A 56172-nucleotide genomic window follows, 5' to 3' on the forward strand; every position below is an offset into this window, starting at 1 on the left:
AGGTCGCCGCGGCGGCGAAGGCTGCAGGCGCCACCCGCGTCGTCGGGTCGGGGTGGGCCACCGTGGTGGTCACGCGGATGCCGACCGGTGCGACGTCGGGCAGCAGCAGCACGGGGTCGGACGCCACGACGCGCCAGCTCGCCACGATCCTCAAGGCGCTGCCGACCGCGTCGGGCTCGTGGGGCTCCGGGCACGTCCTCGAAGGCACCCTGTTCTCGGCGGTCGTGACGGATGACGGCCGCGTGGCCTTCGGGGCCGTCGCGCCGCAGACCCTCTACGCCGCGCTGGCGGCGAAGTGACCGTGGCGTCCCCCGTGGCGGTCCCGGCTCGCGGCGGCGGTGACCTCGCGATCGAGAGCCGGGGCCTGACCAAGCGGTTCCGCGGCACTGCGGCGGTCGACGCCATCGACCTGGCGGTGCCACGCGGCTCGGTCTACGGGTTCCTCGGCCCGAACGGCTCGGGGAAGACGACGACGATCCGGATGCTGCTCGGCCTGGTGCGTCCCTCGGAGGGCACCAGCAGCCTTCTCGGACGGGCGGTTCCGCGCGAGGCGCAGCAGGTCCTGCCTCGCGTCGGGGCGCTCGTCGAGGGACCCGCCTTCCACCCCTACCTCTCGGGCCGGGACAACCTGCGCCGCCTCGACGCCGCGGACCTGACCGCCGAGCCCCGCACGGCGTCGGCTCGCGTGGACGCCGCCCTCGATCGCGTGGGCCTGCTCGCGGCAGCCGGCAAGCGCTACCGCGCCTACTCGCTCGGCATGCGCCAGCGGCTCGCCATCGCAGCAGCCCTGCTCGTCCCCCGCGAGCTGCTCGTGCTCGACGAGCCGACGAACGGCCTGGATCCGCAGGGTACGCGCGAGGTGCGGCACCTCGTGGCGTCGCTCGCCTCGGACGGCGCCACCGTCTTCGTCTCGAGCCACCTGCTGTCCGAGGTCGAGCAGATGTGCACCCACCTCGGCGTCATGAGCGAGGGACGGCTCGTGGCCCAGGGGTCGACCGCGCAGGTCCGCGGCGGCGCGGCACCCGTGGCACGCGTCCTCACGGAACAGCCCGCCGAGGCGTCGCGGATCATGGCCGAGCTCGGCGTCGACGCCGTGGCGCCGGTCCCCGGCGGCGTGTGCGGGGTGCCCGGCGGCGTCGAACCGGAGAAGATCGTCGCCGCGCTCGTCCAGGGCGGGGTCGGCGTCCGGGAGTTCACCGTGAGCAGCCCGAGCCTCGAAGACCTCTTCGTCGCGCTGACCGGGGAGGGTTTCGATGTCAGTGGCTGAGTCCGCGACCACGTCCCCGCCCGCGGGCGCGGCGACAGCGCCCCCGCCCCGGGCACGCTGGTCGAGGCGGCTCTCCGGCCGCCTGCTCTGGTCCGAGCTCGGCCTCATCGGCGGCCGGCGCCGCAACCAGATGGGCCTGCTCGTCCTTGCGGCGGTGCCGGTGCTCATGGCGGTCGCCGTGCGCATCTCGACACCGCGGGCCGGCCGCGGCCCGGACTTCCTCTCCTCGATCACCTCGAACGGGCTCTTCGTCCCCCTCGCGGCGCTCGGCGTCGAGATGGGCCTGTTCCTGCCGCTCGCGATCGCCATGCTCTCCGGCGACGCGGTGGCCGGCGAGGCGAACCTCGGCACGCTGCGCTACCTGCTGACCGTGCCGGTCGGGCGCACCCGGCTGCTCGCCGTCAAGTACGCCTCGCTCGTCGTCGGAGCCGTCTGGGGCGTCGCCGTCGTCACCCTCGCCGGGGCGCTGGTCGGCATCGCCCTCTTCGGCACCGGTCCCATGACCACGCTGTCGGGCACCGAGCTGCCGTTCTGGAGCGCGGTGTTTCGGGTCGTCCTCGTCGGCCTCTACGTGGCCGCGGGGCTGGCTGCGCTCGCCGCGGTGGGTCTCTTCATCTCGACGCTCACCGAGCAGCCCTTGGCCGCAACGGTGGCGCTGACGATCTTCACGATCCTGTCGTGGATCGCCGACGCCGTGCCACAGATCGCCTGGCTGCACCCGTGGCTGCTCGTCGACCAGTGGCAGGCGTTCGCGGACCTGCTGCGTGACCCGCCGTTCTGGGACAACGTCGCCCGCGGCCTGTGGGTCGACCTCGGGTATGCCGTCGTCTTCTGGCTGCTGGCGTGGGCGCGGTTCGCGGGCAAGGACGTCACCAGCTGACGACACCCTCCCCTGCGACGACGCCCACCGGCATACGGCGAGAACGCGAGCGCCCGCCGACGCGCGTGCGTCGGCGGGCGTCGGACACCGGGAGCGCGCCTCAGACGAGGGTGAGCGACTCACCCTCGCCGTCGACACCCACCTTGACGGTGGAGCCGTCGCGGACCTCGCCAGAGAGCAGGCCGCGGGCCAGCCGGTCGCCGATCTCGCGCTGCACGAGGCGGCGGAGCGGCCGCGCGCCGTAGGCCGGGTCGTAGCCCTTGTCGGCGAGCCACCGGCGGGCGTCGTCGGTGACCTCGAGGTTGATGCGCCGGTCGGCGAGGCGCGAGGCGAACGCCTTGACCTGCAGGTCGACGATCCGGGTCAGGTCGTCCAGGCCCAGGGCGTCGAAGACGACGATCTCGTCGAGCCGGTTGAGGAACTCGGGCTTGAACGAGGACCGCACGACCGCCATCACCTCGTTGCGCTTCTCCTCCGGCGACAGCAGCGGGTCGGTGAGGAACTGCGAACCGAGGTTGGAGGTGAGGACGAGGATGACGTTGCGGAAGTCGACCGTGCGGCCCTGCCCGTCGGTGAGGCGCCCGTCGTCGAGCACCTGCAGCAGGATGTCGAACGTCTCGGGGTGGGCCTTCTCGATCTCGTCGAGCAGGATCACGGAGTACGGCCGGCGCCGCACGGCCTCGGTGAGCTGGCCGCCCTCCTCGTAGCCGACGTAGCCCGGAGGCGCTCCGATGAGGCGCGCGACCGAGTGGCGCTCGGAGTACTCCGACATGTCGATGCGCACCATGGCGCGCTCGTCGTCGAAGAGGAAGTCGGCGAGGCTCTTGGCCAGTTCCGTCTTGCCGACACCGGTCGGGCCGAGGAAGAGGAAGCTGCCGGTGGGCCGGTCGGGGTCGGAGACGCCGGCACGCGTGCGGCGCACGGCGTCTGACACGGCACGGACCGCGTCGGTCTGGCCGATCAGGCGCGCTCCGAGGTGCTCCTCCATGTGGAGCAGCTTCTCGGACTCGCCCTCCAGCAGCCGGCCGGCGGGGATGCCGGTCCACGCGGAGATGACGTCGGCGATGTCGTCGGCGCCGACCTCCTCCTTGACCATCGGCTCCTCCTGGCCGGGGGCCGCCGCGGCCTCGCGCTCCTGGGCGGTGGCGAGCTCCTTCTCGAGCGTCGGGATGTCGCCGTAGAGGATCTTCGAGGCTGCCGCGAGCTCGCCCTCGCGCTGCATCCGGTCGGCCTGCGTGCGCAGGTCGTCGATGCGCGCCTTGAGGTCACCGACCGCGTTGAGCCCGGACTTCTCCGCCTCCCACCGGGCGTTGAGGGCGGCGAGCTCCTCGGTGCGGTCGGCGAGGTCCTTGCGCAGCCGCTCGAGGCGGTCGCGGGAGGCCGGGTCGGTCTCCTGCTCGAGCGCGAACTCCTCCATCTTGAGGCGGTCGACGGAGCGGCGCAGCTCGTCGATCTCGACGGGGCTGGAGTCGATCTCCATGCGCAGCCGGGACGCGGCCTCGTCGATGAGGTCGATGGCCTTGTCGGGCAGCTGGCGCCCGCTGATGTAGCGGTCGGAGAGCGACGCGGCGGCCACGAGCGCCGAGTCGGCGATCGTCACCTTGTGGTGCGCCTCGTAGCGCTCCTTGAGACCGCGCAGGATCGCGATGGTGTCCGCGACCGACGGCTCCCCGACGAAGACCTGCTGGAAGCGCCGCTCGAGGGCGGCGTCCTTCTCGATGTGCTTGCGGTACTCGTCGAGCGTCGTCGCGCCGACGAGGCGCAGCTCGCCGCGGGCGAGCATGGGCTTGAGCATGTTGCCGGCGTCCATGGCGCCCTCGCTGGCGCCCGCCCCGACGACGGTGTGGATCTCGTCGATGAACGTGACGATCTGCCCGTCGCTGCCCTTGATCTCCTCGAGGACGGCCTTGAGCCGCTCCTCGAACTCGCCGCGGTACTTCGCGCCGGCGACCATGGCCCCCAGGTCGAGGCTGTAGAGCGTCTTGTCGCGCAGGCTCTCGGGCACGTCGCCCTCGACGATGCGCTGCGCGAGGCCCTCGACGACGGCGGTCTTGCCGACGCCGGGCTCGCCGATGAGGACGGGGTTGTTCTTGGTGCGGCGGCTCAGGACCTGCACGACGCGGCGGATCTCGGCGTCACGGCCGATGACGGGGTCGAGCTTGCCCTCGCGGGCGCGGGCCGTGAGGTCGGTGCCGTACTTGGCGAGCGCCTCGAAGGTGCCCTCCGGGTTGTCGGAGGTGACGGGGCGACCGCCGCGCAGCTCGGGGATCGCCTTCTCGATGGCGTCGGCGTCGAGGCCGAACTGGCCGGTGCGGGCAATGGCCAGGAGCAGGTGGTCGGTGGAGACGAACGAGTCGCCCATCGCGGTCATGTACTGCTGGGCCTGCTGCACCACGCGCAGGCCGATCGGCGAGAGCTGCGGCTGCTGGACACCGCCGGTGACCTGCGGCATCGAGGCCATGGCGCGCTCGGCGGCCGCGGTCGCCGCGGCGACGCTGGAGCCGCCGGCCGTCAGCAGGGCCGGGGTCGTGGTGCCGCTCTGGGCTGCCAACGCGAGCAGCAGGTGAGCCGGCTCGATGTTCGGGTGGTGCTTGCCCGTCGCGGTGGTCGCGGCCTGGGCGAAGGCCTCCTGAGCCTTGTTGGTCAGCTGTAGGTCCATGCGTTCTCCTGGGAAAGGGATCGGAACACTCGGATCAACCGGTTCTGAGTTGAGTCTATTCCACTCAACTTCGCGCGCGGACGTCGTCGCCGTGGTGCGGGGCGCCCGACTCCCGGTCACGAAGGTCCGGCTCGGCCACGGCCACCGGGCAGCTCAGCCCTGCGGGTCGGGGTCGTACCAGCCGCCGTGGGCGGCGGCCAGCGCCTCGAAGCGGACGGCATACGCGATCGTCGGGGGTGTGCGCACGTAGACCGCCCACTCGTGGTCCTCGGAGTCGTCCTCTCCGGCGAGCGCCTCGCGCACGACCCGCACCTCGCCCAAGCCCTCGGACTCCAGCTCGTCGGCCAGCTCCTCGGCGACCTCGCGATCGGGCAGCACGATGAGGTGCTCGGTGCGGGTGCTCATGGGGCCCAGCGTAGGACGGTCACACGACCTCGCCGGGCTCGGCGCCCGTCTCGATGACGCGCTCGGCGACCTCCCGGAGCTTGACGTTGTTGTCCTGGGAGGCACGGCGCAGCAGGTCGAACGCCTCCTGCGGGACGATGCGGTGGCGCTCGATGAGGATCCCCATGGCCTGGCCGATGAGCCGGTGGCTCTCCAGCGCCCGCTCGAGGTTCGCCTCGTTCCGCCGGCTGCGCCCCACGATGAGGGTCCGCTGGACGGACTGCACCAGCGAGTGCAGCAGCAGCTCGCCCACCAGGCGTGCTCCGTCAAGGGGCCCGACCCCACCGTCGGGCATGACCCAGCCACGGCAGCGGGTGAGCTCCGCCACCGACTCGAGGATGACGCCCTCACCGGCACCCTCGACGAGCGCCGTGCGGGCCTCGGGCGGGAGCGCGACAGGGGGCACGATCCCGGAGGCCGTGGCATACAGGTCGTGCTGGTCCGTCGTGACCCGCAGCGCGGCGTCGGCACCCATGGCATCGCCGATGGCCGCGGCCGCGATCGTCATGACGTCCTCGAGCTCCTCGAGAAGGACCATCCGCCGCGCCGCCTCGGCGATCCGCTCGGCCGCGGCCGGACGTGCGAGGAAACCGTCGTCGCTCGTCGAGGGGAACGATGGCGGGGTCGTCACGCGGGCCTCCAAGGTATGCCGGGAGAGGCCCGCGATCTTGGAGGCAGCACAGTCTTGCATCCCGGCACCGGGACCGCCAAAACGCCACGGCGACATGCGGCTTCGATGCAGCAGCGGATCTGCGCGAGCCGACAGCTCCCCGACCGTGGCGGTCGGGGAGCTGTGGTCGTGGTGTGGGCGAGGCGGAGCGGAGGCGGGCCGGGGGTCAGGCCGTGTCGGGGTCCTGGCCCGTCTCGACCACACGCGTGGCGATCTCGCGCAGCTTGATGTTGCGGCTCAAGGACGCCTGTCGGAGCATCTCGAAGCCCTGCTTCGCGGTGATCCGGTGGCGCTCGATGAGCACGCCCACGGCATGGCCGATGAGCCGGTGGCTCTCGATGGCCTGCTCGAGCTGCTGCTCCTTCTCGGCGCGCGCCTGGAGGACGACGACGCGGTCGACGGCCTGGCCCAGGGACTGCGCGAGCAGGTCGCCGACGACGAGCTCGTCGCTCGAGACCAGCCGCGGCTCGTCGAACTGGACCCAGGCCCGGCAGTCGGACTCCTGCGCCGTCGGGAGCAGCAGCAGGCCGTCGCGCTTCTCGCCGACCAGCGCGTCGTGCCGGAACGGCGTCGACTCGAGCCCCCGGCGCACGCCGGGTTCGAGCTCGGCTGCCGACACGCGGCCGCGCGGCGAGAGCACGACCGGCCGCCCCTTGGTCGGCGAGACGCTGAGGGTGACCGTGCCGTCGAAGAGCACGGTGAAGCCGGTGACGGCGGTGGCGAGCGCCTGGTCGAGGTCGTCGGCCCTGGCGAGGTCGACGGAGATCCGCGCCGCCAGCTCACGGCGCATCCGCGACTCGTGCTCGCGGGTCTCGTCTCGCACGACGACGATGATGAACCCCTCGTGCTCCGCGGACGCCGGCACGCTCGCCGCGCGCATGTGCACCCACGCCTCGCCGCCGCCCTTGCGCAGGATGCAGTAGCGGTCGTCGAGCACGGGGTGGCCCGCCTGGAGCTGGGTGATGCGCTCCTCGTGCTGACGCAGCTCGCCGCCGGCGCCGCCGGCCGGGAGCGACCAGGGGTAGGGAGGCACGAGCGGCCCGTCCGCGAGGGACCAGCCGAACGTACGCGTGAAGGCAGGGTTCATGTCGACGACGCGACCGTCGGGGTCGGTGATGACGAACGGCTCGGAGAGGGCCCCGACGATGGCACGCAGCCAGGCGGCATCTCGCGACCGGGATCGCGACCGGACGAGGTTGGCCTCGAGGCGGGCGCGCAGCTCCTGCGGGTCGAACGGCTTGACGACGTAGTCGTCGGCACCCTCGAGCAGGCCGGTGGTGCTGGCCTCGACACCGGCTCGCGCGGACAGCAGGACGACCGGCAGGTCACGCAGCGCGGGATCCGAACGGATCTCGCGCACCAGGGTGAGGCCGTCCATCCGCGGCATCATGACGTCGGCCAGCACGAGAGACGGCTTGTGCAGGCGAAGCTGGTCGAGTGCCTCGATGCCGTCTCGCGCGGACACGACGTCGTAGTCGCCCACCACGTGCCGCGCGATGTACTCGCGCATGTCGTGGTTGTCCTCGACGACCAGCAGCGTGGGCCGTTCCTCATCCGGCTCGGACGGCTGCGACGGCCCTGGCGACTGAGACGCGGGCGCCGTCGTCTCGGGAACGCTGGATGCTCCCCCGAGGGACGCCTCCGCCGTGGACTCCACCCTGGCGACCACGTCGTCGCGCACCACCCAGGTACTCGCCTCGAGGATGAACGACTCCGCCGAGCGAGGGCGGATCGAGGGCCGAAGGGCCTCGCGCACCGCCGGCCGACCCCAGGGCAGGGAGACGGTGAAGGTGCTCCCCTCCCCCAGGGTCGAGCGGACCCTCACGGTGCCGCCGAGCAGCTCGACGAGCTGGCGGACCAGCGACAGCCCGATGCCGGCGCCCTCGCGGGAGCGGCGGTCGTCGCCACGGTCGAGCTGACGGAACCGGTCGAAGACCAGGTCGAGGTCCTTCTCGGCGATGCCGATGCCGGTGTCGGTGACGGACACCTCGTAGCCGTCGAGGTCGGACTGCAGGCGCAAGGAGATGCGGCCGCGGGGAGTGAACTTCAGGGCGTTGGAGAGCAGGTTGAGCACGACGCGCTCGAACATGTCGACGTCGACGTAGGTGTGGTCGAGCTCGTCGCAGACGACCTCGAACTCCAGCCCGGCACGCTCGATGGCGGGTCGGAAGTTCGCAGCGACCCCGCTGGTGAGCTCTTCGATGTCGGCCTCGACCCAGTGCGGCTCGACTGCACCTGCCTCGATGCGGGTGAGGTCGAGGATTCGGTCTACGAGTCCTGTGAGTCGCTCGGTGTTGCGCAGGATCAGCTCGAAGCGCTGGCGCTGCTCGAGGTCGAGTCCTTCGGCGGCCAGGGCGTCGTTGACCGGGCCTGCGATGAGCGTGAGGGGCGTGCGCAGCTCGTGGCTGACGTTGGCGAAGAAGTCGCTCTTGGCGGCGTCGAGCTCGGCGAGCACCTCGTTGCGGCGCCGCTCCTCCTGCAGGTGCCGGATGCCGCTGAGGGCCATGGCGACGTGCGAGGCGCACAGCTCTGCATAGACCTGCAGCTGGGTGTCCCAGGGGCGGCGGGCGTTGTCGGTGAGCAACAGCTGCGCGGTCGGCTCCACGAGCCCGGGCTCGACGATCGGGATGACGTGGACGACCTCGTCGGTCCCGAGCCGCGTCTCCCGCTGCGCGGCAGCCTCGCCCGGCCCCGTCCAGCGGATCTCCGCCGTGACGTGGTCGTGGGTGTAGGCGCCGAGCACGGCCAGCGCCCGACGGCGCACGTCCTCGGCGCTGCGCGCGTCGGCGAGGGTCTCGACCAGCTCGGCGGAGACGTTGGCCCGGCGCTCGGCGACCACCTTGGCGGTCGTCTCGGTGGCGACGTTGAGGACGCCGACGACCCGGCCGTCGTCGTCGTGGATGGCGCCGTAGGACCACGTGAAGTAGGCCTCCTCGAGGAAGCCGGCGCGGTTGACGACGAGGAGGGCGTCCTCGACCCACGTCGCAGGTCCACCCTTGGTGACGCCGTCGAACATCGGGCCGATGATGTCCCACACCTCCGGCCACACGGCTCGCACCGGGAGCGTCCACGCGCCGGGGTGCTTGTTGGGCCCGAGGATGTCGCGGTAGCCGTCGTTGTAGAGCATGAGCAGGTCGGGGCCCCAGCAGATGAGCATGGGGAAGCGCGACGAGAGGCACACGTCGACGAGCACGCGCAGGTTGTTGGGCCACGTCTCGACGGGACCGAGCGGTGTCGCGGACCAGTCGGTCTCGACGAAGAGCTGCCGCATCTCGCCCTGACGCGAGGTCACTCCGGGGCTGCGACGACCGGCCTCCGCCACGCCGTGGATGCCGCCCTCCGGCTGGTGCGGAGTCATGCGACGTCCGGGAGTCTGATCAAGAAACTGCCTCCGGGGCAATCGGCAACGAAATGCCCCGGCTGCATGAGGCCTGCACAGTGTTACACATGTAAGGCGGGGGCTGACCCGACCAAGCTACCGACCCGGACGCCACACGACGAGGGCCTGCGACGAGGGCGCGCGCGGGGGCCGCTGACCGGGCCGCACGGCCACCACCTCGCCTCGCGGACCGACGGCGAAGACCCGTGCCCCGGTCGCCAGGGTGGCCTGTGCGCTGGCCAGCTCGGTGGACAGCTCGTCCACCCGCGACTGCAGCGCCGCGACGTGGTTCTCGAGGTCGAGGATGCGCTGGATGCCGGCCAGCGACACCCCTTCCTGGGACAGGCGCTGCACCTCGCGGAGCAGCTGTACGTCGCGCGTGCTGTAGCGCCGGCCGCCGCCGCGCGTGCGTGACGGGGAGACGAGGCCGAGCCGGTCGTACTGGCGCAGCGTCTGCGCGTGCATGCCGGCCAGCTCGGCCGCGACGGAGATGACGAAGACGGGAGCGTCGTCGTCGTGCCCCGTGGGGCGGGCGCTCCTGCGAGCCATCGCCATCACCTCCTCCTCCATGGATCGTCAGTCGGTCGTCAGTCGGTCGTCAGGCGCGGGCGCGCCGGAACAGCTCGGCCCTCGGGTCGTGCCCGTCCTCGGCCGCGGCCATCTTCTCGATGGCCTCGCGCGCCTCGTCGGTCAGTCGCTGGGGCACCAGAACCTGCACCTTGGCCAGCAGGTCACCGGTGTGCCCACCGCGCTTGACGCCGCGCCCCTTGAGGCGCAGCACGCGACCGCTCGGGGTGCCGGGGGCCACCTTGACCTTGACCGAACCGCCGTCGAGGGTCGGCACGGCGACGGTGGCCCCGAGCGCCGCCTCGGCGAAGGTCACCGGCAGGTCGACGGTCAGGTTGTCGCCGTCGCGCCCGAAGACCGGGTGCTTCTCGACGGTCACCGTGAGGATGAGGTCGCCGGCCGGGGCGCCGGGGTCAGCCTGACGGCCCTTGCCGCGCAAGCGAATCCGCTGACCGTCCTTGACACCGGCCGGGATGCGGGCGTTGATGCGGCCGAGGTCGGGCGAGCTGAGCGCGACCGTCGAGCCCTCCACCGCGTCGCGGAAGCCGATGGTCGTGCTGGCCTGGACGTCGGCGCCCGGGCGTGGGCCCGCCGTCGCGCCGTAGCCGCCGTAGCCGGCTCCGGGACCTGCGCCCGGCCCGGCACCGCCGAACATCTGCCCGAGGATGTCCTCGAGGTCGGGTTGCCCGCCGGCGCCGCCGGTGCTGAACCGGACGCGCTGGCCTCCGGGGCCAGCCGCACCGCCGAACGCGGAGAAGATGTCCTCGAACCCCGCGCCCTGGCCTCCGGGGCCACCCGCCGTGAAGCGGGCGCCGCCGTGGGACATCGCCCGGATGGCGTCGTACTCGCGCCGCTTCTCGGGGTCGGAGAGGACGGCATACGCCTCCCCGACCTCCTTGAAGCGCTCCTCCGCCCCGGGATTGCCGACGTTGTGGTCGGGGTGCAGGTCGCGCGCGACCTTGCGGTAGGTCTTCTTGATCGTCGCGGCGTCGGCGTCCTGGGGCACGCCGAGGATCGCGTAGAAGTCCTTCTCGAACCAGTCCTGGCTAGCCAAGGCGCAAATCCTTCGTTCCGGGGTCCTTCACGCTGCTCCCATCATCGGGTATGCCGCCGGGCTGCGCGGGCAGCCCGGCGGCGGACGTGTCACGCGGGGTCGGCAACCGACACCCGGGCGGCGCGGACGAGCCGGTCACCGATGCGGTAGCCCGGCTGCAGCACCTGCACGACGGTGGTCTCCGTCGCGCCCTCGGGGAGCTCGGCCTCTACGTGCATGAGGGCCTCGTGCACATTGGGGTCGAACTCCTGGCCGGCCTCGCCGAGGCGCTCGACGCCGTAGCGACCGAGCGTGGCCTCGAGCTTGTCGGCGATGGACGCGAACGGGCCGGAGGCGAGGTCGCCGGCCTGGCGGGCCATGTGGATGTCGTCGAGGACCGGCAGCAGCGACTCGACGACGCTGCCCACCGCCGTGTGGCGGATGACCTCGCGGTCGCGGTCGACGCGCTTCTTGTAGTTGACGTACTCGGCCTGCAGCCGCTGCAGGTCCGCGAGCAGCGTCGCGGCCATGCTCTCCTCCTCGGCGAGGGCGGTGCCCTCCGACTCCCCGTCGCCCGTCGCGTCCGTCGTCTCGGCCTCGCCCGGCTTCGGCGACTCGCCCGGCCGGTCCGGGGCGTGGTCGAACTCGTCCTCGCCACCGGGCTCGGACGAGGCGCCGGGGCCGCCCTCGTAGTAGGTGTGGTGGCGCTCCGCCTGGGAGTCCCCGTGGGCCTCGGCCCGCGGCGGGGCGCCGGCGGCGTCGCCGCCGGCACCCGTCGCCCCCGTGGCGGTCACGTCGGGCTGGTCGCCCGGCGTGCCGTGGTTGGCGCTCGACTCGGTCACTTGGCTTCCTTGGCCTCGTCCTCGTCGACGACCTCGGCGTCGACGACATCGTCGTCGGCAGCCTGGCCGGCGCCGGCACCCGCGTCGGCCGTCTGGCCGTCCTGGGCACCCGCGGAGGAGGCGTTCGCGGACGCCTGCTCGGACGCGTACACCGCCTGGCCCATGGCCTGCGACTTCGTGTTGAGGTCCTCGACCTTCGCCTTGATGTCGTCGGCGCTGGCCTCGGAGCCCTCGGCGATCGCGGCCTTGAGGTCGGCGAGCGACTCCTCGACCGGCGTCTTCACGTCGGCCGGGACCTTGTCGCCGGACTCCTTGAGGAAGGACTCGGTCGAGAAGACGAGCTGCTCGGCCTGGTTCTTGACCTCGGCCTCCTCGCGACGCTTGCGGTCCTCGTCGGCGTGCGCCTCGGCGTCCTTGACCATGCGGTCGATCTCGTCCTTGGACAGGGCCGAGCCGCCGGTGATGGTCATCTTCTGCTCCTTGCCGGTGCCCTGGTCCTTGGCGGAGACGTTGACGATCCCGTTGGCGTCGATGTCGAAGGTGACCTCGATCTTCGGCACACCGCGCGGGGCGGGGGCGATGCCGGTCAGCTCGAAGGTGCCGAGCGACTTGTTGTGCTGCGCGATCTCGCGCTCACCCTGGAAGACCTGGATGAGGACCGAGGGCTGGTTGTCGTCGGCGGTGCTGAAGATCTCCGAACGCTTCGTCGGGATGGCTGTGTTGCGCTCGATGAGCTTGGTGAACAGGCCACCCTTGGTCTCGATGCCGAGCGAGAGCGGCGTGACGTCGATGAGCAGGACGTCCTTGCGCTCACCCTTGAGGACACCGGCCTGCAGGCTCGCGCCCATGGCGACGACCTCGTCGGGGTTGACGCCCTTGTTGGGCTCCTTGCCGCCGGTCAGCTCCTTGACGAGGTTGCTGACGGCCGGCATACGCGTGGAGCCACCGACGAGCACGACGTGGTCGATGTCGGAGACCTTGATACCGGCGTCCTCGATGACCTTGTGGAACGGGGCCTTGGTGCGGTCGAGGAGCGACTTGGTCATCTGCTCGAACTGCGCGCGGCTGAGGTTCTCGTCGAGGTGGATCGGGCCCTCGGGCGTCATCGAGATGTACTGCGCCGAGATGTTGGTGCTCGTCGCCGTGGAGAGCTCCTTCTTGGCGCGCTCGGCCTCGTCACGCAGGCGCTGCATGGCGATCTTGTCCTTGGACAGGTCCTGGCCGGTCTTGTTCTTCACCTGGGTGATGAGGTGCTGGACGATGACGTCGTCCCAGTCGTCGCCACCGAGGTGGTTGTCGCCGTTGGTGGCGCGCACCTGGATCGTGGCGAAGCCGTCCTCGGCATCCTTGCCGACCTCCAGGAGAGACACGTCGAACGTGCCGCCACCGAGGTCGAAGACGAGGATGAGCTCGTCCTCCTTGCCCTTGTCGAGGCCGTAGGCCAGCGCAGCCGCGGTGGGCTCGTTGACGATCCGCAGGACGTTGAGGCCCGCGATCTCGCCGGCCTCCTTGGTGGCCTGGCGCTCGGCGTCGTCGAAGTAGGCGGGGACGGTGATGACGGCGTCGGTGACCGACTCGCCGAGGTAGGACTCGGCGTCGCGCTTGAGCTTCTGGAGGATGCGGGCGCTGATCTCCTGCGCCGTGTAGCGCTTGCCGTCGATCTCGGGCGACTTCCAGTCCGTGCCCATGTGGCGCTTGACCGAGCGGATCGTCCGGTCGACGTTGGTGACGGCCTGGCGCTTGGCCACCTCACCGACGAGCACTTCGCCGTTCTTGGAGAACGCCACGACGGACGGCGTCGTACGCCCGCCCTCTGCGTTCGCGATGATGCTCGGCTCGCCGCCCTCGAGGACGGAGACGGCCGAGTTGGTGGTGCCGAGGTCAATTCCGACCGCACGTGCCATTGGGGAGCTCCTTGGAGTCGTGTCTTGCTGGGTCTGTGGAACAGGTCCTTCGCTCAATTTGCTCCGGCCGCGACGTGATTGTCAAAACCGGACTCGCAAATCTTGCGCTCACCAGACTCAACTTCGGGCGGTCCCGCTTTGTTCCGCCACTGGTCACCTTCTCCGCTGACTGATCAGCACGAGGTGGGGAGGGCGTCCTCGAGGGCTCCCGAGCTGCGGTAGTCGAGCCGGATCTGTGCGCTCTTCGGCACGGCCACCGCGCTTCCCGTCCGCCGGTCCCACCCGATCGGCAGGAACACGTACTGGCCGTTCGAGTTGAGCAGGAGCACCAGTCCTGAGTAGCGGTAGCGGTAGGCGGCGGACTCACCGCTGCAGCGCAGCGTCCGGACGCCCGGTGCCGTGATGCCGAGCGTCCTGTCGCTGTAGAGGACCACCTGGGGTCGTGCGTGCAGGGAGTCGGCGAGCTCGGCGGCGCGCCCTCGGCCCACGGCCGCCGCGTAGTCACCGGCCGCCCAGAAGAGGGCCATGGCGACGACGAGCGTGAGGGCCGTGAGCTCCGCGATCCCCAACCCGCGCGAGTGGCCGCGGGTCCTCCCCCGCGCCGTCTGCCCGGCCACGGTGAGCAGGATGACTCCGAGGAGCAGGCACACCGGAGCGACGACGAGGTGGTCTGTCCACAGTCCCTCACCGAAGAGGCCGAGCACGCCGTTCGTCGCCAGCACGGTTCCCACGACCCCCGCGGTCGGGGGCACCCACGCGGCGTGGAGGACCGAGTCGCGACCGGAGCGGCGCAGGAAGCCGATCCCCCAGGTCAGCAGCAGGACCACCAGGGCTATGACCGCACCCGGCAGGAAGAGCCCGTCCTGGCTGGTCAGGAGGTAGTCGGTGCTGGAGAAGCCGAGCGACGTCGGGTCGATGCCGAACCAGCCGAAGAGGGCCGTCGTGCGTGCCCAGCCGAAGAAGATGAGCAGCGCGGTGATCAGCGTCGCCGGTGCGACGACCTGACCGAGCACCTTCAGGACCGGGGGCAGCTCCTGCAGCAGGTTGGGCGTCGGCTCGGCCGGCGCCCCGAGCTCCTCTGGCTCGCTCCACTCATCCGGACGAGCCATCGGGCTGTCCGCTGTCCGGCGAGGCGCCGCCCGTCGACGACTCCGTCGCCCCGGAGCCCGGGAGGTCGGTCGGGGTGTCGGGCGGCCCCGTGCCCGGGGTGTTGGTCGAGGGTTCGGGGCCCTGCGTCCCGTCGGTCGCCATCCCTGACCCACTCAGCCCGGTGGCTCGGTCGCAGTCCTCCTGCGACTCGGTGACCACCCGGACGGTCGACCCTCGCTCCGCTCGGGTCGTGGGCTCGTAGCCCACGAAGCAGGCGCCGTCACCGAACTCGAGGTGCACGCACAGGTCGGTCCCGCCGCACGCCGAGACGAAGAGGCCCGTGATGACGTCACGGAGCCCGTCCATCGGTTGGTGCTTCTCGGGGATCGTCGGGACGTCGATGGGCGACCCGGGCGCCTGGTTGCCTCCGCCCTGGCTGCTCCCGGCGCCGTCGCCCCCCACCGCTCCGGGGCCGCCCGACTCACCACTCGAACCACCCCCGCCGGAGGCGCCTCCGTCGGTGGCACCGTCCGTGGTGCCACCGGTCGCGCCGCTGGGTCGGGCGGCGGGCTCCGTGGTCCGGACGGGCTCCGATCCCCCTCCGCCGGGGGCGCGAGCGGGGTCCGCCGTGCGAGTGCACCCGGCGACGAGGACCAGCGAGCAGGCGCCGACCGCGGCGAACCGCAGAACCCGTGCGCCTCCGACGAGTCGACCCGACATGGCCACCTCCCTGCGGACGTCCTGCTGCGGCCGGCGTCCACACCAGCATGCACCTGCGGCGGGTGGCACGAGAAGCGTTCCAAGAGCGCTGCAGGCCGGACTCGACGTGCTTTGGTGACGACCGGAGGAACGTCGAGCGAACCCGTGCACAGGTCGGGTGGGTAGGTTCGAGACCCCGGTCCCATGGAGGTGACCGAATTGCGATCCCATCCCACCCGGCTGGTGCTCGGCGCCGCGGCCATCGCCGGCGCCCTTGCCACGGGCGCCTGCTCGTCGGGTTCGCCGACGTCGGCGTCCGCGACCGGCCGCATCGTGGCATCGTCCGGAGCGTCGACCTCGTCCGTGCCGGCCTCGGTCGCGCGACGTACGTCGCCGACCACGTCGGCAACGACGTCGCCGGCGAGGACGGCACCACCGGCGCCGGCTGCCTCCCGAGCCGGCCGACCGACCGGGTCGGTCACGGTGCTGCGCACCCTCGCGACCGGCCTCGACGTGCCGTGGGGCCTCGCGCTGCTGCCCGATCGCTCCGGTGTGCTCGTCACGACCCGGGACGACGGACTCGTGCGACGCGTCGACCTGTCCTCCGGACGCGTGACCCTGCTCGGGCAGGTCCCCGGCGTCGTGTCGAACGTTGCCCGGCAGGGGGAGGGCGGGCTGCTGGGCATCGCCGTGAGCCCCCGGTTCGTCACCGACCGAACGGTGTTCGTCTACTTCTCGACCGCGGCCGACAACCGCATCGCGCGCCTCGCCTACGACCCGACGGCACCCGCCGGCCGACGGCTCGGCATTCCGCAGGTCATCGTGCGAGGCATCCCGCACGGCGTGCACCACAACGGCGGTCACCTCGCGTTCGGGCCGGACGGCTACCTGTGGGCCACGACCGGCGAGGCGGGGAATCGTCCGCTCGCACAGGACCGTTCGTCCCTCGGCGGCAAGATCCTGCGGATGACGACGGCGGGCCGACCGGCTCCCGGCAACCCGTTCGGCTCCCTCGTGTGGAGCTTCGGGCACCGCAACGTCGAGGGCCTCGCCTGGGACGCCGCGGGCCGGCTCTGGTCCGCGGAGTTCGGCGACCACCTGCACGACGAGCTCAACCTCATCCGCCGGGGCGGCAACTACGGCTGGCCACAGACGGAGGGCAAGACGTCCGCGCCGGGCATCGTGTCGCCGGTCGTGCAATGGAGCCCGGACCAGAACTCGCCGAGCCACGTCGCGATCGCCGCCGGGTCCGCCTGGCTCGGCGGGCTTCGGGGCGAGCGGCTGTGGCGGGTGCCCCTCGACGGCGCGACGCCCGCCGGCGAGCCGCAGGCGTTCCTCGACGGTCGCTACGGGCGCCTGCGCAGCGTGCTCGCCGTCGACGCCCGGACGCTGCTGGTGACGACGAGCAACCGCGACGGCCGCACCTCGCCGCGGGCCGCCGACGACCGCATCCTCGTCGTGCGCGTCAGCTGACCGGCGTGCTCTCCCCGAGCCGCATCGCCGCCTGCTCGCCCACGACCTCGAGCCAGCGGATCGCGTCGGTCCGGGCCGGATCGAGGCCACCGGCGGCGTCGACGAGGGACCACCCGCGCACGCCAGAAGGAAGCGCCGCCGCGAGGTCGCCGGCGACGACGACTCCCTGGGCCCCTGCGTCGGCCACCAGCCCCAGCACGTGGCCGGCGACCTTCCCGGTCACGGACTGCGAGTCCCATCGCCCTTCCCCGGTCACGACGACGTCGGCGGCAGCCACGGCGCCCGGCAGCCCGACGAGGGATGCGACGGTCGCCGCTCCCGGGCGCAGCCTGGCGCTCCACAGCGTGGCGAAGCCGTATGCCGTGCCGCCGGCCGCTCCGGCCCCCGGCGCCTCTGCGTCGCCGCCCAGTAGTCCGTGCCAGCGCGCGAGGGCGTGGTCCAGGGCCAGGACCTGGTCGGGAGATGCACCCTTCTGTGGCGCGAACACGTGGGCGGCCCCGTTCGCTCCGAGTAGCGGCGCCGTGACGTCGCAGAGGATCGTGACACCAGACACGGGCGGTGGCCGCAGGCCGGCGAGGTCCACGGTGGCGGCCGAGACCAGACCCAGGCCGCCGCGAGGCACGTCGCAAGCTCCTGCGTCGAGCACTCGGGCACCCAGCGCGCGTAGGGCGCCGCTGCCGCCGTCGGTCGACGCGGAGCCCCCGACGGCGAGCGTCACCTCGGCCGCGCCCGCGTCGAGCGCCGCGGCGAGCACCAGGCCGAGGGCCTCGGTGTCTGCGCCGCCGGGGTCCCGCGTGCCGACGAGCGGGAGCCCGCAGCACTCGGCCAGCTCCACCACGGCACGGGGACCGACCATGCCCCAGCGGGCCTCGTGCCTGCCGACACCCGGGAGGGTGACGGGGAGGGTGTGGACCGTGGCTCCCTCGGCGGCGAGGACGGCGTCGAGCGTGCCCTCGCCGCCGTCGGCCATCGGGATCTCCACGACGACGTCCGCGGGCCGGGCACGTCTCCAGCCGCGGCTCACCGCAGCAGCCACCTCCGGCGCAGTCGCGCTGCCCTTGAAGGAGTCCGGGGCGACGACGACGCGCAGGGCGCGGTCCGGCGTCACCGCCACGGCCTCAGAGCCACGGGGCGACGAGCTCGTCATAGCGGGCCCGCATCTGCGTGACGACCTCGACGGGATCGCGCGACCAGATGTCCGCGTTGAAGATCTCCACCTCGACGTCCCCGGTGTAGCCGGCCGCCGTGACGGCGCGGGTCCACCGCTCGAAGTCGATGTGGCCGTCGCCCATCATGCCGCGGGCCAGCAGCGCCCCTTCGGGGATCGGCAGATTGAAGTCGCACACCTGGTAGGAGCTGATCCGGCCCTCGCGTCCGGCGCGCGCCACCATCGCCTCGGCCGCCGGGTCCCAGAAGACGTGGAACGTGTCGACGACGACACCCACCACCGCGGGATCGTGGTCGGCGGCGAGGTCGAGGGCCTGCTCCAGCGTCGAGATCACCGCGCGATCAGCGACGAACATGGGGTGCAGCGGTTCGAGAGCGAGGCGCACGCCCCGCTCGGCGGCATACGGTGCCAGGTCGCCGATCCGGTCGGCGACGCGCTGTCGGGCCGCAAGGAGGTCGCGGTCGCCGTCGGGCAGGCCGCCGGCCACGATGACGAGCTCGGGGGCGCCCAGTGCGGCCGCCTCGTCGACCGCGCGGCGGTTGTCGGCGACCGCAGCCGCGACGCCGTCAGGGTCGGCTGCGGTGAAGAAGCCGCCCCGGCACAGGGACGAGGCGCGCACCCCGGCCTCGCGCAGGCGGCGGGCGGCTTCCTCGAGCCCGACCTCCTCGACCTTGTCGCGCCACAGCCCGAGCGCGGGAACCTCCAGGCGCAGTGCGAGGTCGACGGCTTCCTCGAACGAGAGCCGCTGGGTCGTCATGGTGTTGAGCGAGAGCCGCTCTGCCGCGCTGCTTCTCGAGTCGATGACCGGGGTGACGGACGTCTGGCCCATCACGCCTCCCACCCGTTGGCTGCGAGCCAGGCCGTGACCCGGCGCGCGGCGAGCTCGGGCTCGGCGACGAGTCCGGCCTCCTCCGCCAGCTCCAGGGCACGCACGAGGTGCAGGACCGAGCGCCCGGTCGAGAGGCCCCCGACCATGGAGAAGCCGGGCTGCCGGCCGTTGAGCCAGGCCAGGAAGGCGATCCCCGTCTTGTAGAAGCGGGTCGGGGCCGCGAAGACGTGCCGGCCCAGGGCCCTGGTCGACTCGAGGATCTCGCGGGCCGTGGCGACGTCCCCGCGGTCGAGTGCCTGCAGGGCCGTCGACGCGGCGGGGGCGATGGCGGCGAAGATGCCGAGGAGCGCGTCGGAGTGCACTCCCTCCTCGTCGTCGCAGATCAGCTCGGGGTAGTTGAAGTCGTCGCCCGTGTAGAGGCGCACCCCCTCGGGCAGGGCCCGGCGCAGGCGCCGCTCGTGGTCGGCGTCGAGCAGGGAGACCTTGACCCCGTCGACGCGCCTGGCGTTTCGGGTCACGAGGTCCAGAAACGAGTCCGTCGCGGCGTCCAGGTCGCGGCTGCCCCAGTAGCCGGCCAGCTCGGGGTCGAACATCTCGCCGAGCCAGTGCAGGATGACCGGCCCGGAGGCGGCATCGAGGACGTCCTCGTAGACGCGGAGGTAGTCGGCCGGCGAAGTGGCCGCGCGGGCCAGGGCACGGGAGGCCATGACGATGACGCCGCTGCCCGCTGCCTCGACGACCTTGACCTGCTCGGTGTAGGCGGCGGTGACGGCTCGGAGCCCGTCGGCGTCCGGGGTGGCGCGGGCGGGTTCGAGCTGGTCGGTGCCGGCGCCTGAGGCGATGCGGCCCCCGGCGCGCTGCGCCTCGGCGGCCGAGCGCTCGATCAGCTCACGAGTCGCAGCCCAGTCCAGGCCCATCCCGCGCTGGGCCGTGTCCATCGCCTCCGCGACGCCGAGGCCCCACGACCAGAGGTCGCGGCGCAGCTCGAGCGTGGCGGCCCAGTCGACGTCGGCCGGCGCCCCCGGGGTGCTGTCCGCCAGCACGCGCGGCACGACGTGGGCTGCGGCATACGCCACACGGGAGGTGATCGGCCCGTCCGGCCGCACCCAGTCGCGGGGCCCGGTCAGCTCGAGGACCCGGCTGCCGCCCGACTCCGTGGGCAGGGCGACGCGGGTCATGCCGACAGCTCCGGCACCTCGAGGCGTCGGCCCGTCGCGGAGGACTCGAGGCCGAGCGCGGCGAGCTGAACGCCGCGAGCCCCGGAGAGGAAGTCGTAGCGGTGCGGTCGCCCGGCGATGACGTCGCGCAGGAACTCCTCCCACTGCGCCCGGAAGCCGTTGACCGGCGCGGCGTTGTCCGGAACCTCGATCCACTGCTCGCGGAAGCTCTGCGTCTCGGGGAGGTCCGGGTTCCAGACCGGCTTGGGCGTGGCGCTTCGAGGCTGCGCGACGCACCTGTGCAGGCCGGCGACGGCCGAGCCGTGCGTGCCGTCGACCTGGAACTCCACGAGCTCGTCGCGGTAGACGCGCACCGTCCACGACGAGTTGATCTGGGCGATGATCCCGTCGCCCACCTCGAAGATGCCGTATGCCGCGTCGTCGGCCGTCGCGGCATACGCCCGGCCCTGCTCGTCCCACCGCTGCGGGATGTGCGTGGCGGTGCGCGCCGTGACGGCGCGGACGGGGCCGAGGATGCCCTCCAGGACGTAGTTCCAGTGGCAGAACATGTCGACGGCGATGCCGCCGCCGTCCTCCGCGCGGTAGTTCCAGCTCGGGCGCTGCGCCTGCTGGGTCTCGCCCTCGAACACCCAGTAGCCGAACTCGCCGCGCAGCGACAGGATGCGTCCGAAGAAGCCCTCATCGACGAGGCGGCGGAGCTTGACGAGCCCCGGCAGGTAGAGCTTGTCGTGCACGACCCCCGCGATGACGCCGGTCTCGCGAGCCACCGTCGCCAGGGACAGCGCCTCCTCGACGGTCTCGGCCGTCGGCTTCTCGGTGTAGATGTGCTTGCCCGCACGCATGGCGCGGGTCAGCGCGTCGACGCGGCGCGAGGTGACCTGGGCGTCGAAGTAGATGTCGACGCTGTCGTCGGCGAGGACCGCGTCGACGTCGGTCGACCACTCGTCGACGCCGTGTCGTGCGGCCAGGTCGGCGAGCTTCTCGGCGTTGCGGCCGAGCAGGATCGGCTCGAGCGCGACACGGGAGCCGTCGGGCAGCTCCAGGCCGCCCTCGTCACGGATGGCGAGGATCGAACGGACGAGGTGCTGGCGGTAGCCCATGCGGCCGGTCACGCCGTTGAGCGCGATCCGCAGGGACTTCGGGTTTTCGGGCATGGTGGGTCCTTCGGTCGGGGCCGGCCGGTGTGGACCGGGCCGGCGCACGCGGCACGCCGCGAGAAGAGGGAGGAGACGGAGGGGGCGGGACGGCGGTGGGTCAGTCGACCTCGCCCGACGTGCCGAGCAGGTCGCGCACGGTCGTCGTCAGGCGCTGGAAGACCGGGTCGGCCATCGTCTCGGCGTAGACGCGGTGGCGGGGCAGGGCGACGTCGAGCTGGCGCAGCACGCGCCCGGGTCGCGGGCTCATGACCACGACGCGGTTGGCGAGGTAGACGGCCTCGGGCACCGAGTGGGTGACGAGCAGCACGGTCACGCCGGTCTCCTCCCAGATCCGGTGCAGCTCGACGTTCATCCGCTCTCGGGTGAGGGCGTCGAGGGCCCCGAACGGCTCGTCCATGAGCAGCACCTCGGGCTCGTGGAGCAGCGCCCGGCACAGCGACACGCGCTGCTGCATGCCACCGGACAGCTCGTGGGGCAGGGCACCCTCGAAGCCCCCGAGACCGGTCATCGCGATGAGGTCGCGGGCGCGGGCACGGGCACGGTCCCGCGGCATGCCGCGCATCTCGCCCTGGAGCAGGATGTTGCCCTCGACCGTGCGCCACTCGAGCAGGGCCGCGCGCTGGAAGACGTAGCCGATGTCGGGACGCGGCCCCGTGACGGTGGACCCGTTGAGCACCACCTCGCCGCGCGACGGCCGGGTCAGGCCGGCGACGGCCTTCAGCAGCGTCGACTTCCCACAGCCCGAGGGCCCGGCGATGCTGACGAACTCACCGCGCTCGACCGTGAGGTCGATGCCTTCGAGCGCGGTCACCTCGCCCCGCTTGGACGAGAACCGGATGTGCACGTCGTGCACCTCGAGGGCGTGCGCAGCGGAGGGCGGCCCGCTCCGGCGGGTGTCGTGAAGCGTCACTGAGGCCATGCTCACTTGCCCGTCGGCTGGAAGCTGTTGTCGTAGTAGGCCGAGCGGTCCTTGGCCGCGCCGAGCAGGCCCGCCGAGGAGAGCACCTGGATCGTGGCGTCCCAGTCGGCATCCGAGTCGGCGCCCGGCGCCTGTCCCTCGGTGCTCTTCGTGTGCAGCACCTTGATGGTCTGCTGCCACTGGTCGAGCAGGACCTCCTTCTTCGGCATCTGCGGGTCCTTGCCGGCCATGGCGTCGACCGCCGCCTGCGGGTCCTTCTCCGCTGCGGCGAAGGACTCGCTGGTGGCCGCGACCATCTGCTTGACGAGGTCGGCCTTCGACGAGATCGTCGAGTCGGCGGCGATGAGGCCGTTGCTGTAGAAGTTCAGGCCCACGTCGGAGTAGCGGAAGTAGCGCATCTGCTTGCCGCTCTTGGCCGCGATCGTCGGGCCCTGGTCGTGGGCGAAGCCGATGAGGCCGTCCACGCGACCGCTGATGACCGCGGCGATCTTGCCCGCCGCGTCGAGGTTCTGCTGCTTGACGTCGGTCGGCTGCAGGCCGGCCTTTTGCAGGAAGATCGGGAAGGTCGTCGTGGGCGCGTCGCCCGCGGACACGGCGATCGTGCGGCCCTTGAGGTCGGCGACCGTGTTGATGCCGCTGTCGGCGAAGACCTGGACCGCCGAGGGCGTCGTCTGCAGGAAGACACCGACGCTCTTGATCTTCACGCCCTTGCCGATGTTGGAGAGGACGGCGGGCGTGTCGGCCCAGCCGAAGTCGACCTGGTTCGCGCCGACCGCCTGGGCGGTCTTGGTCGAGCCCTGTCCGGGCTTGATCGTCAGGTTGATGCCGTGCTTGGCGAAGATCCCCTTCTCGAGCCCGTAGTAGAACGGGGCGTGCTCGCCGTACGGGTACCAGTTGAGCATCAGGGTCACGTCGGTGCCGCCGCCGGAACCGCCGGAGGTGCCGGCCTCGGCGTTGCCGCAGGCGCCGAGCGCCAGGGTCGTGGCGGCTGCGGCGACGAAGGCCACCGCGCGTCGTCGGGTGAGCTGCATGGGAACCACTCCTAGTCTGCTGACTTCTTGTCGGGGTGCGCGGTCTGCGGGCAGCACGGCATGGCCGGCCGGGCCGGGAGGCGCGCGGGCTTGGTGCGAGGTCGTGCGGTGGTGCTGGTCTGTGACGCCGCGGCAGGTCCGCGGGTCGGCCTAGAGCTGGACCGTGTTGCTGCCGAGGCCGCGCTGCGAGGCGTGCCACGGGATGACGAGGCGCTCGATGACCTGGATGGCGGCGAACATGAGCACGCCGACGAGCGACATGATGATCAGCGCCACGAAGAGGCTCGCCGTGTCGACGTTGCCGTTGGCCTGGAGGATGACGTAGCCGAGGCCGGAGTTGGCGCCGACGAACTCGCCGACCACCGCGCCGGTGACGGCGAGGGTGGCGGCCACCTTGAGCCCCGAGAAGAGCTGCGGGAGCGAGGCCGGGAACTGGATCTTGCGGAAGACCTTGGCGCGCCCTGCGCCCATCGTGGAGGTCAGCTCGAGCACCTCCGGGTCGACGTCGCGCAGGCCCGCCAGGCCCGAGATGACGATCGGGAAGAAGGCCATGAGCACGGCCACGATGATCTTCGGGCCCACTCCGAAGCCGAGCCACACGACGAAGAGCGGCGCGATGGCGATCTTCGGGATGACCTGGGCGAAGAGCACGACCGGGTAGATCGTGCGTTCCAGGCTCGGCGAGTAGACCATGGCGACGGCCACCGCCTCACCGACCACCACCGCGATCGCAAAGCCGATCAGCGTCTCGAGCACGGTGACCCAGGTGTTGGACCCGAAGTAGCCGAGGTTGTGCGCGAAGGCCGACCACGTCTCGCCGGGTGAGGGCACGAGGTAGGGCGGGAGCAGGCCGGTGGCCGTGGTGACCCACCAGAGCGCGAAGGCTCCGACAGCGAAGGCCACGGGGCGCCACGAGCGCGACACGCTTCGCGCCAGGGCTTCCTCGGTGCGCGACGGTGCCGGGGCCCGTCCCGCGGTCCGAGGCCGCTCGTCGAGTGCGGCTTGCGGAGACATCGTTGTCCTCTCTCTAGCTGCGCCACCCAGCCAGAGGTGCTGCGGAAAGCGCTTTCCGGTACTGTAGGGTCCGGACTCGAGGGGTGTCAACGGCTTGGTCCGGCGCCCTGGATTCCCAACGACGACGAGGAGGTCGGGTCGTGGCAGTGACGCTCCAGCAGGTGGCGACGCTCGCAGGCGTGTCGCTCGCCACTGCGTCCCGCGTGCTCAACAGGTCGTCGCGACACCCGCGTGAGGACATCACCGAGCGGGTCCGTGCCGCCGCCGCCCAGCTCGGCTACGTGCCGAACGCCCAGGCCCAGGCCCTCGCACGCTCGTCGACGGCGCTCGTGGGCCTCGTCGTCCACGACATCGACGACCCCTACTTCGCGACCATCGCCGCCGGCGTGCAGGCCACGGCCCAGGCGGCCGGGAAGCAGACGCTCCTCGCGTGCACGTACCGCGACCCCGACCTCGAGTGCGCCGCCATCGAGTCGTTCGCCGCCCACCGCACGGAGGCGATCGTGCTCGCAGGCTCCCGGCGCAGCAGTCCCGCATCGGCGACGGACCGCCTCGTCGCACTGTGCACGGCGTACGAGCACAACGGCGGACGCGTCGCCCTCATCGGACAGCCGCTGCACGGCTTCTCTGCCGTCGTCCCCGAGAACCGTTCCGGGGCAAGGCAACTCGTACGCGAGCTGCTGCGAGCAGGACATCGGCGCTTCGTGGTGGTCGCGGGCCCCAAGTGGCTGCGGACCTCCACCGACCGTGCCGACGCCTTCGAGGCGGAGGTGCGTCGACACGCCACGGGTGAGGACGCGTACGACGGGGTGGAGCTGCTCCCCCGCGTCGTCACGGACTTCACCCGGGACGGTGCCCACTCAGGCGTGGCGCATCTCCTCGAGGCGCTGCACGGCGGTCCCGGCTCGTCGCTGCCGCTGTGCATCCTCGCCGTCTCCGACGTCATGGCCCTCGGCGTGCTCGCCGCCTGCCGCGACCACGGGGTCCCCGTCCCGGACGCCGTGGGTGTCGCCGGGTTCGACGACATCAAGACGCTGCGTGACACGGCGCCCTCGCTGACGACGGTCCACCTCGACCTCCAGGGGATGGGGGCGGAGGCAGCACGTCTGGCCCTGGCCGCGCCCGGGGACGCGCCATCGACCGCTTCCTTCCCAGCGACGGTCGTGCTTCGCGACAGCACACGCCTCGTGAGAGGTCTGCCGGCCTAGGCCGCTCCGACCGAGTCGCCACGCCAGCGCGGCCGCCCGAGCAGGACGGGGCGCCCGGTGCGGAAGGGCGAGGCAAGGTCGTGGGTCTCACCCGGGTCGCTGTCGCGTGCTCAGCTGCGCGCCGGGAGCCGCACGCTGGCGATGGTGGTGAGCACCGGGTGCTCCTCGTCCTCGCCCGGCACCTCTCCCCCGCGCCAGACGATGGACAGGTCGCGACCCTGCACCGTCAGCTGCGCCAGACAGTTGTCGAACCACGGCCCGTCGGTCACCTCCCAGCTGCAAGGCGGGTCGGGCACGTGCTGCGACCGCCCGGCGACGAACCGCATCGGTCGCACGAGGCCGCGCGCGAAGGCCGACATCATGACCCGGACCCCTCGCGGCATGGGGTTGCGGATCGGCGAGCAGACGGCCTGGACGATTTGGGACCGGGCGCCGTGGCGGCTCTCGGCGTCGACGACCTCGGCCACGTAGGAGTTGTGGACGTCGCCCGAGAGGAAGACGACGCTGGCGGGGGCGGCCCCACGCTCGCCGCGGGCCACCTGCCGCACCATGTCGAACACCTCGACGAAGCCGTCGTTGAAGGCGGCCCAGTGCTCGAGGTCGATGGACTGGCGCGCCTTCTCAGCCGCCCGCGCAAGCAGTCGCCCCCGGGTGCCGTTGGCGAGCGCCTCGTCGATCGCCTCGAGGTCGTGCAGGCCCGGCGGGAGCAGGAAGGGCAGGGACGTGCCGATGAGCAGGTGCTCGACGTCGCCCGTGAGCTGCTCGTCGAGCCAGCGCATCTCGGCCGGGTCGAGCATCGAGCGGTGGTGGGGCTCCAGGACGCGCGCCGCGCGCGAGTCGACGACCACGAGGCGACTGTCGCCGAGGTCGCGCCGGTAGCTGTAGCGGTAGACGTCGGGGTGACGGTCGACGCGTCGGGAGAGGTCGAAGACCGCCTCCGTCAGGTCGAGCTCCTCGCCGTCCTCCTCGGCACCGCGCCCGGCCAAGCCTGCAGCGGCGTCGAGCACCCGTGCGTACACCTCGTCCTCGGCCAGCTGTCCGGGCGAGAGGTTGCCGATGTGCTGGTAGACCCAGTACGAGGAGAGGGCGCCCATGAGCCGCTCGTCCCACCACGGGGTCCGGTTGATCTCCTCGTGCCAGGACCACGAGGTGTTCCAGTCGTCGCGGACGTCGTGGTCATCGAAGATCATGCAGCTGGGCAGCGTCGAGAGCAGCCAGCGGTTGGCGTCGTCGCCCCAGGCGAGCCGGTAGAGGTGGGCGTACTCCTCGTAGTCCTTGATCTCCGTGCCGGGAGGCTCGTCGAGGGAGCGCCGCGACGCGATGAACTCGCGCATCGCCTCGGGGGTCTCGTCGGCGTAGACCTGGTCACCGAGGAAGGCCACGAGGTCGGGCCACTCCTGCTCGTCACGGGCGAGGGCGAGCGCGAGGGTGCGCAGCGCGTCCACCCCGTTGGTCCGGTGCCCCTCGCGGTCATTGGGCACCGTCGTGCGGCACGAGCCGAAGAGCAGCCGGGTGGGCCGGTGGCGGTCGACGGTGCGGAGGCGCGGTGCCGGGAACTCGCTGCCCTGCTCGGGCCACACGGGCGCGCCGTCGATGCTGACGGCATACTCCCAGGCTCCGCCGGGCTCGAGCCCGTCGACGACCACGAGCGCGTAGTGGTGCCCCTTGACGCGGAAGGTCGGCGCGCACCACGCACGACCGTCGGCGTGGACGGTGACCACGGCGCGGCTCGCGGTCTCGACCCACACCGTCGCGTCCGTCTCGCCGATGTAGCGCAGCATCGGGCCGAGGACGAGCGGGCCGGCGGGATCCTGCGGCAGCGCGGAGTCAGTCATGGCACAGGCTTACTGCACATCGGGTCGCCGCAGTCACGAAAGGTGCTCGCCGAAGAAGGCGAGCGTGCGGTCCCAGGCGTCGGAGGCCACCTCGGCGTCGTACTTCGACGGCGAGGTGTCGTTGAAGAACGCGTGGCCGACGCCGTGGTAGACCCGCGCCGTGAAGTCGACGCCGGCCTCCTCCATCCGGCTCTCCAGCTCCGGCACGCCGTCGGTGATCCCGTGGTCCTGCTCGCCGTAGAAGGCCAGGACGGGGCAGGCGATCGTCGCCGGGTCGGCGTTCTCCGGGAAGTGGCCGTAGAACGGCACGGCCGCGCGAAGCCGCTCGTCGGCGGCAGCGAGGGTGAACGCGCACGTCCCCCCGAAGCAGAAGCCGACGACGCCCACCCGGCCCGCGACGCCCGGCTCGTCGACGAGCGAGTCGACGACGTGGCGCAGGGCCGGCACCGCCCAGGCCGCGAACTCCGGCTGTCGTGCCGGGGTCGTCGCCGCCCGCATCTGCGGCTGCGCAGCCAGCCGGTCCTCCTCGGTGCCACGCATCATGAGGTCGAAGATGCGGCCACCCACCTCCGGGGTCAGCCCGACGTGCCCGAGCAGGTCCGGTGCCACCGCGAGGTAGCCCTGGGCCGCGAAGCGGTCCGTCACGTCCTTCACGTGGTCGACGAGGCCCCAGATCTCCTGGATGACGACGACCGCGCCGCGCGGCTGCCCGTCCGGGTCGGCGCGGTACGCGGTGAGGCCGTGCGCGGGAAACTCGATCATCGTGCCCATTCCCCAGTCCTACCCGGTCTCGCCGGGATCGTCCCCGACCTCCGAGCCGTATGCCGTCCGCCGCGGTGACCGATGGGTGCGACGTGACGCGTTCGGAGCACGTGGTACGTGGTCGGCCGTCTCCAGGAGGACACAGCGGTGACCAGGAGCCCCGACGAGCACGAGGACGTCCAGGGCGCCCGTCCCGCCTACCGTGGGGCCGAGCTACTGCCCCTCGATGAGTCGCTCGCGGTCGTGACGACCGTGGTGACCACGGTCGTCACGGACGGACGGCGCGGGGTCGAGGAGAAGCCGAAGCGGCAGGGCGGGTCCACCGGCGCGAGCTCGCCCAGGGGACGGCCGTCGAAGCTGCCCTCGAGCGCCGTCACGGTATGCAGGTCGGTGGCGCCGTAGAACTCGCGGCGGCCGGCGAGCGCGGTGCCCCGGGTCCGGACGCCGCGCAGGACCCGGCGCGCGACCGGGTCCACGAGCGTCGCCCAGGCCGGACTGGCCGCCAGACGGACCGGGACCACGTGCAGCAGCCGGCCGAGCGGCATACGTCCCCCGACCGTGAGGTCGAGCGCGAGCGACGCGGAGGCGACCCTCCACCGGCCGGACGTGGAGCTGACGGTGATCGGCTCGAGGCGGACCTCGTCGAAGACGTAGGTCGCCTCGATGAACTCGGCCACCGGCCGGCTGGGCGCGACCAGGACCCGGTGCCCCGAGGCCGTCTCGACCATCGCGTCGCCGAAGGACCCGAGCGGCGTCCGGAGCCACGAGCCGACGACGACCCGCACGCCGGAGGTCGACCCGACGCCCGCGATCTGCCCGTGGAAACGCTGCGCCGGCACCTGCCGAGCCTAGGTCACGCCACCCGGTTGACGGTCTTCTCGATGCCGGCGATCACCTTCGAGTAGTCGTCGGTGGGCGACCCGCCGAGCACGGAGCCCCAGGCGGGCACGAGCTCGGGACCGTAGCGGTGGCCGTAGCCGTCGGGCGGGTCGTGCCCCACCGCCATGTCGGTGGTCAGCTGCCAGAACGTGACGAAGGGGATCCACGTGACGTCGGGGTTGACGTCGCGGCCGCGCGGCTCACGCAGCCAGTCCGGCTCGGCGCCGAGCAGCTCGGGGTTCCACCAGACGACCGGGTCGGAGGGGTGCTGCGCGTAGACGAAGCGCGGGAAGTCCCAGGCGCCGTAGTCGCGGCCGTCGTAGTCGTGGGTCAGCTGGTCCCCGCTCGCGGCGAACCGGATGTGCAGCCCGTCGTCCACCACCGGCACGATCTCGGGCGAGCCGGGGGTGCGCTCGGTGGTGAGCTGCGCCGCGATGTCGGTGAAACTCGGGGTGCCGACCCAGACGCCGCCCTGCGCGCGGGCCAGCATGTCTCGGGCGTCGGCGAAGGCCGCCTGGCCGCCGTAGGACCCGAGCGACTCGCCGCCGACGACGAGCTGGGGACGCCGGCCCTCGGGCAGGGTGCGCCACACGGCATACACCTTGTCGAAGAGCGCCTTGCCGGCCTCGCGAGGGGTGTCGCGGTCGGTCATCATCGACATGGCACTCGGCAGGTAGGAGTACTGCATCGCGGCGATCGCGCTGTCGCCGTTGCTGAGGTACTCGATGGACTGGGCCGACCAGTCGTCCACCCAGCCGGTGCCCGTGGTCGTGATGACCGCCAGCACGTGCCGCTGGAACGCGCCCGTCCGCTCCAGCTCGGCGACGACGGCGTCGGCGACGTCAGACACCGTGCGGTCGCCCGTGCGGCCGGCATACACCCGGATCGGCTCGATGGCCCCACGGCCGGTCGCGGCCGTGATCTCGGCCGGCGTCGGTGCGCTCGTGACGAACATCTGGCCCTGGTAGCCGAGGCCGGCGTAGGACTCGAGCGACCCCGGCCCTCCCGAGCGCAGCGGCGAGGTGGGCGCCGGCCTGCCGGTCGGAGCCGTGTTGCCCTGGGCGGCGACACCGGCCAAGGCCTGCATGGTGCGGTGGAAGAGCACGCTGTCGGTGACCCAGGCCGCGGTGAGCCCCACGACCAGCACCGCGACGACGGTCGCGATCGCCCTCGGCAGCACGTGCCCGGCGGCCTCGGCGAGCTGGTGCGTCGCGCCGCGCAGCCCCCGGGCGACGACGAGGAAGAGGACGGCGACGACGGCGGCGAGCGCCAGCGCCAGCGCCCAGTCGAGGGGGTCGAGCGGGGTGAGGTGCACGACGGCCGCCGTGCGCGCCTGGGACCGGACGTTGGCGACGGTCAGGCCCAGCACCGCCACGGCCCCGAAGACCGGCGCGGCCACGAGGAGCCAGTGGCGGGCCTCCCCGCTCACGGTGACGTGCAGGTCGACGAGCCGGGAGATGCGCCGCACGACCCACGAGACCAGGACGCCGAGCGCGTAGCCGACGGCAGCGCAGAGACCGCTGATGAGGCCCTGGTAGTACCAGGTGCGCGGCAGCAGGCTCGGCGCCATCGAGGTGAGGAAGTAGGCGGCGCCGAAGAGCAGCCCGGTGCGCGACAGGTGCCACCACGGGCGGGGCACCCGGAGGTTGCTGCGGGAGGGCGACACCTCCGGCACCGGCACGTCGGGCATGGCTCCACAGTAGGTCGCTGCGATGTGCGGCCGTGCCGGGTTCTGCGGCTCGCCCCAACGGGCAGGATGGGGCCATGCGAGACCCGAACCAGCGCATCACGACCTTCAGCCGCGACGGGCTGCGCTTCGACGTCACGGACGCCGGGCCGCTCGACGGCGAGGTCGTCGTGCTGCTCCACGGCTTCCCGACCGACCGGACCAGCTGGGAGCGGGTCTCGGCGCGGCTGCACGACGCCGGGCTGCGCACCCTCGCTCCCGACCAGCGCGGCTACTCGCCGGGAGCGTGCCCCCGCGAGCGGGACGCCTACCGGCTCGAGGAGCTGGTCGCCGACGTCCTCGCGCTCGTCGACGCCTCCGGCCGCGAGCGCGTGCACGTGGTGGGCCATGACTGGGGCGGGGCGGTGGCGTGGCTCGTCGCCTGCAACCATCCCGACCGCGTCGCGACCGTCACCGTCCTCTCGACGCCCCATCCCGCTGCGATGGCCCGGGCCCTCAAGGCCACGCTCGAGCAGAAGCGGAAGTCCTGGTACATGGCGGCCTTCCAGCTGCCGTGGCTGCCCGAGCGCACGTTCGCCGCCGGCTTCCACTCCCTCCTGACCTGCTCGGGGCTGCCGTCCGAGGACCAGCGCAGGTATGCCGCCCGGTTGGCCCGCGCCGACGCGCTCGCCGGACCGATCAACTGGTACCGCGCCGCCCGCGGCTCGCACGTCGGCGCGCACCGGCTCGAGGTCCCCGCCACCTACGTCTGGGGCTCGCGCGACCCGTTTCTCGGCCGGACCGCCGCCGAGCTGACCCGCGAGCACGTCGGGGGCGACTACGAGTTCGTCGATCTCGATGCGGGTCACTGGCTGCCCGAGACCCGCGACGCCGAGTCCGCCGCAGCGATCCTGCGCCGGGTCGCGCGCGGGAGCTGACGGCATACGCCCTCTTCTGTCTGGGTGACCGACGCCTCCCGCGATGCGGGGAACACGCGCGCCCCCGGGTAGGTTGCACGACCGTGAAGATCGACATCTGGTCCGACATCGTGTGCCCGTTCTGCTACCTCGGCAAGCGCCGCCTCGAGGCTGCCCTCGAGCGCTTCGAGCACGCCGACGAGGTCGAGGTGACGTGGCACAGCTTCGAGCTCGACCGTGGAGCCGAGCCTGTCTCGCAGCACTCTCTCGTCGACCTCATCGCCGCGAAGTACGGCACGGGCCGCGAGCAGGCGATCGCCCAGCACCGGTCGATGGCTGCGGCTGCCGCCGAGCTCGGGCTCGAGTTCAACTGGGAGCAGGCGCGCTACGGCAACACCTTCGACGCCCACCGCGTCGTGCACCTCGCCGCCGAGCACGGCTTGGCCGACGCCGCCCACGAGCGGCTGATGCGCGCCTACTTCACCGACGGCCTGGCCGTCGGCGACCGGGACGTGCTCGTTCGGCTGGCGACCGAGCTCGGCCTCGACGGCGACGAGGTGCGCGCGATGCTCGAGTCCGAGGACTACGGCAACCACGTCCGCAGCGACGAGGCGACGGCCAAGATGCTCGGCATCGAGTCGGTGCCGTTCTTCGTCTTCGACCGCAAGTACGGCGTCTCGGGCGCCCAGCCGCCGGAGGTCTTCAGCCAGGCGTTGGAGACGGCGTGGGAGCACCGCCACGAGGTGCTCGAGCCGGTCGCGGCCGGTGGTGGCTGCGGTGGTGGGTGCGGCGCCGGCGGCTGCGGCGGCGCCTGCGGGGCCTGATCCCATCCGCCGGGACGCCCGCTCGCCTACCGTGAGCGGATGGCGCACCCGGCGATGTTCGACAGCACGGACCCCTACCTCCACCGGCTCCGGGCGATCTGCCTCGCGCTGCCGGGCGCCGACGAGAAGCTCTCGCACGGACGCCCGAACTTCTTCACCCGCAAGGTGTTCGCGGTCTACGGCGGGGTCGTCAAGGGCGACCATGACCCCGAGCCGTACCGCCAGGCGCTCCTCGTCCTTCCGGAGGAGACCGATCGGCCGGCCCTGCTCCAGGACGAGCGGTTCGTCGTCCCCGGCTACTACGGCCCGTACGGCTGGCTGATGCTCGACCTGCGCCACCAGCGTGGCGTCGCGGGCGTCGACTGGGACGAGGTGGCCGAGCTCGTCGACACCTCCTACCGGCTCACGGCGCCTGCCCGGCTGGTCCAGGGCCTCGACGACCCTCGCGGGCCCGGCGGGCCGGGTCCCGTTTGAGCGCGCTCGAGGTCGGTCGGGCGCGTAAGGTACGGCTCGCTGAGTCGACGAAAGGCGCACATGGGACAGCAGACCGACCCGGTGGACCTCGGGTCACGGCGCGCCATGGTGCTGACCCTGACGGCGGCGGCCCTCATGCTCCTCGCCGGTCTGGCGATCCTGCACACCGCGGGCGGCCTGCACCTCGGTCCGGCGACGCCGCGCACGCCCACCGTGTCGACGACCCCCGCGCCCTCGACCTCGACCCCCTAGGTTGGGCCGCATGCAGCCCTGGCACTCACAGGACCGCCACGTCGTCCGCCTCGGCTGGGGTCCCGGCGCCGCCGAGGCGCTGAGCAGGTATGCCGTCGCCGCCGGGTCACCGGTGTGCGCGGTCGTCGTCGACGTCCTCAGCTTCACGACGTGCGTGTCGGTCGCGATGGACGCCGGGATGCGAGTGCACCCCTATCGCTGGAAGGACGAGTCGGCCCGGGCCTTCGCCGACTCGGTCGGCGCGACGCTGGCCGGGCCGCGGTCGGCGACCCGGACCGATGGCGGCGTCAGCCTGTCGCCGGCTTCGATCCGCGCGGCCGGGCCGGTCGAGGGCCTCGTCCTGCCGTCACCGAACGGATCGACGATCAGCGCCGTCCTGGCCGACGCCGGCGCGGACGTCGTGGCCGCGTCACTGCGCAACCGTGCGGCGGTAGCGGCCTGGCTCGTCGGCTGGCTCGAGTCGTCGGGCGGTTCACCGGCGCAGCCGGCCGTGGTCGTGGTCCCGGCCGGCGAGCGCTGGCCCGACGGATCCTTGCGCCCCGCCGTCGAGGACCTCTGGGGCGCCGGGGCCGTCGTCGCCGCACTCGCCGCCCGGCTCGAGCACCGCGCCGGCCCGCTGCTGCTCAGCCCCGAGGCCCAGGCCGCCGGTGCGGCGTGGCTGGCCGTCCAGGAGCGCGTCGCCCGGGCGTTGGGCGAGTGCGCCAGTGGACGCGAGCTCGTCGAGCAGGGCTGGCCGAGCGACGTCGAGATCGCGGCCGAGCTCGACGCCTCCGACCACGTGCCGCTGCTCGTCGACGGTGCCTTCACGGCATCCGCCTAGCTGCGGTCCGCGGTCACGACCGGCTGTCCGCCTCGCGGCCGGAGGGTGCCGTGCCGCCGTCGAACCTCTCGCTCCTGGGCCTGGTCCGACATCTCGCTGACGTCGAGCGCGGCTGGCTCCGTCAGTGCGCAGCCCGCCAGCAGGTGCCGACCATGGGATGTCCGTACATCCCGGTGGGGTGGCACAGGGCCCGCGACTCGGCGATCGGTCTGCGCAGCATCCCGGCGAGTGCTGCGTGGATGCTCGGGTTGGTGACGCCGCTGTCCGTCAGCAGGAACTTCATGTGTCCGGTCCTCCAGGTCTTGGTGCGCGGTCACCGAGACGACGAACGGGAACGGGCGATTTCGACAGGATCCCGACAAGGATGGGACATCGAGCCGCGCGATGGGGGTCTGCGGAGGCACGGCACACGGGATCTCCGGCAGACGCGGAGCCCCTACTGGCCGAGCGCCGCCCAGAAGGTCGACGCCGCGCGCGAGGGGCGTCCGGTGCGGCGCTCCGACCAGTCGGCCGAGGTCATCAAGGCGGTGACGGCGTTGACGCCGAGCCAGCGCAGCGGCTCGGGCTCCCAGTCACGGGAGGTGCGGCCGGCCCACGGCAGCGTCGCCAGGCCGTCCGGGTCGTCGCCACGGATCATGGCCGTGAGCGTGCGGCCGGCGAGCGCCGACGTCGCGACCCCGTCGCCGACGTAGCCGCCGGCGAAGGCGAGGCCGGTGTGGCGGTCGTGCCGCACCGACGGGAACCAGTCGCGAGGCACGCCGAGGTTGCCGCCCCACTCGTGGGTGAAGGTGACGCCCTCGAGCACCGGGAAGAGCTCCACGAGGATGCGGCGCAGGGTGGCGTGCACGCGCTCGTCCCGGTCGTAGCGCGGCGACACCTTCGACGCGTAGTGATAGGGAGCGCCCCTGCCGCCGAAGGCGATCCGCCCGTCGCGGGTGCGCTGGCCGTAGATCGTCAGGTGCCGGTTGTCGGCGAACGTCGTGCGCTTCTCGAGGCCGATCTGGGCCCACACGTCGTCGGGCAACGGCTCGGTCGCCGTCATGAGGGAGTAGACCGGCGCGATGGCGCGGCGCCGGCCTGCCACGGCCGGGGTGTAGCCCTCGGTGGCCAACACGACGTGCTCGGCGCGGACCGTGCCGTGCGGGGTCACGACGCGGCGACTGTGGACGTCGACGGCGGTCGTGTGCTCGAAGATGCGGACGCCGCGCCGCTCCACCGCGTCCGCGAGGCCGCGGACGAGCCGGGCCGGGTGGATCGCGGCGCAGTGCGGCGTGAACGAGCCTCCGAGGGCGTTGCTGACGCCGGCGACGTCCGTCACCTCGTGGGCGTCGAGGAGGCGATGGTCCTCCTCGCCGAAGCCCCAGCGGCGGTGGTCGGCGACCTCGGCGCGGACCCGCTCGAGCTGCGCCGGGTTGCGCGCGACGGAGAGGTAGCCGCCCTGGTCGAAGTGGCAGTCGATGCCCTCCTCGGCGGCGACGCGGCCCACGTCGGCGACGGTCGCGTGCAGCACGTGCTGCATCCGCACGGCCGCGTCGCGGCCCCGCTCGGCGGCCATCCGCTTCAGCGAGGCCGGGAAGAGGGCCGAGCACCAGCCGCCGTTGCGGCCCGAGGCGCCGAAGCCGGCGACCTCCTTGTCGATGACCGCCACGCGGATCGCCGGGTCGGCCGTGACGAGGTGGTATGCCGTCCAGAGCCCGGTGTAGCCGGCTCCGACCACCGCGACGTCGACCTCGAGGTCGGCGGTGAGAGCGGGACGCGGCTCGATCTCGCCGATCGTGTCGTGCCAGAGGCTGAGGCCGCGGAATCCGGTCGGGGGCATGGCCGGGATCATGCCACTTCCGGCCGTGTGCGACGACCCCCGCCCATGCCATTTCACTGGAATGCGGTTCCAACGCCTTCGGAATCCGTTGCCTTTCGGACTTCAGACAACCACTTCCGCCGTCACGCTCCTCACGGCATGATCTGGGCATGAGCACCGTGGACCGGAACCGACTCGCCGAGCTGCACGCCCGCGAGCGCGCCGCCTTCACCGCCGCCCGACCGCAGTCGCAGGCCCTGGCGCAACGGGCCGCCGCGCACATGCCGGGTGGCGTGCCGATGAGCTGGATGGTCAAGTGGCCCGGGGACTTCCCCGTCTTCGTCGAGCACGCCGAGGGCGCGCACTTCACCTGCGTCGACGGCATCGACCACGTCGACCTGTGCCTCGGCGACACCGGCGCGATGATGGGCCACTCCCCCGCGCCGACGGTCGAGGCGGTGACCAGCCAGCTCTCGCGCGGCATCACCACGATGCTCCCGACCGAGGATGCCATCGCCGTGTCCTCGGGCCTGGCCGAGCGCTTCGGCCTGCCCTACTGGCAGTTCACGCTCACGGCCACGGACGCCAACCGGCACGCCATCCGCTACGCCCGCCACCTCACCGGGCGCAGCAAGGTGGTCGTCCACAACTGGTGCTACCACGGCTCCGTCGACGAGGCCTTCGCCACGCTGGGCTCTGACGGCTCGACGGTCAACCGCCGCAGCAACATCGGCGCTCCCGTCGACACGTCCGAGACGACGCGGGTGGTCGAGTTCAACGACCTCGAGGCGCTCGAGCAGGCCCTCGCCCACGGGGATGTCGCGGCGATCCTCGTCGAGCCGGCTCTGACGAACATCGGCATCGTGCTGCCCGACCCCGGCTACAACGAGGGCGTGCGCGAGCTCGCCACCCGCTACGGCGCGCTCCTCGTCAACGACGAGACGCACACCATCTGCGCGGGGCCGGGCGGCTACACCGCCGCCCACGGCCTGTCGCCCGACCTGCTCGTCATCGGCAAGTCCATCGGTGGCGGGATCCCCTGCGGCACCTTCGGTTTCAGCCAGGACATCGCCGACCGCATCGCCCGCTCCGTCGAGCTCGAGGACATCGACGTGGGCGGCATCGGCGGGACGCTCTCCGGCAACGGCCTGTCGATGGCGGCGATGAAGGCCACCCTGGAGCAGGTCATGACGGCCGAGGCCTTCGAGCACATGGTGCCGCTCGCCGACGCGTGGGCCGACGGAGTGCAGTCCGGCATCGACGCCGTCGGAGCGGACTGGCACGTGACCCGGCTCGGCGCCCGGGCCGAGTACAACTTCTCCGCGCGCCCCTCCCGCGACGGGCAGGAGGCGCACGACGCCGACGACTTCGAGCTGCAGCAGTACCTCCACCTCTACGCCCTCAACCGCGGCATCCTGCTGACGCCGTTCCACAACATGGCGCTGATGAGCCCCGCCACGTCGGCCGCCGACGTCGAGGCGCACACCACGATGTTCAAGGAGTGCCTGCACGAGCTCTTCGGCGCCGACGCCCCCCGCTAGCGTGGGGCGCACCTGCCGCCGACCCGAGGAGCACCGGACCATGACCGTCGAGGCACTCGCCGAGGACACGCGTCGCCGCCGTCGCACGAAGCTGGGCATCGTCGGCGCGGGAGCCGTGGGCGCCACCCTGGCGTATGCCGCCCTGATGCGTGGCGTCGCCCAGACCGTCTCGCTCTTCGACGTCAACGCCGCCAAGGTGCACGCCGAGGCGCTCGACCTCAGCCACGGCATCCAGTTCGTGCCCATGGCGCACGTCGAGGGCTCCGACGACATCGGCGTGCTCGCCGACTCCGACGTCATCGTCTTCACGGCCGGCGCCAAGCAGAAGCCCGGCCAGTCGCGGCTCGACCTCGCGGAGTCGACGATCGCCATCGTCCGCGCGATCCTGCCGCGGCTCGTGGAGGTGGCGCCCGATGCCGTGCACATCATGGTCACCAACCCCGTCGACGTGGTGACGTATGCCGCGCTCAAGGTCTCGGGGCTGCCACCGGAGCGGCTCTTCGGTTGGGGCACCGTGCTCGACTCCTCGCGCCTGCGGTTCCTGCTCGCGGAGCACACCGGCGTCGCGGCGCAGAGCGTGCACGCCTACGTCGTCGGCGAGCACGGCGACTCCGAGCTGCCGCTGTGGTCGTCCGCCTCGATCGGCTCGGTGCCGCTGCTGCAGTGGCGCAGGCCCGACGGCCGCATCGCGCTCGACGAGGAGGCGCGGGGCCGCATCGCGACCGACGTGGTGCAGTCGGCCTACCGGGTCATCGAGGGCAAGGGCGCGACGAACTACGCCATCGGGCTGGCCGCCACCCGGATCGTCGAGGCCGTCCTCTACGACGAGCGGCGCATCCTGCCGGTCTCGTCGCTGCTCGACGACTACCACGGCATCAGCGACGTCTGTCTGTCCGTGCCCGCGATCGTCCACGCCGGCGGGGTCGGCGAGCGCGTCCAGGCGCCGATGACCGACGCCGAGCTTGCCGGCCTGCGCGCGTCGGCGGACGCCGTGCGCGAGACGGCGCGACGGTTCGGCTTCTGAGGGCGGCGTGGGGTCGTTGCGGCGCCGGAGGATGATGGCCCTGTGACCCCGTCCGCCGCCAGCGAGCCCGACACCGCCTCGGCTGCTGCGTCGGCGCCCACACCGCGCGGGACCTACCACCACGGCGACCTGCGGCGGGCCCTGCTCGAGGCGGGTCTCGAGCTCGCCCGCGAGGGTGGGCCCGACAAGGTCGTCCTGCGCGAGGCCACGCGCCGCGTCGGGGTCTCGGCCAACGCGGCCTACCGGCACTTCACCGACCGTGACGCGCTGCTGGACCAGGTGGTGTCGCTGGCGCAGGCCCGCGCCGCCGACGTCATCAGCGCGACCATGGACGCCCTCCCGGCCGACCTCGACCCGGCGGCCCGCGCCCGGGCCCGCTTCCGTGCGGTGGGCGTGGGCTACCTGCGCTTCGCCATGGACGAGCCGGGCCTGTTCCGCACCGCCTTCGCCGTGCCCGTCGACCTCAGCCGGGCCGCGTCCACGGAGGCGGCCGGGGACAGCGGCCGCACGCCCTTCCAGCTGCTGTCGGACTCCCTGGACGCCATGCTCGAGGCCGGCGTGCTGTCCGAGCGCGAACGCCCCGGTGCGGAGCTGCTGGCCTGGTCGGCGGTGCACGGCTTGGCGATGCTCGCCCTGGAAGGTCCGCTGCGCGACCTGCCGCCCGGCGCCGTCCACGAGCTCGCACCCCGCCTCGTGCGGATGGTCGACCTCGGCCTCGGGCTCTCCGACCACCCTGAGTGAGGTCCGGTCCGGGACCCGCCCGGGCCGGCTCCTAGGGTGGGCAGGTGACCAGCGACACCGACAGCAGCACCGCCCTCGGGCTCGACCGCGACACCCCCGCCTTCTACCGACGGCTCGGCCCCGGCCTCTACGCGCCGACCGTCCACGTGCAGGGCGCCTGGCGTGACGACGAGCAGCACATGGCTCCGGTCAGCGGCATCCTGGCCCACGAGCTCGACCTGCACGAGCCGCGCGAGGGCATGCAGCTGGCCCGCATCTCCTTCGACATCCTCGGCATGATCCCCGCCCGGCCGAGCCGGGTCGAGGTGCGCACGACGAGGCCCGGACGCACGATCGAGCTCGTCGAAGCGACGATGCTCGTCGACGACCGCGCCGTGGTGCGCGCCGAGGCCTGGCGCCTCGCGGCCCACGACTCGCAGGCGGCGGCCGGTGTCGAGCTGGCGCCGATCCCCGGCCCTGACGAGATGGAGCCGTGGAGCGGGACGGACACCTGGGAGGGCGGCTACATCGAGGGCCTCGAGTTCCGCGTCGACCCGGAACGGCGGCCGGGCCGCACGCGCGCGTGGATCCGCGCCCGCAACGCGCTCGTCGACGGCGAGTCCTGCTCTCCCACAGCCGATCTCGTGCGACTGGCCGACACCGCCAACGGCATCGCCGTGCGAGTCTCGCCGCGTGAGTGGATGTTCCCGAACGTCGACCTCACCGTCCACCTCTTCCGCGAGCCCGCGCGTGGCTGGGTCGGCTTCGACACCTCGGTGACGATGGGCCCGACGGGCCTCGGCATCACGTCGACGACGCTGCACGACGAGCTGGGGCCGGTCGGGCGCGCCGAGCAGATCCTCACGGTGCGGCAGCTGCCGGGCGGCTGAGCGGCACACCGCGACCACGCTGCGGACACCCGTCGACAACCTTCCGTCCGGCCGACGCGTCAGGATGAGAAGTTGGGCGCGCTGAACGGCATCCGCGCTGCCACAATGAGGGGCGCGGTCCGCGCCCGATCCATCCACCGGTGCGCCGCGGCGCCTCGGGGCACGAGACAGGGGACACCATGAGGCAGCTCGAGTTCAGCAGGAAGCGACTCGCGGGAACAGCCGCAGCGGTCGCGGTCCTGGCGGCGATCACCGTGGCGACGCCGTCAGCGCGCGCCGACGAGGCGACGGGGACGCCGACGCCGACCGCTTCCAGCGTGGCGGACGCCACGAGCGCCGGGACGACGACCACCACGACGACCGTGCCGCCGACGACCACGGCAACCGCGCCGCCGACCACGACCCCGCCGCCCCCCACGAAGACCTCGGCGCCGGCGCCCGTCCCCGCCGTCATCGGCCGCACCTCGTCGGTTCTGGCCATCAAGGACCTGCAGGTCCGCCTGAAGCTCCTCGGCCGCTTCCCCTACGCCATCACCGGCATCTACTGGTCGGCCGTCGACCGCTCCGTCCTCGCCTTCCAGCAGGCCCAGAAGCTCCCCCAGAGCGGAGTCGTCGACCAGCGCACGTGGGACCGCCTCCGTGCCCTGACCGCGAGCCCGACGGCGATCAGCCGGACGGCGGCGAGCTCGTCGGTCAAGGACCTGCAGGTCCGCCTGAAGCTCCTCGGCCGCTTCCCCTACGCCATCACCGGCATCTACTGGTCGGCCGTCGACCGCTCCGTCCTCGCCTTCCAGCAGGCCCAGAACCTCCCCCAGAGCGGAGTCGTCGACCAGCGCACGTGGGACCGTCTCCGCGCCCTGACCGCCTCTCCCACGGCGATCCCCCGCACTGCCGCGGCGGCCTCGGTCCGCGAGGCCCAGCTGCGCCTGAGGGCCGTGGGCCGGTGGCCGTATGCCATCACGGGGGTCTACTGGTCGGCGCTCGACCGAGCCGTCCTCGTCTACCAGCAGACGCACAACCTGCCGCAGTCGGGCGTGATCGACCAGCGCACGTGGAGCCGGCTGGTGACCGACACCTACCGACCGGGCACCTTCGACGCCTACCGCTACACCGCGGGGCTGCGCCCGGTCATGCCGAGCCTCGCATCCCTCGACGCACGGTGCCGCACCGGCCGGGTCATGTGCGTCGACAAGGCCACCCGGACCCTGACGTGGGTCGTCAACGGCAAGCCGCTCATGGCCATGTGGGCCAGGTTCGGAGGACCCGGCCGGGAGACCCGGGAGGGCACCTTCTACGTGTCCCGGATGTACGAGTACGTCATCTCGAACCTCTACTTCACGCCGATGCCGTACTCCATGTTCTTCTCCGGCGGCCAGGCGGTGCACTACTCGTCGAACTTCGCGCGCCTCGGCTACGCGAGCTCGAGCCACGGATGCGTCAACATCGCCGACCTCGCCCAGGTGAAGTCGCTCTACTTCCAGGTCCGCGTCGGCGACAAGGTGGTCGTGCGCCACTGACGGCACCGGCCCGCGGACCGCGGCAGGCGGCATACGCCATCGGGAACATCCACGTGGCTCACTCGATGGTGGTCGTGACCTTCTGGCCGAGCTCGACGGTGCGGCTGACCGTGCACCACTCGTCGTGGGACCGCTGGACGAGCTTGGGCAGCATCTCGCGGGCGGCGTCGCCGCCCTCGCCCGCGGGGAAGCGGACGCGGAAGCGCACCTCGATGTCCTGCAGGTGGTTCCCGTGCTCGTCGCGCACCTTGTCGGCCGTCACCTCGACCTCGAACTGCTCCGGCTCGGCGCGTCGCGTCGTGACGGTGTCGACGTCGACGGCGGTGCACCCGGCGATGCCGGCGAGGAGCAGCTCCACCGGCGAGAGCTCGTCGGTGCCCGAGCTCGTGGTGATGGAGCCGCCGCGGTCGTTGTGGACCGTGTAGCGGCCGACGCCGTCGCGGGTCAGGGTGACGCGACGCAGGTCCTTGGGGTCTCTCTCGCTCATGGGCTGCAGCCTCTCAGAAGTACGGTGGGGTCAGAGCCAGGCGTCGGCGAGCAGCTCGTAGCTGCGCAGCCGGTCGGCGGTGTCGTAGGCGCCGCACGTGACGATGACCTCGTCCACACCGGTGGCCTCGACGAAGCCGGCCAGGCCCTCGCGCACCGTGTCGGGCGTGCCGACCAGCGACACCCGGGTCATGTCCGAGACGGCCTGGCGCTCGGCCGGGCTCCATTGCGCCAGAAGGCTGTCGATGTCGCCGACGGGCTGGGTGACGCCGCCCCGACGGCCGGTGACGATGCTGTGGAAGCGGGAGAGGACGCTCGTGTAGAGGCGCTCCGCCTCAGCCTGGGTGTCCGCCACCATGACGTTCATCCCCGCCATGGTGCGCGGCGCGTCGAGCCCGCCGGGCTCGGTGGACGGCACGAACCGCGAGCGGTAGACCTCGAGGGCGCTCATCAGTGCCGCCGGCGCGAAGTGCGATGCGAAGGAGTACGGCAGGCCGAGGGCCGCCGCGACCTGGGCACCCCCGTGGCTCGAGCCCAGGATCCAGATCGGGACGTGCGTGCCCTCACCCGGGATGGCGCGCACCTTGGCGTCCGGGTCCGGGTCACCGAGGTAGCCGAGAAGCTCCTGGACCTCGCCCGCGAAGTTCATCGCGGCGGCCTCGTTGCGGCGCAGCGCGCGGGTCGTGAACGGGTCGGTGCCCGGGGCGCGGCCGAGGCCGAGGTCGATGCGGCCGGGGTGCATCGTGGCGAGCGTGCCGAACTGCTCGGCGACGACGTACGGCGCGTGGTTCGGCAGCATGATGCCCCCCGCGCCGACCCGGATGGACTCGGTCTGGTCGGCGACGTGGCCGATGAGCACCGCGGTCGAGCTGGACGCGACTCCGCTCATGTTGTGGTGCTCGGCCATCCAGTAGCGCTGGTAGCCCCACTTCTCCGCGTGGCGGGCGATCTCGACGGTGGAGGCGATCGCCTCACCGGCGGTGCCCCCGTCGAGGACGGGCACGAGGTCGAGGATGTTCAGCTGGGCTCTGGCGGCAGGACTCACGAGGGTGCCAACGGGCGGGGTGGGTCGGGCTATTCCGACGAAGCGCGCGCGCTCACGTCCGGCGGTGTGCTGACCGCCGGCCGGCACCTCCCGACCGCGAGCGCACGGGTCAGCCCGTCACCGTCAGCCCGTCACCTGTCGCGCCAGGGCGGGGCCGACCAACCAGAGCAGCACGAAGGCCAGACCACCCCGGAGCCGACGCCCCGACTCGCCGGAGGAGGCGATGCCAGGCGGGGGCCCGGACAGCAGGAGGAACAGCGGGACCAGGACGACCGCCGCAGGCGAGAAGAGCCCCCATCCCCAGGCGGCGCGGGTGGCCCACCAGGGTTCGGGCCCCTGCGTGAGCAGCACGAGCGAAGCGGCCCACGCCAGCAGGACCGCGGTGGAGAACCAGCCGGGGAAGCGCCAGGCACCCAGCCCCTGTGGGGAGATCGCCTCGTCGGTCCCCGTGATCCGCACCGGGGCGTTCAGGGACCTCAGCTGCTTCTCGACGCTGCCGACGACCTGCTCACTGCCGGGGTGGGCACCCTGTTGCACTGCCGAGGCGTCGCTGCCCTCCACGACCGACGCGTACCGGTGGCGTAGGCCGTCGTCCCACGCCAGCGTCACGGTGGCGTACCCGTTGGCCCCCGGTGGCAGCGCCCTGGACGCGGACCTCGTCGACCCGTCCGACGTCGATGTCCGCCTCGAGGTCGCTGAGGGTCGAGGGCCAGTCGGCGACGAACACCGCGCACCCGAGCAGGCCGAGAACGACGACGAGGAGGCCGTAGCGGAACCTGCGCCAGCCGACGGCGCGCGCGGCGGGACGCGCCTGCACCGTCGCCGCAGCTGTCGTCATGAGCGAACACCAGGGCGCCGACGCCCTGGGCGCGGCCGTCTCAGGGCAGCTTGAGCTGCGCGATCTGGTTGTCGTAGTCGGGGCAGAACGCCTGCACGCCGGCGGCCATCAGCTGCTTGGTCCGCAGCCCGTCACCGCTGTCGGGCAACGGCCGGTCGTCGCCGTCGACGGCGATCTGGCCGAGGTTCACGCCGCCGTTCTCGAGGGCCCAGCACGTCGTGGTCCCGGTCTGGATGTCGTCGTCCACCGACGCACCGGTGACCCTGGCTCCGAGCTTCTGGGCTGCGAGCACGAACTTCGCCTCCTCCGCCGAGATCGTGGGGCGGGCGCTGGCCACGTCCGAGGGCAGGTCGGTCAAGGTGGGGTCGGGGCTGCTGCACGCGGCGAGGGCGAGGACGAAGAGGAGGCCCGCGCCCGCCGCGAGCCCGCGCCGCGAGGCCGGGCGGACGGCATACGGACGCGTCGCACGAGAGGGAGTGGTCACGTTCATCGTTACGCTGAACGCGTGAGTGATCCCGAAAGTCCCCACGACGTGGCGTTGCCGCGGCTGGCCACCGAGGCGCCGCTGGCGCGCGGCGCCGTCGTCGCGTCGCTGTCCGCGGTGGTGTTCGGGTTCGTGTTCCTGCCGCAGCTGCTCGGGCTGGCCCTCGCCGGCCTCAGTCTCGCGCGCCACGAGCGGGCCGGCCGCAGACCCGCGCTGCTCGCCGTCGTCCTCAGCCTCGTCCTCACCGTGGTCTGGGGTGTGCTGCTCGGGCTCCTGCTCAAGTGGTGGGCCACCTCACGCTGAAGCAGGCGGGGGGCGGCACACGACCTACTGCGAGTACGTCGACAGGAACTTCTCGAGCCGGCCGACGGCGTCCTCGAGGTCCTCGACCCGCGGCAGGAAGACGAGCCGGAAGTGGTCGGGCGTGGCCCAGTTGAAGCCGGTGCCGTGCACGACGAGCATCTTCTGCTCGCGCAGCAGGTCGAGGGCGAAGCGCTCGTCGTCGCGGATGTCGTGGACCTTCGGGTCCAGGCGCGGGAAGAGGTAGAGCGCGCCCTCCGGCTTGGTCACCGACACGCCGGGGATCGCGTTGAGCATCTCCCAGGCGACGTTGCGCTGCTCGAGCAGCCGGCCGCCGGGCAGGATGAGCTCGTTGATCGACTGGTAGCCGCCGAGCGCCACCTGGATGGCGTGCTGCGCGGGCACGTTGGCGCACAGGCGCATGTTGGCGAGGATGTCGAGGCCCTCGAGGTAGTTGCGGGCGTGCTCCTTGGGGCCGGTGATCGCGAGCCAGCCGGAGCGGAAGCCTGCGACCCGGTAGGCCTTGGACAGGCCGTTGAAGGTGAGGCACAGCAGGTCGGGCGCGAGCGAGGCGATCGAGGTGTGCGTCGCGCCCTCGTAGAGGATCTTGTCGTAGATCTCGTCGGCCATGACGATCAGCTCGTGCTCGCGGGCGACCTGCGCGATGGCCTCGAGCACCTCACGCGGGTAGACCGCGCCCGTCGGGTTGTTGGGGTTGATGACGACGATGGCGCGGGTGCGGTCGGTGATCTTGCTGCGGATGTCGTCGAGGTCGGGCGCCCAGCCGGCCTGCTCGTCGCACACGTAGTGGACGGCGGTGCCGCCGGCGAGGCTCGCAGCGGCGGTCCACAGCGGGTAGTCCGGGGCCGGGATGAGCACCTCGTCGCCGTTGTCGAGCAGGCCCTGCATCGCCATGACGATGAGCTCGCTGACGCCGTTGCCGAGGTAGATGTCCTCCACCCCCAGGGCCGGGAAGTCACGCACCTCGTAGTGCTGCTTGACCGCGCGGCGGGCGGAGAGGATTCCCTTGCTGTCGCTGTAGCCCTGCGCCGTCGGCAGCTCCTGGATGACGTCGACGAGGATGTCCTCGGGCGCCTCGAAACCGAACGGGGCCGGGTTGCCGATGTTGAGTTTGAGGATGCGGTGCCCCTCGTCCTCGAGCCGCTTGGCCTCGGCGAGCACGGGCCCCCGGATCTCGTAGCAGACGTTCTGCAGCTTCTTGCTCTGGGTCACCGCGCGCATGCCGCCCAGCGTCCCATCCCCGTATGCCGTGAGCCGAGCCATTCCCACGATGTGGCCCGTGTCGTGGGTCTCGTCCCACAACCCGGTCAGCGCACACGGGTCAGCGCAGCACGCACCCGAAGGAGCTGGCGGGGCTGTGCGCGGTCAGGGACTCGACGAGGGCGTTCTCGCTCGGGGCGGCCACGTCGATGGTCAGCGTGTGGCCGACCACGCTGCGCACGAGGTGGGCGAAGGCCGGCGACGCGGAGGTCTGCCGCGTCCAGCCGTTCTGGGTGAGGTAGCCGATGAGCTCGGCGGCCTGCGGTCCGGTCGACTCCGGGTACGTCCGGGTCACGAGCCCGTCCCCCGGCTCGCGGCACGGCGGCATCTCCCCGTGCCCCAGTGGGACCAGGGTCCGGTCCATCACGCCGATCTCCTTGACGAGGTCCGCATAGGCCGCGACGTCGTCGGCGTGCACGCGCGAGGACCAGGCCCAGAGCCCGAAGCCGAAGAGGCCCAGCACCAGCACCACGAAGACCGTGCCGGCCACCGACGGGCGACGCCGGCCCGGGCCGGGCGCCGGTGCGGGCCCACCCATCGCGGGCCCACCCGTCTCCCGACCCTCCGGCGCGCGGTCCGCGGCGGCATGGCGCGATGGCTCGCGGCCGCCCGGGGCGTCGTCGACGAAGCCGGAGTCACTCACCGGCACAGTGTGGGACACCGTCGCCGCCGCCGAAAGCGAGACGGGCAAGTGTCGCCGATCCGTGACCAGAGGTGCGCCGTTGCCTCAACAGCGAGGGCTGGAGACGTCGGCTGCCTGCCGGCTCAGCACCAGAGGACGGTCGAGGTCGAGCAGGTGGCGCCAGTCGGTGCGGCGAGCGGTGCGCCACCCGCGGCAGACGAGCAGGACGAGCGCGACGAGCGCAACGGGCACCCCGACCGCGGTCGTGGTCAGCCCGAGGCTGTAGCCCTCCGGCAGGGTCGCGAAGCAGACGACCGTCGCCACGACCGCGAGCGGCCGCTCGAGCCGGGGCTGCCACAGGTGCCCCAGCGAGACGGCGAAGAGCGGCAGCACCCAGAGGTAGTACCAGCCGAGGAACACCGGGGCGAGCACGACGACGGCGAGCAGGGCCCACGCCAGACCGCGCACCGGCCGCAACCTCGCCTCCTCGGCCGCCACCTCGTCGCCGAGACCGCGCACGTCCGCCGGCTTGGCCGCTGCCAGCCACACGAGGACGAGCAGCAGCGCGAGGACGACGAGGGCGACGGCCCGTGCGGTCGTGATGGCCGGCTCGCGCCACTCGTCGTGGCCGAGCACGTGCCCGCCCGCGCCCACGGCGATGCCGACCGCCGTCGGCAGCGACGTCCACTGCTCGTTCCTGCCCGGCGTCGCGGTCGGGTTGAGCCACGAGAACCCGAGCCCGGTGACGAGGCCACCGAGCACCATCGACGTCCCGGCGCAGACCGTCGTCAGCACCGCCGCTCGGAGCACCGAGGTCCAGCGGACGTATGCCGTCCGCTCCGTCGCCGTGGCCGGCGCGCTCCCGAGGCGCCGGGCCCACAGCAGCGCCACGAAGGGCAGCGCCACGACCGCGGTGACCTTGACCATGGCGGCCAGCGCGACCACGACGCAGGCGACGACGAACCGCCGGCGCAGCGCCAGGGCGAGACCGACGAGCACACCGCCGACCATCAGCGCGTCGTTGTGGGCCCCGCCGACGAAGTGGGCACCGACGAGCGGGACCGCGACGCCGAGCCACGTCGCGCGCACCGGTGACCAGCCCAGGCGACCGGCGACGTCGGGCACCGCCCAGGCCAGGACGGCGACCCCGGCGACGGCGAGCAGGCGCAGCAGCAGGAGGGCCACCCACAGCTCGCCCGACACTGACGCGACCGCGCGCGCGAGCACCAGCCACACCGGCCCGTAGGGCGTCGCGGTGTCGAGCCAGGTGGGCGCCGTCGAGGCCCGCCACGGCGAGTCGAGCTCCCGGACGACGTGGTCGTAGGGGCTGAGGCCGTGGTCCCAGAGGAGGCCCTGTGCGGCATACGAGTAGACGTCGCGGCTGTAGAGGGGCATGGCCAGGACGAGCGGCGCGAACCACAGGGCCACCGTCGCCCACCACCACCGGACCGACACGTCAGCGTCGCGCAGCTTCCACCAGGCGAGGACGAGCAGCGCCATCGCGACCACCGAGACGCTGGCGAGCAGCGGCGAGCCGCCACTCGGCGACCACGACGCGACGCCCGGCCACAGCACGTGCCGGTTGGGTCGCGGCAGCGCCCCCGAGCCCCAGGAGGCGGCGGCGAGGACGACGCCGCCGGCACAGCCCACCCAGCGCCAGCTGCCGGCCCGGCCCCGCGCCGCGCCGGTCGCCTCGGACGGCGCTGCCAGGTGCGACGGGCCAGCGGGTTCAGCCATGGGTGACCGGTTCGTCACCCCACGCGAGCAGCTGCCACCCCTGCCCGGGGTCGCCCTCCATCGTCACGACGTGCGTGTTGTCGAGGCGCCGGGTGTCGAAGAACTCCGGCGGCAGTCCGAGGGACACCGAGCACCACACCCGCATGGCCGCGCCGTGGCTGACGGCAACCGCGGACTCGTGACCGTCGGAGGCGATCCGGGCGATCGCCTCCTCGTAGCGCAGCAGGAAGCCCGTGCCGGTGTCGCCACCGGGGATCGCGTGGTGCGGCTCGTCGCGCCACCGCGCCACCGCGTCGATGTAGGGCTGCCAGTCGGTGGACATCTCGTAGTCGCCGGCCTGGATCTCGCGCAGCCCGGGCAGCACGACCATCTCGAGCCCGAGCAGCTCCGCGAGGGGGCGTGCGGTCTGCTGGGTGCGCACGAGGTCGGAGGTGTAGATCGCCCCGAGGTCCTCGCCGCCGAGGCGCTCGGCGAGCGCCTCGGCCTGCGCCTGCCCCTCGTCGGTGAGGTCGAGCCCCGGCACCGCGGTGTCGAGCCGGCGGGCGACGTTGGCGTGGGTCTGGCCGTGCCGCACGAGGAAGAGCCGCACGTCAGAGGCCCTTCACCGTGACGCCGCTCAGGCACTCGACGCCCGCCTTGGGCCCGGTGTGGAAGTTCCGGATCGTGACGGGCGCGCTGGCCCCGGCCGCCAGCTTGACGTCGACCTCCTTGCTCACGACGTCGGAGCCGTCGGAGGTCTTGACGAGGAAGACGGCCACCGTGAAGGTGTGCTCCTCGGTGTCGGAGTTCTTCAGCGTCCCGGAGAAGCTCCACGAGTCCCCGGTCGGCACGCACGTGGCGGCGCTCAGGCTCGACGATGCGTCGAAGAGCCCGCCGTCGCTCGCGGCCGTCGAGTCGGTCGGGTTCGGCACGTCGTCGTCCGGTGTGTCACGCGTCAGGGTCGGCTGCACCGGCACGCTCACGGTCGGCGCCACCGAGTCGTCCGGCGACTGTGGGGTGGGCTGTCCGCACGCCGCCAGGCCCAGCACGAGCGCCATCGAGGCGCCCAGCGCGAGGGACGGCACGGCATACGCCCGGGGTGCGCCCGGCCCGCCCGTGGTCCCGCGGGTCCAGCTGGCGCGGGTGGCTGGGCGGGGTCGGCCTGGCATGGGCACGTGCGGGCCCCTTCCTGTCGCGAGGTGTGCGCCGCCCATTCTGCCCCGCGGTGACCTCAGGGCAGCAGCACCCGCGCCGCGACCGCCACGGCCACCACCAGCAGGCCTGCTCCGAGCGCGAGCGTGTCGGGCAGGCGCCAGGGCGCCCGGCCGGCCCACGTGCGCCTCCGCGCCTCGGCGAAGCCGCGGGCGTCCATCGCCAGCGCGAGCGCGGACGCCTGGCCGAGTGCACCGACGAGCAGGCCGCCGGTGACGACGACTGCCTCGCGGACGCGGGCGAGCACACCCCGGTCGGCCCGGATGCCGCGCACCCTGCGAGTGGCCATGAGCTCGGCCCACAGCGCGTCGAACCCCTGCAGTCGCTGGAGCGCGGCCGTGGCGGCGACCACGGGCCGCGCCGGCAGCCGGAGCCGCTGGGCGAGGTGGTCGCCGAGCGACTCGGGCTCGAGGAAGCCGAAGACGACGGCCGAGGGCAGGATGAGACAGAGCACGCGCAGCGCCGCGCCCGCGGCGACCTCGAGGTCGCGCCCTCCGAGCAGCCACGCCGACCACGCCACCCCGAACACGGCCAGGGCGGCGGGTGCCAGGCGGGTGAGCACCCCTCTCAGCCGTCCCACCGGAGCCCGACCGGCTCCAGGCGCGAGCAGCCCGACGAGGCCCAGCGCGAGCTCGGCCGCGAGGACGACCAGACCCTGCCGCCAGCTGTCGAGCAGCCCCGGCAGCGGCAGGACGCACAACGCGGCGGCGAGCAGCGCGAGGGGACCGACGCGGGCGAGGAGGGGGTGGCGGTCCGGCACGGGATCGGGAGCGGGCTGGATGGGTGGCGGGACGTGGACGACGCGGTCGGCGTCGTCCACGACCCCGGGGTCGTGAGTGGTGACCACCACGGCGGCCCCCTCGTCCCGCGCTGCGGCGAGCACGCCCGCGACCGCCGCCCAGGTGAGGCGGTCCTGCCCCACGGTCGGTTCGTCCGCGAGGACGAGCGCCGGGCCGTGCGCGACCGCCGACGCCATGGCGAGGCGGCGCTGCTCCCCGCCGGAGAGCTGGCTGGGGTCGGCATCGGCCAGGTGCGCGAGGCCGAGTGCGCCGAGCAGCGCGTCAGCGCGGCGTTCCGCGACCACAGGGTCCTGGGCGAGGGCCCGCGGCGTCGTCAGCACGTCGTCACGGACGGTGCGGCCCACGAGCGCCGTGGCGGCCCGCTGCGGCACCCAGGCGACCACGCGCGCCAGGTCGCGGGAGGACCAGTCGTGCGGCGGCGTCAGGCGCTCACGAGCGGGGCCGCCGCCCGTCGCCGCCGGCGTGAGTGGCAGGGCGAAGTCGACCGCTCCCCGGGTGGGGGCGAGCAGCCCGCCGAGCGCGGCCATGAGGGAGGACTTGCCGGCACCGCTCGGCCCGACCAGGGCCAGCGACCGTCCGGCCCTGGCGTCGAGGTGGGCCCCGTCGACGGCGAGGGTGGTGCGGGAGCGCTCACCGAGCCGGCGGCTGCGGTGCTCGACCCGCACGGCTGACGCGCCGGCGACGACCCGCCCCTGCTCCACCGTGCCGGCAGCGGCTCCGGGCACGTGCTCGAGCACCACCGACAGCGGCTCCGGGTCGCGCACGCCGGGAACCCAGATGCCTTGGGCCGCAAGAGTGCTGCCCTGCTCGGCCAGGACGAGACGCGGCTCGCGGTCGGCGACGACCGCCCCGGACGCGTCGAGCACGACGAGGCGGTCGACGAGGTCGAGCCACCCCTCCAGCCGGTGCTCGACGACCACGAGGGTGAGGCCGCGGCGAGCGACGACCTCGGCCACGACCGCGCGGACCTCCGCCGCAGTGGCGGCGTCGAGCATGGCCGTCGGCTCGTCGAGCAGCAGGACCGAGGGCTCCATGGCCAGGGCGCCGGCGAGCGCGAGCCGTTGCGACTCCCCACCGCTCAGCGTCGTCGGGGGGCTGTCGGGCGACATGGTCAGGCCGACCTCGCGCAGCGCCGTCTCGACCCGGGCCCGCATCTGCTCGCGAGCCAGCGACACGTTCTCCAGCCCGAAGGCCACGTCACGGTCGATGCTCGAGGCGACGACGCCGGCTCCCGGGTCCTGCAGCACGAGGCCCACCTCGCCGGGCACCTCCTGCGGGGCGTGTCCCCCGACCGAGACGCGGCCCGACAGCTCGCCGGCGTCGGCGGTGAGCAGCAGGCCGGCGAGGGCACGCAGCAGCGTCGACTTGCCCGACCCGCTCGGCCCGGCGAGCAGCACGCGCTCGCCGGGCGCGATGGACAGGTCGAGCCCCTCGAGGACCGGACGGGACCGGCCGAAGGGCCGCCACGTCAGGTCCTCCACGTCCAGCGCGACGCCGGCCGCCGTCGGGGCCGGGGGCCTGCTGGACGCCGGCGCCGCCTGCACCCGGTCAGACGGCCCGCTGCTCACGGACCTCCTGCCCCGGCGGGAACGGGTTCAGCGCCCCCGCGTTCGCCAGCAGCCTCGTCAGGCCCACGGCCAGGAGCGAGCCGAAGACGGCAACGGAGCCGCCGAGCAGGAAGAGGTAGGCGATCTTGTAGCCCCACCCCCAGTCGGTCCAGTACGAGTACCACTCGTAGACGGCCTCGAAGGCACCGCCGAGGAAGCCGCCGATCAGCAGCGGCGCCCAGCGGAAGACGGCATACCCGAAGAGGGCGAAGCCGATCTCGACGCCGAGGCCCTGGAGGAACCCCGAGAGCAGCGTCGCCGCTCCGCCCCACTGGTTGCCGATGAGCGACTCGACGACGGCAGCGATGAGCTCGGTGAAGACGGCGGCGCCGGGACGCCGGATGACGAGCATCCCGACCATCCCGGCGACGAGCCAGGGCCAGTTGAGGAGCGCGCCGAGCGGCGGGAAGCCGGCCGACACGAAGTTCGACGGCACGGCATAGGCGAGGGCCCATGCCCAGTAGGCGACGCCGAAGGCGACCCCGAGGAAGGCGCAGGTGAGCAGGTCGATGGTGCGCCAGCGGGTCAGCGGCCCGCTCGCGGTGATGGTGGTGGACATGGTGTGTCTCCCGGGTTCCAGTGGTGGCAAGTGGATACCTGGGGGAAGCCGCCCGCGCGGACACGTCGATGACGTATGCCGTGCGGTGGCCTGAGAAATACCGACTTCCTTCGCCGGTGCTAACCGGAGCAGGTTCGAGGGTCTGCGGCTCGGCCCTTGGGGCTGCCGCACTCTCAGCGCGTGTCGCGCTCCCCTGTCGTGATGGGTGGTCGTGCTCTTCAGTTGTGGGGCCGACTCTACCCGTGAGACCTGGAGGCGGCGTGGGTACAGTCAGCCCATGGCTTCCAAGGACACGAAGAAGGCGCTCGCGAAGGCCGACAAGGCCGCGCGCAAGGGTGCCGCGAAGGCCGGCACGACGCAGCACACCCCGGTCGGCGGTCCCGTCTGGAAGATCCTCAGCGTCGGCACCACGCTCGTCGCGACGAAGCTCGCGACCGACGCCGCCCAGAAGGGCTGGAAGCTCGCCACCGGCCGCAACGTGCCCGTCAAGGGCGACTTCGAGCGTGAGCGCACCCGCGACGTCGTCCTCTTCACCGCGCTGTCGTCGATGGCGGTCGCCGCCGCCCGCGTCGCCGCCGAGCGCGGCGCCGCGACGTACTACCGCCGCTCCACCGGCCACCTGCCCAAGGCGCTCGAGGACGACAAGGTCTCCCCGGAGGACGAGAAGGCCGCGCGCAAGATGGCCAAGGCGAAGGCGAAGGCCTCTGCGAAGTCGGAGAAGGCCCTCCAGAAGGCGATCGACAAGGCCACCGGCCGCCGCTGACCCCTCCCGCGGGCTCCCCCGCCCCCTCGCTGGTCCTCCTCACCCGGTCCTCCGTCGCCGGTCGCCCTCGCCGGCCCCCCTTGCCGGGAGCTGGGCCCCCGTCGGCTGACGCCTACTCGAAGGGCTGTGACTCGAAGGGCTCGGGCACGAGCACCGCTGCGCCCCGGACCCGGCCGGCCTCGAGGTCCTCGAGCGCCCGGTCGGCCTTGTCGAGGGGCACCGGCGTGGTCGTCACCTGCAGGTGCAGCCGTTCGGCCAGCAGCAGGAACTCCTCGCCGTCCTGGCGGGTGTTGCTCGTGACGCTGCGCAGGCTGCGCTCGGGGAAGAGATGCCGCTGGTAGTCGAGCACGGGCACGTTGCTGAGGTGGATGCCCGCGAGGGCCAGCGTGCCCCCGGGCGTCAGCGCCTCGAGGGCGGTCGGTACCAGCTCGCCGGCCGGGGCAAAGAGGATCGCGGCGTCGAGCGGGACCGGCGGCAGGTCCTGCGCCCCGCCGACCGACGCCGCCCCGAGCTCCGCGGCCAGGGCCCGGGCCGCGGCGCCCCGGGTCAGCACGTGCACCTCGGCGCCCTGGGCGACCGCGACCTGGGCCGTCAGGTGGGCGCTGGCGCCGAAGCCGTAGATGCCGAGCCGTCCCCCGGGCGGCAGCTCCGCCCGGCGCAGCGACCGGTACCCGATGATGCCGGCGCAGAGCAGGGGCGCCGCGTCGGTGTCGCGAAACGACGGGGGCACCCGGTAGGCATACGCCTCCGGCACGACGGTCCACGCGGCGTAGCCGCCGTCGGCGTCCCAGCCGGTGTAGCGGGAGGAGGGGCAGAGGTTCTCCCGTCCCGCGCGGCACCACCGGCAGGCGCCGCACGTGGTGCGCAGCCAGGCGACCCCCACGCGGTCGCCCGGGACGAAGCGGTGCGCGTCCTCCCCGAGGAGCGCGACCTCACCGACCACCTCGTGCCCGGGCACGACGCGGTGCCGGTGCCGCGGCAGGTCGCCCGTGACGACGTGCAGGTCGGTGCGGCACACCCCGCAGGCGTGCACCCGGACGAGCACCTCGCCGGGGCCGGGCTCCGGTATGGGCAGCTCCGCGCGCACGAGGGGACGCCGACGCAGCGGACCGGGCTCCTCGACGACCCAGGCGTGCATCGACCTCATGGCTCTCTCCGGCTCGCGGCCCCGGTGCGACGGCGCACCTCCCGATTGGACCGCGCCGGTCTCCACCCGGCAAGGGCCCAAGGTCCTCCGGCCGGGACGACCTCTGGCCCTTCGCGGGCGGGGGTCGCCGGTGCTGTGCTGGTCACGCACCCAGAAGCGGACTCGTCCACGGACCTGTCCACGGACCCATCCACGCCACGCCCGAGGAGGCCACGGTGAGAGCGCAGGTAGGAGACCGCATCATCCTTGCGGCTGAGCACATCGACGAACCCACCCGGGACGGCGAGGTCCTCGAGGTCCGCGGCGCGGACGGGGGGCCGCCGTACGTCGTGCGGTGGGGTGACGGCCACACCGGTCTCATCTACCCCGGGCCCGGCTCCGTCCTGCGCGTCGGGACGCCGGGGCACGAGGAGCCGGTGGTGACGCCGACCCGTGCCGGGACTGGGAACGGCGAACGCGCCGAGCACGCCGAGCACGCCCAACCGGTCCACTTCCGCGAGTGGCAGGTGCGTGTCTCGCTGCTCGAGGCCGGTGACGACACCACGGCCACGGTGGTCCTCGTCGCCGACTCCCCCGACCGGCTGCGCGCCCGCGGGTCGAGCCACCGCTCGACGGACGACACGGCCGAGCACGAGATCGGCGACGAGGTCGCCGTGGCCCGGGCGCTGCGCCACCTCGCCGACGAGCTGATCGAGCACGCCGAGCACACGATCGAGAGGCGCACGGGCGAGGAGGCGCACGTCCGGGTCACGTGACGAGGCCGGCGCCGACGTTGCTCGGCGCCGCCGGGAAGGTCAGGGTGCCGCCCCGTCACCGGAGAGCGTCCCGTCGTGCACGGGGAGCCGGCCGTCGAGCGAGCGCTGGCGGGACGGCATACGCGGGCGGTTCGACTGCGCGGTGTCGGTGCCGCGCTAGGGCGAGCGGGTGCTGGACTGAGCGCCCCGAAACCCTCGCCAGCCGCGGCGCGGAGTGGTCTCCTAGGAGCAGGAAGACCCCGGCGCGAGGAGGTGTGCCATGCAGGCACGGGTCGGTGACCGCATCACGATGGCGGCCGAGCACGTGGGACAGGCGACCCGCGAGGGCACGGTCCGTGAGGTGAAGGGCGTGGACGGCGGCCCGCCGTACGTCGTCGAGTGGTCCGACGGCCACACCGGGCTCATCCACCCCGGCCCGGGGTCGGTGCTGCGCTGCGAGCGCGCCGAGGAGACGGCCGGCTCGTAGCGCCGGCTCCTGCCCGGGCTGCGACCAGGCCTGCGGGTCAGGAGTGCGGCAGGTTGAGTGCGCGGACGATGGGGACCCCCGCGCGGTAGGCGAGGTGCAGGTGGGTCGGCGCGTCGAGGACCGCCAGCTCCGCCGGCTGTCCGGGCGCGACGCGGCGGTCGAGGCCGAGCGAGCGCGCCGAGACGGCCGTCGCGGCGTGCAGCGCCTCCGCGGGCGTCAGGCCCATCTCCCGCACGGCGAGGGCGATCGCGAACGGGATGGACGAGGAGTAGCAGGTGCCCGGGTTGCAGTCGCTGGCGAGCGCCACGTCGACACCGGCGTCGAGCAGTCGACGCGCGTCCGGGTAGGGCGACCGGGTCGAGAACTCGACCCCCGGCAGCAGCGTGGCGACCGTCGTGCCCCGCGCCGCGGCGAGCGCGTCGACGTCGTCGTCGCCGAGGAACGTGCAGTGGTCGACGCTGCGGGCGCCGAGCTCGCAGGCCAGCTGCACGCCGGGGCCGTGGCCGAGCTGGTTGCCGTGGACGCGCAGCGCCAGGCCGGCGGCGCGGCCGGCCTCGAGGACGGTGCGAGCCTCGTCGCCGTCGAAGGCGTGCGCCGAGTGCGGTTCGCAGAAGACGTCGATGCTCTCGGCGAGGGCCGTGGCCCCGTCGGCGACGACCGCCTCGAGCATGGGGCCGGTCACGAGGTCGACGTAGGCTGCCCGGTCGGACGCGTACTCCCTCGGGACCACGTGCGCGCCGAGGAAGGTCGTGTGCGGGGTGA

At 72.8% G+C, this 56172-nt stretch carries 54 protein-coding genes, 2 pseudogenes and 1 riboswitch (1 of these 57 only partly in view); of the genes and pseudogenes, 20 read left to right on the forward strand and 36 right to left on the reverse strand.

Annotated features, from left to right (window positions below; genetic code table 11):
* From ABD194_RS09340 to ABD194_RS09350, 3 genes and pseudogenes are all read left to right on the forward strand, one after another.
* Positions 1-299: pseudogene (locus tag ABD194_RS09340) on the forward strand (hypothetical protein); the annotation flags it as partial.
* A gap of 2 nt (positions 300-301) precedes the next feature.
* A complete protein-coding gene (locus ABD194_RS09345) occupies positions 302-1267 on the forward strand; it encodes an ABC transporter ATP-binding protein (protein ID WP_343990557.1) in 966 nt (321 codons plus the stop codon).
* Positions 1260-2147: an ABC transporter permease gene (locus ABD194_RS09350; RefSeq protein ID WP_343990559.1), complete on the forward strand. Its 888-nt coding sequence runs from the start codon at positions 1260-1262 to the stop codon at positions 2145-2147. The genes ABD194_RS09345 and ABD194_RS09350 overlap by 8 nt, the downstream gene beginning before the upstream one ends.
* Positions 2148-2247: 100 nt before the next feature.
* Here the strand turns inward: ABD194_RS09350 and clpB are convergent, their stop codons facing one another.
* From clpB to ABD194_RS09400, 10 genes are all read right to left on the reverse strand, one after another.
* Complete coding sequence (gene clpB, locus ABD194_RS09355) at positions 2248-4806, reverse strand: ATP-dependent chaperone ClpB (RefSeq protein WP_343990561.1); 2559 nt, start codon at positions 4804-4806, stop codon at positions 2248-2250.
* Between the two features lie 153 nt (positions 4807-4959).
* Complete coding sequence (locus ABD194_RS09360) at positions 4960-5211, reverse strand: hypothetical protein (RefSeq protein WP_343990563.1); 252 nt, start codon at positions 5209-5211, stop codon at positions 4960-4962.
* 19 nt (positions 5212-5230) lie between these two features.
* The gene (locus tag ABD194_RS09365; protein ID WP_343990565.1) at positions 5231-5881 is read right to left on the reverse strand and encodes an ANTAR domain-containing protein; all 651 of its coding nucleotides are present in this window, start codon (positions 5879-5881) and stop codon (positions 5231-5233) included.
* A 205-nt stretch (positions 5882-6086) separates the two neighbouring features.
* Complete coding sequence (locus tag ABD194_RS09370) at positions 6087-9278, reverse strand: ATP-binding protein (protein WP_343990567.1); 3192 nt, start codon at positions 9276-9278, stop codon at positions 6087-6089.
* A 117-nt stretch (positions 9279-9395) separates the two neighbouring features.
* A complete protein-coding gene (locus ABD194_RS09375; RefSeq protein ID WP_425579967.1) occupies positions 9396-9848 on the reverse strand; it encodes a heat shock protein transcriptional repressor HspR in 453 nt (150 codons plus the stop codon).
* A gap of 49 nt (positions 9849-9897) precedes the next feature.
* Positions 9898-10920 (reverse strand): DnaJ C-terminal domain-containing protein, encoded by a 1023-nt coding sequence (locus tag ABD194_RS09380; RefSeq protein ID WP_343990571.1) that lies wholly within the window; start codon positions 10918-10920, stop codon positions 9898-9900.
* Positions 10921-11009: 89 nt separating this feature from the next.
* Positions 11010-11741 carry a nucleotide exchange factor GrpE gene (locus ABD194_RS09385; protein ID WP_343990573.1) on the reverse strand — a complete coding sequence of 244 codons (732 nt, stop codon included), beginning with the start codon at positions 11739-11741 and terminating at the stop codon, positions 11010-11012.
* Positions 11738-13645 carry a molecular chaperone DnaK gene (gene dnaK, locus ABD194_RS09390; protein WP_343990575.1) on the reverse strand — a complete coding sequence of 636 codons (1908 nt, stop codon included), beginning with the start codon at positions 13643-13645 and terminating at the stop codon, positions 11738-11740. Before dnaK ends, ABD194_RS09385 begins: the two co-directional genes overlap by 4 nt.
* A 173-nt stretch (positions 13646-13818) precedes the next feature.
* Complete coding sequence (locus ABD194_RS09395; protein ID WP_343990577.1) at positions 13819-14754, reverse strand: hypothetical protein; 936 nt, start codon at positions 14752-14754, stop codon at positions 13819-13821.
* Positions 14738-15454, reverse strand: a complete 717-nt coding sequence (locus tag ABD194_RS09400) for a hypothetical protein (RefSeq protein ID WP_343990579.1) — start codon at positions 15452-15454, stop codon at positions 14738-14740. Before ABD194_RS09400 ends, ABD194_RS09395 begins: the two co-directional genes overlap by 17 nt.
* A gap of 198 nt (positions 15455-15652) precedes the next feature.
* On the opposite strand from ABD194_RS09400, the gene ABD194_RS09405 reads away from it, so the two are divergent.
* The gene (locus ABD194_RS09405; RefSeq protein WP_343990581.1) at positions 15653-16906 is read left to right on the forward strand and encodes a PQQ-dependent sugar dehydrogenase; all 1254 of its coding nucleotides are present in this window, start codon (positions 15653-15655) and stop codon (positions 16904-16906) included.
* Here ABD194_RS09405 and ABD194_RS09410 read toward each other — a convergent pair.
* From ABD194_RS09410 to ABD194_RS09440, 7 genes are all read right to left on the reverse strand, one after another.
* Complete coding sequence (locus ABD194_RS09410; protein WP_343990583.1) at positions 16899-18014, reverse strand: glycerate kinase; 1116 nt, start codon at positions 18012-18014, stop codon at positions 16899-16901. The genes ABD194_RS09405 and ABD194_RS09410 overlap by 8 nt on opposite strands.
* Positions 18015-18024: 10 nt before the next feature.
* Positions 18025-18903: a sugar phosphate isomerase/epimerase family protein gene (locus tag ABD194_RS09415; RefSeq protein ID WP_343990585.1), complete on the reverse strand. Its 879-nt coding sequence runs from the start codon at positions 18901-18903 to the stop codon at positions 18025-18027.
* Positions 18903-20081, reverse strand: coding sequence for a dihydrodipicolinate synthase family protein (locus tag ABD194_RS09420; protein WP_343990587.1), 1179 nt, complete (start codon positions 20079-20081; stop codon positions 18903-18905). Before ABD194_RS09420 ends, ABD194_RS09415 begins: the two co-directional genes overlap by 1 nt.
* On the reverse strand, positions 20078-21235 hold the full coding sequence (locus ABD194_RS09425; protein WP_343990589.1) for a Gfo/Idh/MocA family protein: 1158 nt from the start codon (positions 21233-21235) through the stop codon (positions 20078-20080). Before ABD194_RS09425 ends, ABD194_RS09420 begins: the two co-directional genes overlap by 4 nt.
* A gap of 100 nt (positions 21236-21335) precedes the next feature.
* Positions 21336-22157 (reverse strand): ABC transporter ATP-binding protein, encoded by an 822-nt coding sequence (locus ABD194_RS09430; RefSeq protein WP_425579968.1) that lies wholly within the window; start codon positions 22155-22157, stop codon positions 21336-21338.
* Positions 22158-22159: 2 nt separating this feature from the next.
* Positions 22160-23188, reverse strand: coding sequence for an ABC transporter substrate-binding protein (locus tag ABD194_RS09435; RefSeq protein WP_343990593.1), 1029 nt, complete (start codon positions 23186-23188; stop codon positions 22160-22162).
* Between the two features lie 150 nt (positions 23189-23338).
* Complete coding sequence (locus ABD194_RS09440; protein WP_343990595.1) at positions 23339-24091, reverse strand: ABC transporter permease; 753 nt, start codon at positions 24089-24091, stop codon at positions 23339-23341.
* A 251-nt stretch (positions 24092-24342) separates the two neighbouring features.
* Between ABD194_RS09440 and ABD194_RS09445 the strand changes: the two genes are divergently transcribed.
* Positions 24343-25410 carry a LacI family DNA-binding transcriptional regulator gene (locus ABD194_RS09445; protein WP_343990597.1) on the forward strand — a complete coding sequence of 356 codons (1068 nt, stop codon included), beginning with the start codon at positions 24343-24345 and terminating at the stop codon, positions 25408-25410.
* 110 nt (positions 25411-25520) lie between these two features.
* Here ABD194_RS09445 and ABD194_RS09450 read toward each other — a convergent pair whose 3' ends face one another.
* The 4 genes from ABD194_RS09450 to ABD194_RS09465 all read right to left on the reverse strand — a co-directional run bounded on the left by ABD194_RS09450 (position 25521) and on the right by ABD194_RS09465 (position 30576).
* Positions 25521-27245 (reverse strand): alkaline phosphatase D family protein, encoded by a 1725-nt coding sequence (locus ABD194_RS09450; RefSeq protein WP_343990599.1) that lies wholly within the window; start codon positions 27243-27245, stop codon positions 25521-25523.
* Positions 27246-27278: 33 nt separating this feature from the next.
* A complete protein-coding gene (locus tag ABD194_RS09455) occupies positions 27279-28016 on the reverse strand; it encodes a dienelactone hydrolase family protein (RefSeq protein ID WP_343990601.1) in 738 nt (245 codons plus the stop codon).
* A gap of 188 nt (positions 28017-28204) precedes the next feature.
* Positions 28205-28846, reverse strand: a complete 642-nt coding sequence (locus ABD194_RS09460) for a hypothetical protein (protein ID WP_343990603.1) — start codon at positions 28844-28846, stop codon at positions 28205-28207.
* A 14-nt stretch (positions 28847-28860) separates the two neighbouring features.
* A complete protein-coding gene (locus ABD194_RS09465) occupies positions 28861-30576 on the reverse strand; it encodes an alpha/beta hydrolase (protein WP_343990605.1) in 1716 nt (571 codons plus the stop codon).
* Between the two features lie 74 nt (positions 30577-30650).
* Between ABD194_RS09465 and ABD194_RS09470 the strand changes: the two genes are divergently transcribed.
* The 6 genes and pseudogenes from ABD194_RS09470 to ABD194_RS09495 all read left to right on the forward strand — a co-directional run.
* Positions 30651-31490, forward strand: a complete 840-nt coding sequence (locus ABD194_RS09470) for an alpha/beta fold hydrolase (protein WP_343990607.1) — start codon at positions 30651-30653, stop codon at positions 31488-31490.
* Between the two features lie 83 nt (positions 31491-31573).
* On the forward strand, positions 31574-32293 hold the full coding sequence (locus ABD194_RS09475) for a DsbA family oxidoreductase (protein ID WP_343990609.1): 720 nt from the start codon (positions 31574-31576) through the stop codon (positions 32291-32293).
* 39 nt (positions 32294-32332) lie between these two features.
* On the forward strand, positions 32333-32767 hold the full coding sequence (locus ABD194_RS09480) for an MmcQ/YjbR family DNA-binding protein (protein ID WP_343990611.1): 435 nt from the start codon (positions 32333-32335) through the stop codon (positions 32765-32767).
* A gap of 60 nt (positions 32768-32827) precedes the next feature.
* Complete coding sequence (locus ABD194_RS09485) at positions 32828-33019, forward strand: hypothetical protein (protein WP_343990613.1); 192 nt, start codon at positions 32828-32830, stop codon at positions 33017-33019.
* A 10-nt stretch (positions 33020-33029) separates the two neighbouring features.
* Positions 33030-33839 (forward strand): 2-phosphosulfolactate phosphatase, encoded by an 810-nt coding sequence (locus ABD194_RS09490; protein WP_343990615.1) that lies wholly within the window; start codon positions 33030-33032, stop codon positions 33837-33839.
* Between the two features lie 50 nt (positions 33840-33889).
* Positions 33890-33946 (forward strand): annotated as a pseudogene (locus ABD194_RS09495) (Mini-circle protein); the annotation flags it as partial.
* Positions 33947-33960: 14 nt separating this feature from the next.
* Here ABD194_RS09495 and ABD194_RS09500 read toward each other — a convergent pair.
* Positions 33961-34122 carry a hypothetical protein gene (locus ABD194_RS09500; protein ID WP_343990832.1) on the reverse strand — a complete coding sequence of 54 codons (162 nt, stop codon included), beginning with the start codon at positions 34120-34122 and terminating at the stop codon, positions 33961-33963.
* Positions 34123-34275: 153 nt separating this feature from the next.
* The gene (locus tag ABD194_RS09505; protein WP_343990617.1) at positions 34276-35658 is read right to left on the reverse strand and encodes an NAD(P)/FAD-dependent oxidoreductase; all 1383 of its coding nucleotides are present in this window, start codon (positions 35656-35658) and stop codon (positions 34276-34278) included.
* A 149-nt stretch (positions 35659-35807) separates the two neighbouring features.
* Between ABD194_RS09505 and ABD194_RS09510 the strand changes: the two genes are divergently transcribed.
* The 5 genes from ABD194_RS09510 to ABD194_RS09530 all read left to right on the forward strand — a co-directional run bounded on the left by ABD194_RS09510 (position 35808) and on the right by ABD194_RS09530 (position 41329).
* Positions 35808-37178, forward strand: coding sequence for an aspartate aminotransferase family protein (locus tag ABD194_RS09510; RefSeq protein ID WP_343990619.1), 1371 nt, complete (start codon positions 35808-35810; stop codon positions 37176-37178).
* 40 nt (positions 37179-37218) lie between these two features.
* Complete coding sequence (locus ABD194_RS09515; protein ID WP_343990621.1) at positions 37219-38202, forward strand: L-lactate dehydrogenase; 984 nt, start codon at positions 37219-37221, stop codon at positions 38200-38202.
* Between the two features lie 42 nt (positions 38203-38244).
* Complete coding sequence (locus tag ABD194_RS09520; RefSeq protein ID WP_343990623.1) at positions 38245-38943, forward strand: TetR/AcrR family transcriptional regulator; 699 nt, start codon at positions 38245-38247, stop codon at positions 38941-38943.
* Between the two features lie 44 nt (positions 38944-38987).
* Entirely contained in the window at positions 38988-39812 is an 825-nt protein-coding gene (locus ABD194_RS09525) for a thioesterase family protein (protein WP_343990625.1), read from the forward strand.
* A 179-nt stretch (positions 39813-39991) separates the two neighbouring features.
* Complete coding sequence (locus ABD194_RS09530; RefSeq protein ID WP_343990627.1) at positions 39992-41329, forward strand: L,D-transpeptidase family protein; 1338 nt, start codon at positions 39992-39994, stop codon at positions 41327-41329.
* Positions 41330-41387: 58 nt separating this feature from the next.
* Here the strand turns inward: ABD194_RS09530 and ABD194_RS09535 are convergent, their stop codons facing one another.
* The 4 genes from ABD194_RS09535 to ABD194_RS09550 all read right to left on the reverse strand — a co-directional run bounded on the left by ABD194_RS09535 (position 41388) and on the right by ABD194_RS09550 (position 44182).
* Complete coding sequence (locus ABD194_RS09535; protein WP_343990629.1) at positions 41388-41816, reverse strand: OsmC family protein; 429 nt, start codon at positions 41814-41816, stop codon at positions 41388-41390.
* 30 nt (positions 41817-41846) lie between these two features.
* On the reverse strand, positions 41847-42860 hold the full coding sequence (locus ABD194_RS09540) for an LLM class flavin-dependent oxidoreductase (protein ID WP_343990631.1): 1014 nt from the start codon (positions 42858-42860) through the stop codon (positions 41847-41849).
* A 123-nt stretch (positions 42861-42983) separates the two neighbouring features.
* Positions 42984-43469 (reverse strand): hypothetical protein, encoded by a 486-nt coding sequence (locus ABD194_RS09545; RefSeq protein ID WP_343990634.1) that lies wholly within the window; start codon positions 43467-43469, stop codon positions 42984-42986.
* Between the two features lie 269 nt (positions 43470-43738).
* The gene (locus ABD194_RS09550; protein ID WP_343990636.1) at positions 43739-44182 is read right to left on the reverse strand and encodes a hypothetical protein; all 444 of its coding nucleotides are present in this window, start codon (positions 44180-44182) and stop codon (positions 43739-43741) included.
* A gap of 21 nt (positions 44183-44203) precedes the next feature.
* Here ABD194_RS09550 and ABD194_RS09555 point away from each other — a divergent pair, with 21 nt between their 5' ends.
* Positions 44204-44485, forward strand: coding sequence for a hypothetical protein (locus tag ABD194_RS09555; RefSeq protein WP_343990637.1), 282 nt, complete (start codon positions 44204-44206; stop codon positions 44483-44485).
* Between the two features lie 24 nt (positions 44486-44509).
* On the opposite strand, the gene ABD194_RS09560 is transcribed toward ABD194_RS09555, so the two are convergent.
* From ABD194_RS09560 to ABD194_RS09590, 7 genes are all read right to left on the reverse strand, one after another.
* The gene (locus ABD194_RS09560; RefSeq protein ID WP_343990639.1) at positions 44510-45724 is read right to left on the reverse strand and encodes a pyridoxal phosphate-dependent aminotransferase; all 1215 of its coding nucleotides are present in this window, start codon (positions 45722-45724) and stop codon (positions 44510-44512) included.
* A gap of 100 nt (positions 45725-45824) precedes the next feature.
* Positions 45825-46406, reverse strand: coding sequence for a hypothetical protein (locus tag ABD194_RS09565; protein WP_343990641.1), 582 nt, complete (start codon positions 46404-46406; stop codon positions 45825-45827).
* A gap of 84 nt (positions 46407-46490) precedes the next feature.
* Positions 46491-48122: a polyprenol phosphomannose-dependent alpha 1,6 mannosyltransferase MptB gene (gene mptB, locus ABD194_RS09570; protein WP_343990643.1), complete on the reverse strand. Its 1632-nt coding sequence runs from the start codon at positions 48120-48122 to the stop codon at positions 46491-46493.
* Positions 48115-48711: a histidine phosphatase family protein gene (locus ABD194_RS09575; RefSeq protein WP_343990645.1), complete on the reverse strand. Its 597-nt coding sequence runs from the start codon at positions 48709-48711 to the stop codon at positions 48115-48117. Before ABD194_RS09575 ends, mptB begins: the two co-directional genes overlap by 8 nt.
* Before the next feature lies 1 nt (position 48712).
* The gene (locus ABD194_RS09580; RefSeq protein WP_343990647.1) at positions 48713-49270 is read right to left on the reverse strand and encodes a hypothetical protein; all 558 of its coding nucleotides are present in this window, start codon (positions 49268-49270) and stop codon (positions 48713-48715) included.
* Positions 49271-49332: 62 nt separating this feature from the next.
* Positions 49333-51681 carry an ATP-binding cassette domain-containing protein gene (locus tag ABD194_RS09585; RefSeq protein ID WP_343990649.1) on the reverse strand — a complete coding sequence of 783 codons (2349 nt, stop codon included), beginning with the start codon at positions 51679-51681 and terminating at the stop codon, positions 49333-49335.
* The gene (locus tag ABD194_RS09590) at positions 51662-52279 is read right to left on the reverse strand and encodes an ECF transporter S component (RefSeq protein ID WP_343990651.1); all 618 of its coding nucleotides are present in this window, start codon (positions 52277-52279) and stop codon (positions 51662-51664) included. The genes ABD194_RS09585 and ABD194_RS09590 overlap by 20 nt, the downstream gene beginning before the upstream one ends.
* Before the next feature lie 88 nt (positions 52280-52367).
* Positions 52368-52484: riboswitch (TPP riboswitch) on the reverse strand.
* Between the two features lie 72 nt (positions 52485-52556).
* Between ABD194_RS09590 and ABD194_RS09595 the strand changes: the two genes are divergently transcribed.
* Entirely contained in the window at positions 52557-53042 is a 486-nt protein-coding gene (locus tag ABD194_RS09595; RefSeq protein ID WP_343990653.1) for a DUF4235 domain-containing protein, read from the forward strand.
* A gap of 112 nt (positions 53043-53154) precedes the next feature.
* Here the strand turns inward: ABD194_RS09595 and ABD194_RS09600 are convergent, their stop codons facing one another.
* Complete coding sequence (locus tag ABD194_RS09600) at positions 53155-54189, reverse strand: zinc-dependent alcohol dehydrogenase family protein (RefSeq protein ID WP_425579969.1); 1035 nt, start codon at positions 54187-54189, stop codon at positions 53155-53157.
* Positions 54190-54404: 215 nt separating this feature from the next.
* Here ABD194_RS09600 and ABD194_RS09605 point away from each other — a divergent pair, with 215 nt between their 5' ends.
* Together ABD194_RS09605 and ABD194_RS09610 are read left to right on the forward strand one after the other, a co-directional pair.
* Positions 54405-54944, forward strand: coding sequence for a DUF1918 domain-containing protein (locus tag ABD194_RS09605; protein ID WP_343990655.1), 540 nt, complete (start codon positions 54405-54407; stop codon positions 54942-54944).
* A gap of 259 nt (positions 54945-55203) precedes the next feature.
* Entirely contained in the window at positions 55204-55410 is a 207-nt protein-coding gene (locus tag ABD194_RS09610) for a DUF1918 domain-containing protein (RefSeq protein WP_343990657.1), read from the forward strand.
* A 37-nt stretch (positions 55411-55447) separates the two neighbouring features.
* On the opposite strand, the gene hutI is transcribed toward ABD194_RS09610, so the two are convergent.
* Positions 55448-56172, reverse strand: partial view of an imidazolonepropionase gene (gene hutI / locus ABD194_RS09615; protein ID WP_343990659.1) — the 3' portion only. 481 nt of this gene lie beyond the right edge of the window; 725 of the gene's 1206 nt are visible here — the last part of the coding sequence; the start codon falls outside the window, past its right edge; its stop codon occupies positions 55448-55450.

Origin of the sequence: Terrabacter terrae, from assembly GCF_039529575.1 — a bacterium.
Lineage (GTDB): Bacteria > Actinomycetota > Actinomycetes > Actinomycetales > Dermatophilaceae > Terrabacter > Terrabacter terrae.

Bases quoted from the DNA above. Each gene is read 5' to 3' on its own strand.
- ABD194_RS09595 (WP_343990653.1), top strand. From the start codon at position 52,557: ATGGCTTCCAAGGACACGAAGAAGGCGCTCGCGAAGGCCGACAAGGCC.
- ABD194_RS09515 (WP_343990621.1), top strand. From the start codon at position 37,219: ATGACCGTCGAGGCACTCGCCGAGGACACGCGTCGCCGCCGTCGCACG.
- ABD194_RS09450 (WP_343990599.1), bottom strand. From the start codon at position 27,245: ATGACTGACTCCGCGCTGCCGCAGGATCCCGCCGGCCCGCTCGTCCTC.
- ABD194_RS09510 (WP_343990619.1), top strand. From the start codon at position 35,808: ATGAGCACCGTGGACCGGAACCGACTCGCCGAGCTGCACGCCCGCGAG.
- clpB (WP_343990561.1), bottom strand. From the start codon at position 4,806: ATGGACCTACAGCTGACCAACAAGGCTCAGGAGGCCTTCGCCCAGGCC.
- ABD194_RS09465 (WP_343990605.1), bottom strand. From the start codon at position 30,576: ATGCCCGACGTGCCGGTGCCGGAGGTGTCGCCCTCCCGCAGCAACCTC.
- ABD194_RS09455 (WP_343990601.1), bottom strand. From the start codon at position 28,016: ATGGGCACGATGATCGAGTTTCCCGCGCACGGCCTCACCGCGTACCGC.
- ABD194_RS09370 (WP_343990567.1), bottom strand. From the start codon at position 9,278: ATGACTCCGCACCAGCCGGAGGGCGGCATCCACGGCGTGGCGGAGGCC.
- ABD194_RS09600 (WP_425579969.1), bottom strand. From the start codon at position 54,189: ATGAGGTCGATGCACGCCTGGGTCGTCGAGGAGCCCGGTCCGCTGCGT.
- ABD194_RS09435 (WP_343990593.1), bottom strand. From the start codon at position 23,188: ATGCAGCTCACCCGACGACGCGCGGTGGCCTTCGTCGCCGCAGCCGCC.
- ABD194_RS09610 (WP_343990657.1), top strand. From the start codon at position 55,204: ATGCAGGCACGGGTCGGTGACCGCATCACGATGGCGGCCGAGCACGTG.
- ABD194_RS09360 (WP_343990563.1), bottom strand. From the start codon at position 5,211: ATGAGCACCCGCACCGAGCACCTCATCGTGCTGCCCGATCGCGAGGTC.
- ABD194_RS09485 (WP_343990613.1), top strand. From the start codon at position 32,828: ATGGGACAGCAGACCGACCCGGTGGACCTCGGGTCACGGCGCGCCATG.
- ABD194_RS09490 (WP_343990615.1), top strand. From the start codon at position 33,030: ATGCAGCCCTGGCACTCACAGGACCGCCACGTCGTCCGCCTCGGCTGG.
- ABD194_RS09415 (WP_343990585.1), bottom strand. From the start codon at position 18,903: ATGGGCCAGACGTCCGTCACCCCGGTCATCGACTCGAGAAGCAGCGCG.
- ABD194_RS09470 (WP_343990607.1), top strand. From the start codon at position 30,651: ATGCGAGACCCGAACCAGCGCATCACGACCTTCAGCCGCGACGGGCTG.
- ABD194_RS09530 (WP_343990627.1), top strand. From the start codon at position 39,992: ATGAGGCAGCTCGAGTTCAGCAGGAAGCGACTCGCGGGAACAGCCGCA.
- ABD194_RS09395 (WP_343990577.1), bottom strand. From the start codon at position 14,754: ATGGCTCGTCCGGATGAGTGGAGCGAGCCAGAGGAGCTCGGGGCGCCG.
- ABD194_RS09580 (WP_343990647.1), bottom strand. From the start codon at position 49,270: ATGCCAGGCCGACCCCGCCCAGCCACCCGCGCCAGCTGGACCCGCGGG.
- ABD194_RS09500 (WP_343990832.1), bottom strand. From the start codon at position 34,122: ATGAAGTTCCTGCTGACGGACAGCGGCGTCACCAACCCGAGCATCCAC.
- ABD194_RS09480 (WP_343990611.1), top strand. From the start codon at position 32,333: ATGGCGCACCCGGCGATGTTCGACAGCACGGACCCCTACCTCCACCGG.
- dnaK (WP_343990575.1), bottom strand. From the start codon at position 13,645: ATGGCACGTGCGGTCGGAATTGACCTCGGCACCACCAACTCGGCCGTC.
- ABD194_RS09560 (WP_343990639.1), bottom strand. From the start codon at position 45,724: ATGCGCGCGGTGACCCAGAGCAAGAAGCTGCAGAACGTCTGCTACGAG.
- ABD194_RS09430 (WP_425579968.1), bottom strand. From the start codon at position 22,157: ATGGCCTCAGTGACGCTTCACGACACCCGCCGGAGCGGGCCGCCCTCC.
- ABD194_RS09375 (WP_425579967.1), bottom strand. From the start codon at position 9,848: ATGGCTCGCAGGAGCGCCCGCCCCACGGGGCACGACGACGACGCTCCC.
- ABD194_RS09420 (WP_343990587.1), bottom strand. From the start codon at position 20,081: ATGACCCGCGTCGCCCTGCCCACGGAGTCGGGCGGCAGCCGGGTCCTC.
- ABD194_RS09535 (WP_343990629.1), bottom strand. From the start codon at position 41,816: ATGAGCGAGAGAGACCCCAAGGACCTGCGTCGCGTCACCCTGACCCGC.
- ABD194_RS09590 (WP_343990651.1), bottom strand. From the start codon at position 52,279: ATGTCCACCACCATCACCGCGAGCGGGCCGCTGACCCGCTGGCGCACC.
- ABD194_RS09505 (WP_343990617.1), bottom strand. From the start codon at position 35,658: ATGCCCCCGACCGGATTCCGCGGCCTCAGCCTCTGGCACGACACGATC.
- mptB (WP_343990643.1), bottom strand. From the start codon at position 48,122: ATGGCTGAACCCGCTGGCCCGTCGCACCTGGCAGCGCCGTCCGAGGCG.
- ABD194_RS09400 (WP_343990579.1), bottom strand. From the start codon at position 15,454: ATGTCGGGTCGACTCGTCGGAGGCGCACGGGTTCTGCGGTTCGCCGCG.
- ABD194_RS09425 (WP_343990589.1), bottom strand. From the start codon at position 21,235: ATGCCCGAAAACCCGAAGTCCCTGCGGATCGCGCTCAACGGCGTGACC.